Origin of the sequence: Streptomyces spinoverrucosus, from assembly GCF_015712165.1 — a bacterium.
GTDB classification, from domain to species: domain Bacteria; phylum Actinomycetota; class Actinomycetes; order Streptomycetales; family Streptomycetaceae; genus Streptomyces; species Streptomyces spinoverrucosus_A.
The window spans coordinates 4018459-4075706 of sequence record NZ_JADPZX010000001.1 but is presented as its reverse complement, the minus strand read 5'-3'; the positions used below and the strand labels follow the sequence as shown (position 1 = coordinate 4075706).

Below are 57248 nucleotides of genomic sequence, written 5' to 3'. Positions count from 1 at the left end.
CGACGCCCGCGTCGTGGCGCTGGAAGAGGCCGCCGACGTCGCCCTGCTGGAGCTGACCGGCGTCCCGCCCGGCCTGCCCGCCGTCCCCGCGCCCCGCTACGCGGCCGTCCCGGACGCCGACGTGGTGGTGCCCTTCAGCGCCATGGGCTTCCCCCGCTTCAAGCTCCGCAGGGACACCGCACACCCCCGCGACGACGGCTCGCCCGGCCAGTACCGCGACTCGTGCCATGTCTCCGGCACCGTCTCCGTGCTGTCCAACCGCCGCGAGGGAACGCTCGAACTGGCCGTCGTCGTCCCGCCCGCCGACGTCGAACCGGACCGTTCGCCGTGGGAGGGCATGTCCGGCGCGGCGGTCTGGTGCGGGGGCGCGGTGATCGGGGTGGTGAGCGCGCACCACCGCGCGGACGGACTGGGCCGGCTCGCGGCCCGCCGGGTGGAGCGGTGGTACGACGTCCTGTCCCCGGCCGCGCTGGACCGGTTCGGCCGGTACGCCGGACTGCCCCCGCGCGCCGGACTCGGCTCCGCCGACGGCACCGCGGCTCCCCGCCCGGTCACCCCGCTGACCGGACTGCCCGGCGAACTGCCCCTGCGGGAACTGGTCGACCTCGTCGACGCCCTCACGGCCCTGCCCATGCTGCGGAGCCCGAACGGCATGACCCTGCTGCTGGACAGCATCAGCGACCGGATCACGGCCAACAGCCCCCGCGACCCCCGGCTGCGAATGGATGTCTACGGCGTCGTGCGCACCTGCCTGCGCTACCCGGGCACGCTCGACCAACTCCTTGAGGCGGTACGGCTGCTGGAGGGGCCGTCTGCGGAAGTGGAGCGGGTCGACGGGGCCGCCGCCCGGCTGGCCGGGCGCTACCGGTGACGTGATGTCGCCCGGGCGGCCGGGATGTGGGGTTTCGACTTGTGGCCTGCTGGGTCATGATGGTTGGGAGCCGACAGCGCGCTGACTCGTAGGCACGGGAGGGGACTTGGCAGCCGTGGAGCAAACGATGCCTGCCGTCGAGTCTTGTCTCGTCGACCTGTCGGGGGTCTCCCTGCAAGCCCTGCGCTCCATGGACGGGCCGGACTTCGCCGAGTCGCTGGAGCGGCTGCTGCACCACATCGACGGACCCCAGGGCATCACGGCCTCGAACTACAACGGCTCCCGTGTCGACGGCCTGACGGGATGACCGAGGTGCGGTGGGGGATCCGTGGCCGCTGACGCCACGACGAAGGGGAACCACCTGCCCTTCCACCGGCTCTCGACGGCCGGCGTCCGGGCCCTGGCCTGCGGCGAGGGCGACAACGCGGTGGTGGAGGCGTTGTTCGGCGCGGAGCGCAGCCGTCGCCTGCTGCTGATGCGGGCCCTGCACGACGCGCTCACGTTCACCGGGGACGACACCGGGTCGGTGCCGCACGCCGAGGCCTGGGCCCTGCTGGAGCGCGCCCAGCGGGCCGCGCCCGAGGTGTGCGAGGACATCCTGATGTCCCCCAGCACCGGCCTGTGGGTCTCCCTCGCGGTGCGCGCGGCCCGGGGGTGGGCCGGGGGCGAGGACGACGCGCCGAAGTGGGTGGTCGTCGGGTATCTGTCCGCGCTGGCCGCCGCCGCGGGGGCGCGGGCCGGGCTGGACTTCTCGATCACCGTGCCGGTGCGGCACGGGCTGGTGCCGCTGCCCACGCTGGGCTGCGCGGTCCTGCCGGAGCGTCAGCCGTGGAGCACCGCCCGGGTGACGGCACACGCGGGGCGGCTGCGGGTCACCGGGGCGGGCGGGGACGTCGAGGTCGCGCCCGGGTGGGAGGTGCGCGGGCCGGGCTGGCTGCCGGTGCGGCGGCTGACGCTGGGAGCCGGCGGGACGGCGAAGCCCCTCGTGCTGGAGGAGCTGGACCCGTACCGGACGTTTCCCCGGCCGAGCGAGCCCCGGCCGATGCCGGAGGAGGAGGCGGCGTCCTGGTCGGCACTCCTCGCCGAGGCCTGGGAGATCCTGCGGCGCGACGATCCGGTGACCGCCGGGGCCATGCGCCGGGGGCTGATGTCGGTGGCGCCGACCTCGGCGAGAGAAAGGTTTCGGCCGTTCAGCTGCACGTCGGCGGCCGCGTTCGGCGGCGTCGTCGCCTCCCACCCGGACGACGCCGTCCAGCTCGCGGCGACACTCATGCACGAGTTCCAGCACATCAAGCTGGGCGCCCTGATCAACCTCGGCCCGCTGACCGAGCCGCCTGGCGGCCCCGCGCCGTCGGAGGAGCTCTTCTACGCGCCCTGGCGCGACGACCCCCGCCCGCTCGGCGGTCTCCTCCAGGGCATCTACGCCTTCCTGGGCGTCGCCCGCTTATGGCGTGCCCACCGCCACACGGCCGACCCGGCGGATGTCCCGCTGGCCCATTTCGAGTTCGCCCTGTGGCGCGGCCAGGTGTGGTCGGTCCTCGACGAGGTGCACGACCACGAGACGCTGACGCCGCTGGGCCGGTACGTCCTGGAGCGGCTCCGTGAGCGCTGCGCGCAGTGGATGACGGACGAGGTCCCCGCCGCGCAACTCCGCCTGGCCGACTGGGTCTCGGCCGACCATCTCGCCCGCTGGCGCGCCCACCATCTGCGCCCGCCCGCCGCGGCCGTCCAGGAGGCGGTGCGAGCCTGGCAACAGGGCACCGCACGCCCACCGTCCGCCCTGGCCGCCCCGCCCGCGCTGGTCCCGGACACCGAGGTCCGCTTCCTGGACACCGCGGCCGTCCTGGCCCGGCACCACCTCACCGACCCCGAGGGCGCCTGGCGTACGGCGGCCGGAACCGTCGAGGGCGCCGACCCGGCCGACGTCCTGCTGATCGCCGGCCGGCACGAGGCGGCCCGGGACGCCTACGCCGCCCGCCTGTCCGGCAAGGAGGCCCCGGTGTCCGCCTGGGCGGGCCTGGGCCGGTCCCTCACCACGGACCCGAACCACCGACGGGCGGCCCGCCTCCTCCTGCGCCATCCGGAACGCGCACGGGCCGTCCAGGACGCCCTGGCCGCCACGACAGGGCGCGCCGCCGACCCCGTACGGCTGGCGGCGTGGCTGGGGCAGGACCTGGGGGACTAGTCACCCGCCCGGCCTCGGCCCCCGGCCACGGTGGGGCTACAGCGGCAGTGGGTCGATGTCGCAGTTCGCCCGCAGTCCCTCCCGGAACTGGGCCGTCGCCGGGTGGCCCATGCCCGACTCGAATTCCTGGCGGGGGGCGTCCAGGACACGGGTCATGCGGTCCAGGGTGTCCCGGCGGAGGTCGGCGGCCTGATCCTCCGCGCCGACCGACGCGAGGTCCACCGACAGGTTGGCCGCGCACATCAGGGTGGTGGGGTGGTCCTCGCCGAAGGTGGACCGGCACAGGGCCAGGGTGTCCTCGCCACGACGCCGGGCCTCCTCGTGCAGGCCGAGGGCGGCGAGGTCGCTGGCCAGGTTGATCGCGCAGATGAGGGCGAGCGGGTGGCCCGCGCCGAGCCGGTCGGCGAGGGAGGCGAGGGCCGTCTCGTCCAGCCGGCGTGCCTCCTCCGGTTGGCCCAGCAGACGCAGCGTCACGGCCAGGTCGACATCGGCGGAGAGCACGTGCGGGTGGTGCTGGTCGTAGATCTGCCGGTAGCCCTCGCACGCCTTCAGGCCACGGGTCCGGGCCGCCTGCAGGTCGCCGTTCTGCCGCAGTGCCACCGACAGGGTGAGGGCGGCGGCCAGCGACTGGGGGTGGGTGTCGCCGTAGCGGCGGGTGAACTGGGCGTGCGCCTCGGTGGCCAGTTCCAGCGCGCGCAGGTGGTCGCCCTCCTTGCGGCAGGCCTCGCTCAGCTGGCGCATGGTCTCGATGGTGGTGGGGTTGCCGTGGCCGAACATGTCCCGGCAGGTGGCCAGGATGGGTTCCTGCAGAGCGCGCGCGCCGACGTAGTCGCCGGTCTCCCGGACGTCGGTGGCGACGCTGTTCTCGGTGATCAGGGTCCGCCGGTCCTCGCGGCCGAGCAGCCGCAGCTTCAGGGCCAGCGTGCTCCGGTCGAGTTCGAGGGCCTGGCGGAAGTCGCCCGCGTGGCGCAGGCTCACGCCGAAGTTGTGGGCGATGTTGAGAGTGGTCGGGTCCTCCTCGCCGAAGGCCCGGTGGGCGCGCTCGTAGGCGATCCGGTCCAGCTCGGCGCCGGTGGCGAAGCGGCCCTCGACCCGGCGCACGGCGGCCTCCAGCTGGAGCGCGTCGAGCGCGTCCTCGCGGGTGTCCTCCTGGTCGGCCGGCGCGGTGCGTTCGTACACCTCCCGCAGGTGCGCCACCAGCCGGGCCGCGTCGTCGAACCGGCCCACGACCCAGTACATGTAGCAGAGCCACTGGCCCATGAGCAGCGTCTGCTGGTCCTCCTCGCCGAAGATGGCCAGCCAGGACTGCCAGGCCTGCTCGGAGAAGTCGACCGACACGTCGTGGTCGCCCCAGAAGTACAGGTACTCGGCGATGTTGCGGACCAGCTGACGCACCCACGGCTGGTCGGACTTCATCGCGTCGGAGGCGATGACATGGCTGTAGAGCTCCGCGTACCGGGGCCAACTGGCGGGGCTCACCGGCGTCTTGGGGTCTGCGGCGGCCAGCAGGGTGTGGGCGCCGTGGCGCATGCGGGACTGCTCCTCGGGGGTCATGCGGTTGTTCAGGACGAGCTGCACCAGGCGGTGCATCTCGATGGAGTTCGTACGGTGGTCGATGCGGGCGAGGGAGTAGCGGTTCACCTCCCTTATCGCCCGGGCGAGCCGCATCGGGTCGTTCAGCGCCGCGTCCAGCTCGGGGAAGATGCTGCTGTTGCCGAGGCCGGAGAAGATCGAGCGGGAGATCGGGTCGGGCGCGAAGTAGGAGCACAGCTGGAGCAGCCGCAGCGCGGCCGGGCTGCGGGTCTCCAGGTGGTCCAAGGAGACGTTCCAGGCGGCGGCGACGGGGAGTTGGTAGTCCGGCGGCGGGGCCACTTCGAGCAGCTCCATGCGCTTGTTCTCGAACAGCCGCAGATACTCCGAGGCGGGCATCCCGGTCTCCGCCCGCCAGGCCGCGGCCTGTTCCAGCGCCAGCGGCAGATCGCCGAGCGCCTCGGCCAGCGCGTCGGCCTCCTCGTCCCGCAGCGGCGGGCCGGAGCGGCGCAGCAGCTCCTTGCTCTCCTCGCGGGTGAACACGTCCACTTCGAGGGAGCCGCCGACCTGGCCCCAGCGCCGGTTGCGGGAGGTGACGAGGATGGTGCCGTTGCCGCCCTGCGGGAAGTAGTGGCGGACCTGCTCGGGGTTGTCGGCGTTGTCGAAGATGAGCAGCCAGCGGGAGTACGGCCGTCCCTCGCGCAGCGCCTCACGGACGGCGGGTCCGGCGATGTTGGCCTCGGTGGTGGTCACCAGGCCGAGCCGCTGGGCCAGTTCCACCAGCGCCTGCCCGATCTGGCCGGGCCGCTCGGCGGGGATCCACCACACGATGTCGTACTCGGACTGGTGGCGGTAGGCGTACTCGATGGCCAGCTGGGTCTTGCCGACGCCGCCCATGCCGTGGATCGCCTCCGGCAGGACGGTGGTGGTGCCCTCGCGCAGCCGCTGGTCGAGCAGCTCCAGCAGCTCGGTGCGCCCGGTGAAGTTCGGGTTGCGCGGCGGCAGGTTCCCCAGACCCGCGGCTGTGTCGTGCGGTCCCCCATCTCCACCGTGCGCTGGGGCGTTGTCGACATCTCAGAGGCTCCTTCGGAGGCGGTCCGGGGTTCGGTGCCGGTGGCGGGTTCGGCTGCCGCGGGGGCCGAAGCGGACGGTGCCGGTCCGGTCGCTGCACGTCGTGGTTTCTCCAGGCTGACCGCGTAACGCCGATCGTGCCAGCTCAGCACCTGCGCCAGCATGGCGGCGCGCTGGTCGTAGCGGCCCGACAGGGCGCGCAGGGCGGTCAGCTCGACCCGGAGGAAGGCGATGTTGCGGCTGCCGACGTGCGGCATCGCGAGGGTGTCCAGCGGCTCGTCGGGGGGCGGCAGCAGGGTGCGGGCGATGTCGTCCGCGGCGAACAGGGCGCGCACCTCGCGCAGCACCCGGGCGGTGGCGCTGCGCCGCCCGAGCGCCAGCAGCTCCTCGCGGATGTCGGGGGCGAAGGCGAACGCCACGTCCGCCGGCCCCTCGCGGTGCTCCCAGGTGGGCCGTACCAGGCCGCTGATCAGCAGCTCGGAGACATGGACCGGTCCGGCGTCCGGGGTGGTGGCGACGATCCGGCGGATGACGGGCAGGCTCAGCGGCGCGGCGGCCAGCCGGGTCGCCAGGGCGAATCCGGTGGGGCTGGCGACGGCCCGGAAGTCGGAGACCCGTTCGGCGGCGGGCAGGGTGCTGAGCGGGTCGGGCAGTTCCGCCGCCCAGGGCAGCGCGCGGGCCGCGTCGGGCCTGCTCTTCCACTCGCGGGCCTGAATGGCGGACAGATCCAGCCATTCGGGCTCCGGCCCGGACACCAGCCGGGTGAGCGCCGCCGCCCACGGCCCGGTCAGCGCCAGCACGGGTACGACGACGGTGGCGCCGTCCGGTTCCGTACCGGCCTCGTCGGTGTCGCGCGTGATTGCCGGGGGTTCGCGCTCCTCCCAGTCCCAGGCGCTGTTGGCGGCCCAGCCGTGCGGGGCGCGGATCCGCACCCGGTACACGTCCAGTCCGGTGCGGAACCACAGCTGCTGCGGCAGCAGATGCACCACGGCGACCGGGCAGGTGCGTCCCCAGTCGCGCAGCAGCGGCTGGACGGCGCCGAGCCGCCAGCCGGCCGCGAGGCCGTCGGTCAGCACCAGCACCACACGGCGCGCGTTCCTGGGCGCCGGGCCCAGGGGCTCTTCCAGGCTGACCCGGGCCGGGTCGGTCTCGTCGGTGCCGAGCAGCCGTAACACCCGTACGCGGGTGAAGGAGCCCGCCCGTTCGAGTTCCTCGACCAGGTCGTCGTGGACCGTCTCGTACCACACCCGCATGGTGGGGTGGGTGTCGATGACCAGAACCGCTTCCGCGGGTTCGGGTCCGCCCGGCTGCTGTCCGAGCCGGCTCAGGACATGAGCGGCCTCACGGCGTGCCCGTGCGGTCTCTCCCGGTCGCCGGCCATCGTCATCATGCATGCGTGCCCTCAAGGCGTCGTAGTGACGATGAGCGGGTGGCCAGGTCCCGCGTTCCCCCGACATGCGTGACAGCCACGGGCAAAGCCTTGCAGCGGTTCCGCTCGTGAAGCAAGTGCGCACGGGGGCTCGCGCAGGGTGCATGCGAAAGCATGACGGAAGCAGTGAGGCCGACCTGAAACACAGGCGGGCGGATACGCGCACGCTCGTTCAATTCGGGTCACCCTTCGGCTCGCGGGCGGGCGTTCCGTGCACCTGACGACCCGGTCGGCCGGTCACCGTGCGCATGGGCGGGTCCCGGGGGCACGGGTCTGCGTTCCGGGTCGTCGAGCAGGATCGCCAGATGGCGTCCCACGTGGTTGTCCCACCCCTCGGGCCCCATGGCCAGCGCCTCCTTGCGCCATCTTCCGGTCCGCTCCAGCAGACCGGCGAGCCCTCGGTCCTGCACGATGTCGGCGACGGCCTCCTTGAAGGCCGGGTCGGAGCAGTCGCCGCGGTGCCAGATCATGGCCGGGACACCCGCCCGCAGGCCCGCGAGGTACTCCCGGCGGCCGGCCACCGAGTCGGTGCCCGGCGGTTCACTGAGCACCAGGCAGACGGCGTGCTCGTCCTCCTTCAGCTCCCGCTCCAGATGGAAGTGGGAGTGGCCGGGCCGGTTCCAGTAGGAGTGGGTGTCGGCCGGGCGTTCCTTGAAGTGCCGCCACTTGTTGTGCCAGGGGCGGTGCCAGGCGGCTCTGCGCAGCCGCTCGAAGCTGCGCACCAGGACGGCGTAGTCCATCACCAGCGGGGTCGGGGTGGGGGAGTCGGACTCCTTGTGCCACCACTCGACGGGTTCGCCGAGCAGTTCCCACGGGAGGATGAACTCCAGCACCACCGGCTGACGCAGATCCGACCAGCGTTCCTCCGTCTGTTCGATGAGCTGTTCGACCTCGGAGGGGAGTTCGTCGCGGTGCAGATGCAGGGTCTCGCCCGGCACCGGATGCCAGCTCTCCGCGTCCGACTGCCGCCAGTGGGAGAGGTAGTAGCGGTCGCGGTCCACGCCGTCCGGCTCGAACTGGATCATCAGATACGCCGGCATCAGCGAGGACGCCACCGGTTCGGCCACGCCGGCCGCGCGCTGCCACTGGGCCATCTTGTCCTCCAGGCCCCAGGCGCGGGCCTGGAGGCGGTTCCAGCGGCGCAGCCGCTCGGCCGCGTCCATCTGCCCGTCCTCGACCAGTTGGTCGGCGGCCAGGGACAAGAACGCCATGCTCACCGGCAGTTCCTTCGCCGCCGAGTTGGCACCGGCCAGCCGCAGGAACACCGCCCAGCCCGTGTCGCACCACGGCGGCAGCTCCTGGGTGCGCGAACGGCTCGCCCGGCGGGCCATCGCCGCCAGCGTGGACGCCGAGCGGATCTCCTCCAGCAGCGGCCGCAGCGGATGCAGATCGGCCCCGTCGAAGAAGTCGACGGCCTCCCACTCGTCCACCAGCCGCCACAACGCCGTCACGGCGGTCGACTGCTGCTCCACATAGCCCAGACAGCGCACCAGACAGGGCAGCCCGTCCGGGACCCCCGCGCATTTCTCCACCAGGTGCAGCAGCCAGGGCCGTAACGCCTCGCCGCGGGGCGGCTCGACCGGCGCCCCGAGTTCCTGGCCCAGCATGGTCACCAGCAGGTCCGCGCTGCTCGTGTGCCGCAGGGTGGACGACTCCTGCAGCACGTCCACGACATCGGCCACCAGCTCGTTGCGAACCCGCGCAGGGCTGCGCCCTTCCACCCCCGTGACCTCCCGACCGCCACCAGTCCCGCCTGAGTTACCACTGACAGTGCCGACCAGCGTACGGCCAGTCGTCCCCCCACGTCAGGGGGTCGAAACGAGCGTGCTGCTCAGCGTTCCCCTTCCGCCTCGTCGCCCGTGATCAGCACGTGGTGGTGGGTGCCGTCCGGGTCGACGAGCTTCGGCTGCAGGGTCAGGCTGATCCGGTGCGTCCGGGACGACTCGACCCGCGCCTCACCGCCCGCCTCCACCACCCAGAACCGCACCTTCCCCCCGGCCCCGCCGGTCCGCCCCACGGCGACGGTCGCCTCGATCTCCACGGGCCCCAACTCGAACCGCACGGGCCCACCGCCGCCCCCGGCCAGCGCGGAGTTCAGCTCCTGCCTCAACTCCCGGATCATTTCGGCTAGTTCGACCATGTCGGGATCCTAGCGGCGGATGGGAAGGGGAAGCACCAGTTCCCGCCGGCGACTCAGGCGCGGCCCCGGCCCGAGCGCAGGGCCTCGACCGCCAGTCGGGCAGGGTGGGCGGGGTCTCGGTGGGTCCGGTTGTCCACAGCCTGTTGACGGTGGTGTCCGAGTCATGAGTAGGAGTGGCGCCGTCGCCCGTCGCCTCCGGGACGACCACCAGGCGGCCGTCGATGCCGCTGCCGGACACCACTCCCGGCAGCCGCTTCTCGACGGGGCGCTCGCCGCGGGTGTCCTGCTCTCGGCGATCCCGTCGGCGCTGCTCGGCACGGGCTTCCTCGACGACGCCTGGCCGGCCGGCCCGCCCCGGCTGCTTCCGGCCCTCGCCGCCCCACTCCTCGTCACGGCCTTCGTCGCCGACGAACACCCCACCTGCCAGGCCCTGCGCACGTGATCGTGGCACGCGAGTAACCGCCAGGACCTGGCGGGGAGTTGTCGGCGGTGCCCCGGTGACCTGGGCGGTCAGTCCCGGCTCAGAGTCCGAACTCCTGGGGGGACAGGCCCAGCACCGAGCACGCCTCCCGCAGCACCTGCTCCTCCGCCGGCGCGACATAACCGTCCGCCCCGGCGATGACGAAGCCGGTCTGGACGACCGCTCTGGCCTCCGCCGGCTTCTTCGCCGCCTTGGCGATCTCCTGCAGGACCTGCGTCTTGCCCTGCGGGAAGTCGAACGCCAGCCGGTCCACGTGCTGGTTGAAACGCTGGCGCAACTGCTCCGGCGGGAAGTTCTGCAGGACGTCGTTGCTCAGGATCAGCGACTCCATGTGCTGCCGCTCGGTCGGGTCGACATGCCCGTCGGCGGCCGCGACCAGGGCGCACATGGCCATGCTGGCGTCCCGGAAAGCGCCGCTCTTCAGCTCCGTCTTCAGGGAGGTGAGCTGCGACTTGAGCGTGCTCACCAGCTGGGCGCGCGAGCCGCCCGAGGAACCGGAACCCGGCCTGCCGTGCCCACCGTGTCCGCCCTGTGCGCCGGAGCCACGCGCGCCCTGGGCCTGCTGCTGCAGGCTCTTGGCCTGGTCCTTGATCCGATCCCACATAGCCATCCGTGCCACCTCGGCTTCAGCCGTGTCGTTCCGGTCGCCGGCGTGCGTCCGCACCCGTCCTCCTGGCAACGCCTGCCCCATCCCAGGAGTTCCATGACCGCGCCCGGACGGCCCAAGACGAGTGACGCGGATCACACGCAGTGGAGCGATCACTTGCTCGCCCTCCGGCAGTCATAACGTGCGACAAACGCAGGATCTCCGGCAGAGAAGGACGCGACCGCCATGACCGCACCCGTGAAGGGCCCCGCCAGCTACTTCCCGTCGATCGAGAAGAAGTACGGCCGTCCCATAGCGGAGTGGAAGGACCTGATCCGCGCCTCGCCCCTGGCCAAGCACATGGAGCTCGTCTCCTGGCTCAAGTCCGAGCACGGCCTGGGCCACGGACACGCCAACGCGCTCGTGGCACACACCCTCGCCGAGGACACCGGCAAGTAGTCCGGTCGCGGGCCTACCCGGCCCGGGCGCCTACCGGGAGGTGGCGCCCTGCCTCGGGATGATCCGCGCCGAGGGGTTCCGGTCGGGCGACGACGAGGAAGACGCGGCGTCCGGGGCCTCCCGGCGGACCTTCTGGGACACGGAACCGCCCGGCTCGTCGGTCGCCGGGGAGGGCGGCCGCGAGCGGTGCCGGGGCAGCGTTCGCCGGGGCGGACGGGTCAGGGTGATCTGTCGTACCAGCTGCTGAAAGCACGCCAGCGCCGCCAGGCCCGGCAAGGCCGCCGTCACCGTGTCGACGACCGTCCTGGGCGCCTGCGCCACGCATAAAAGCATCGCCGCGGACGAAAAGAAGAGAATCACACACCAGGAGTGCACTGCCCGGCGTTGGTGCAGCGCGGCGCGCAGGACGGACAGCGAGGCGACCAGCCACGGACCGTAGATCAGCAAGGGCCACAAGGAAACAATGCCGTTGTGTGTGCGGGAAACGGAAAGGCGCAGCGGTTCGTAGACGGCCAGTCCGCCGAAGAAACTCACGCCGCATGCGATGACCGCCGCCAGGGCGGCCATGACCCGGCTGGCTGCGCGAAAGGCGTTCATACCGCCGCGTTCCCGCGGCTTGCGGTGGCCTTTCGGGGAATCCCTCAGCGGTGGTAGTTCCGCCGTGATCTCCTGCAGATTTCCCAGCGGTGTGCCGGGTGCCGGAGCGGTGACCGAGGCATCCGCCGGGGGGACGCCGGAGGTCTCCTCCGCCAGCGCGTCCTGGAGCATGTACGCCAGCTCCTCGGCGGGATCCCAGGCGGAGTCCGGTGGAACCAGGGGGTTCGAGAACGCTTCGGCCGGACCTCTGTGCCGGCCGGTGCCATGACCCTGCGCATACATAGCGAATTCTTGCTATTTCGCCGGAGTGAAACCGGACGAGCCCTGTGACCTGATCCACCGGCGGGCGAGATCGGCTTCCAGTTCGGCCATGACATCCAGAAAATGGCGGAGAATCGGCTCGGTGGCCCGAAGTGCGACCGGCGGCCCGTCTTTGGTGAGTGTTCCGTTGATGCCGGCCGAGCAGTGCGCAGGGGCGGGAATGTAAGTGTAGGGACCCAGCGTCACCGCATGTCCCGCAGCCCTGCCCCCTCGCTGCTGACTCGCCAACAGGCCGAAAATCCCGTCCCTGGTTGCCTTGGTCATATCCAAACTAACGGCACCCCATTCCGCCGGATGCGTAGCAAACGGGTGAAGGATCAGCGTAATGAAACGATTTCCCCGCCCGGAATAAACCGATGACTCGCCTTACATTCCGTATCCCGTCGATGTGAGCTGGATCACGGGCAACGGGTGCTCTGGTTCGTCCGGCCGAAGGTCGCCGAGGGGGCGCCGGAGGCGTACGTCCGCAAGGTGCTGGTGCGCGCCGCCGCCCGCTCGGGCCGGCGGCTGTGGCGGGGTGAACGCCCCGTCGAGCAGCTGCCCGCGGGTGCCCGGTGGGCACGGCCCGGTCCCATGCCGCAAACGCCGGACGCGTCGCCGGCCACGTCCACCGCACCCGCGCTCACGGGGGAGATCGCCACGACCACGCCGCCGTACTCCACTTCACACCCGCCGTCGGGCACACCGAGCACGGCCACATCGCCGACTTCGACGACCTCGCAGGCTCACCGACCTCGCCCGTCACCCCGTAACCCACGACCCGCCGCCCGCGGGCTCCGTCGCCCGCGTACCTTCGTACCCTGCGCCGAGTACGAACAAGGACCAGCCAGTGAGAGAACAAGGGACCGCCGCCGTGAAGGACGTACACCCGCTGCCCCGACGCACCCCGGTCCCGACCGACCACCCGGACGCCGTCCTGGACGTGGTCGTCCCCGTGTACAACGAGGAGACGGATCTGGAGCCGAGCGTCCGGCGGCTGCACGCGTACCTGCGCGAGACCTTCCCCTACCCGTTCCGGATCACCATCGCCGACAACGCCAGCACGGACCGGACCCCGGAGATCGCCGTCCGGCTGGCCGGTGAACTGGCGGAGGTGGAGGGGCTGCGGCTCGACGAGAAGGGCCGCGGCCGGGCCCTGCGCACCGCCTGGTCCCGTTCGTCGGCCCCGGTGCTCGCCTACGTCGACGTGGACCTGTCCACGGAACTGGCCGCGCTGCTCCCGCTCGTCGCCCCGCTGATATCGGGGCACTCCGACATAGCCATAGGCACCCGCCTGGCGCCCGGCGCCCGCGTCGTGCGCGGCCCCAAACGGGAGTTCACCTCCCGCTGCTACAACGCCATCCTGCGCTCCACCCTCGCCGTGGGCTTCTCCGACGCACAGTGCGGTTTCAAGGCGGTGCGGCGTGACGTGGCCGAGCGGCTGATGCCCCTCGTGAAGGATTCGGGCTGGTTCTTCGACACGGAAATGCTGGTCATCGCCGAGCGGGCGGGCCTGCGCATCCACGAGGTGCCGGTCGACTGGGTGGACGACCCCGACAGCCGGGTCGACATCCTCGCCACGGCCCTGGCCGATCTGCGCGGCATCGCCCGGATCGGCTCGGCGCTGGCGCGCGGCACCCTGCCTGCCGCCGAACTGCGGCGCGGTGGCGAGGGGGAGCCGTCGGGCGGGCTGGTCATGCAACTCGTGCGGTTCGCCGCCGTGGGAGCGGTGAGCACCCTCGCGCACCTGCTGCTCTACACGCTGTTGCGCCCGGTGGTGGGAGCCCAGGCCGCCAACGCGGTCGCGCTGCTGATCTGCGCCATCGGCAACACGGCCGCGAACCGCCGCCTCACCTTCGGCATCCGCGGCCCCGGCGGCGTCGTACGCCACCAGGCGAGGGGGCTGGCGGTCTTCCTGCTCGGCCTGACGCTCACCAGCGGCTCGCTCGCCGTTCTGCACCAGGCGGTGCCGTCGGCCGGGGCCCGCGTCGAGCTCGCCGTACTGATCGCCGCCAACCTGACCGCGACCCTGCTGCGGTTCCTGCTCTTCCGGGCGTGGGTGTTCGGCACCCGGCCCCGAAAGCGCACCGGCTCCGCGGCTACATGACCACGACGACCGTCGCCCGCCCGACCGCCTGGAACGCGAGGCTGTCGGACGAAGCTCATCGGGTTCGGCGCCTTCATGCACGTGCTGGACTCGGTGTGCCGTAAGAAATTCGGGTGCTGGTTTTCGGACCTGGGTTGTCGATTTCCAGTCGGAAGAAGATCCAAGTCTTTCAGGTGGCGTCTACAGCGATCGACAATGTCGAAAGTGTGAGGCTTGAGTCACCGCGCGGTACGGCTGAGCACACCGCTCACGTTCAGAACCTCGTGGCACCCCTCCGCCTGTCGGCCGGTGGCCGGTGTGCCCGGCTTCTGGCAGGTCACTTCGACGGTCACGGTGTCGTTCTCAGGGATCTTGATAGGGGTCACCCAGTGATAGTCCTGATTGCGGAAGGTCTCCAGTGCGATCGTGGTCACCTTGCGGTCGCCGAAGGTGATGGTCAGGAGCCCCTCGTCGCCCTGGAAGTTGGCGACCACGATGTCCGTCACACCGAAGACGCTGTCCTCCGGCACCCGGTAGGTGCCCGTCCTGGTCTCCCCGGTGGACGTCTCCAGGTCGATGGTCGCCGAGCTCTGCTGGCCCCCGCCGGCCGAGGTGCCGTCGCCGGTGCCCGACGCACCGTCACCGCCCGAACCGGCCGGTGCACCCGACTCCTGTCCGCCGCCCCCGGGCTGAGCGTCCGCACCGCCACCGGAGTCGGCGCCCGGACTCTGCCCGTCCCCCTGCCCGGCGGGTGTCGGGCGTGGCTGGACCGCCTCGGTGGCCGCTTCCTTGGCGGCGCTGCGCACCGCCGGACGGACCAGCGCGAACCAGGCCAGCAGCAGCGCGAGCAGCGCCGCGAGCAGCACCAGCAGCCACCTCGGGAAGATCGGGATCTGGACGAACTCCGCGTCCAGCGGCGCCGGGACGCCGGTCTCGTCCCCGGGAGTCTCCTCCTCGTCACGGGACTCGGCCGTGCTCACGGTGAACGGCCACACCACCGGGGCGCCGAACCACACCGGCTGGGCCGTGCGGACCCGCAGCCCGACCTCCGTCGACTCGCCGGGCTCCAGCTTCGGCTCCGCCGGGTTGAAGGCGAACCCCAGCTCCTCGCCCTGCTGGGCCGCGGTGAAGCCCACCCGCACCGGGGAGTTGCCCTGGTTGCGCACCGCCAGCCGGTAGCGGCCGCGCAGCCAGCCGCGCCGGCGGCGCGGGGCCAGCTCGGTGTGGAGCTCGTGGAACTCCTCGACGTGCACGGTGGTTTCGAGGACCCGCACCGACTCGGGGTGCTCGGTCGGCAGCACCCGCACGCCGAGAGGCATCTCACCGGCCCGGATCTCCGGTGACCGAGGTGGCTCCAGACGGATCGTCACCGTTTCGGAGGTGCCCGGATAGAGGGAGACCCGCGCGGGTTCAAGCGTCGTCCAGGCGGCGCAGTCCCCGACGACCTCCAGGTTGTACGCCTCGACGATGTCGCTGTCGTTGCGCACGGTCAGACGGGTCGTGGCGGTGTCACCCGGCGTCACCGTCACCGACGGGATGTCGAGACCGGGCGCACCGGGTCCGGAAGCGGCTGCAGAAGGCGTCACGCCAGCACGGTAGGGCCGGGCCCGGCGGCGTCACGAGGAGCGCGAGGGCAATATCCGGGCAGTCGCGGTGCCCGCCAAGTCAGGGCCAACTCGCCTGTGCGAGGCCGTTGTTACGGCGAGCCGCCTCGCGTGCGCCGCCCCCGCGGTGGTCGCATCGAGCCCGTATCCACCCCCATCAACCACGAGACAGGTAACCCTCCATGACCTGCCCTGCGGAAAACAGCCCGGCCCCCACCAGCACCTCACGTGTGCCCGCCCAGGCGCGGGCCACGCCCCGCACTTCGCTTTCCGACCGCCCGGCACGAGTGAGCGTCACGGTCTACGCCGCTGACCCGGTGCTGCGCGTCGGCGTCGTCCAGCAGTTGCGGCAGCGCCCCGAAGTGGACCTGCTCGCCGACGCCGACGCGGAGCGGGCCCAGGTGTCGCTGGTGATCGTTGACCATGTCGACGACGACGTCGCCGCCCTGCTGAACCGGCTGCGGCACAACACCGCCACCCGCACCGGCCTCGTCGTCGGCACCCTTGGGCCCGGCACGTTACCGCGCGTCATCGAGTGCGGGGTGGCAGCGGTGCTGCGGCGGGTCGAGGCCGACCAGGACCAGCTCCTGCACCTGGTCCAGGCGATAGCCAACGGCGAGGGCGTGCTGCCCGGCGACCTGCTCGGCAAGCTGCTCACCCATGTCGGCAGCCTCCAGCGCTCGGCGCTCGACCCGCGGGGCGTGTCCCTGTCCACGCTGACCACGCGCGAGGCGGACATGCTGCGGCTGGTGTCGGAGGGCCTGGACACCGCGGAGATCGCCCGCAAGACGTCGTACTCGGAACGGACCGTCAAGAACGTCCTGCACGAGATCATCACGCGGCTGCAACTGCGCAACCGGGCCCACGCGGTGGGCTACGCGCTGCGCAACGGGCTGATCTGAGAGCGCTCTTCGAGGTCTGAGAGCGCTCTGCTGTTCTGAGAGCGCTCTCTATGAAAGTCGGCCAGGAACCGGGCGTTGCCCGAAAGCGCATCGCCCGCTTCCCCCGGGTGCGGCCCCACCGCCCTGCCGCTTCGCGTGCGGCCTGCGCAGGGTGGTGGGGGCACATCCCGATGCCGCACCACACTGCGAGGGGGACCGTGATGGGAACCGCTGGCCCCGGCGGGCGGTACCGCCTGGGCAGACTCGGCACGTCGTTGCTGCTGCTGATCCCGCTGCTCGGGGTCACGGCCGCCACCGGGCAGGACAGCGCCGACTCCCGGCCCCGGGTGGCCGCCGCCCCGGACACCCGGATCGCGTACGCCGGTACCCGGCACCGCAGTCTCGGCCGGGTCGACACCACCACCTCCAGCACACCGCTGTTCGGTGCGGGCCCGGCCCACTTCGACGTCCAGCCGTCCGCACTCGGCGACCAGCTGGTCTTCGCCGGCCGCCGTGATGAGAAGAACCCGCAGATCTATCTGCGGTCCGCCGACGGTTCGGTACGCCGGCTCACCAGCGGCATGGACGCGGCGCATCCCCGGCTGACTCCGGACGGCCGATCCGTGGTGTTCGACTCCGCCGGACCCGGCGGCCCGGGCGGCGGGACGCAGCGCGACCTGTGGCTGGTGCGCACCGACGGCACCGGCCTGACGCGGCTCACCGACACCCCCGCGGACGAGGAGTGCCCGACGGTGTCCCCGGACGGGCAGCGGCTGGCGTACTCCAGCGACAGCGACCCGCTGGTCGGGCAGCAGGTCTACGTGCGGCCGCTGGGCGGCGGCACCGCCACCCGGGTCACCGACCCGGCCAACGGCACGGCCACCGAGCCGGTGTGGAACCCGGTGAACGACGACGAGAACCGGAACTGGATCGCGTACACCGCCACCACGACTCAGAACGGACCGCGGCTGCGGGTGACGGACGGGACCAGCGACGAACCGCTGTTCGGCGGCGCCATAGCCAACTGGCGTGCCCATGGGGCGGCGTGGCTGCCCGACGGGGACGGGGTGGTGTTCCTGAGCCCCGAGATCACCTGTGAGTGCGAGGGCGACTGGGACCATGTGTTCCGGACCACCGCCCACTCCGACCAGGTTCCCTCGCTCGTGCTCAACGAGAACCGGGAGGTCCTCTCGCCCACCTGGCTCGGCCCGCTCGACGGCGGTGGCGTGGTCGTGGAGCGCACCTCGGCGGCGGCCCCCGACAAGGAGCACTCCGGCGCGCAGGTGGTGACGCTGCAGGACGTCCGCACGGACGGGGTCGACCCCCGCGACCTGGGGCTGACGATCCTCAACGAGGACCCGGCGGCCGACACCAACACCGATCCCGCCAAGGACCCGCTGTTCCAGCCCGCGCCCCCGTACGACCCGTGGACCGAGCGGCAGAACTACACCCCGGACGGCCGCCGGATCGTGGTGACCCGCTTCGAGGACACCCCCGACGGCCGGATCGAGCGGATCTGGATGGCCGACGCCGACGGCTCCAACCCGGCACCCATGCCGCTCGCCGGGCGCGGCCCGAAGGACTGGGACACCGACCCGACGTTCTCCCCGGACGGCAAGTTCCTCGCCTTCGTCAGGACTTCGCCGGGTGGTGTCGGCGACGCCGCGGGTCCCAGCCGGATCCTCGTCGCGGAGGTCGCCACCGGCGCGATCACCGGCGAGATCGTCCCGCCGGCCGGGCAGCTCCGGGGCGAGGACGCCCAGCCGACCTGGTCGTCCGACGGCACCACCCTGGCCTTCACCCGCAACCAGGTGATCGACGGGGGCGGCGGCAACAAGCACGTGTGGACCGTGCCCGTGAACGACCTGGGCGCGCAGCGCGACCTGAGCGCCACGCTCTGCCCGGGCGACTGCGAAGTCATCGACGACAGCCCGGCGTTCTCCCCGGACGGACTCAGCATCGCCTTCAACCGCAAGAGCGGCGGCGGCCGCGTCGACGAACAGAACGGCATCCTGCTGACGTCCGTGTCCGGCGACGACTGCCGGGTGCTGCTGCCCGCCGCCGCCCGCGATGTCCCCGGCGCCTGCGGCCGGGAGCTGCCGGACACCTCCGCCACCGGCCCGCACCAGCCGCGGGACGCCGCCTGGACGGCCGACGGCACCGGCCTGGTGTTCAGCTCCCGCGCCGGCCTCCCGGCCAACAGCCCGGAGAAGCTGCACCTCCTGGACGTCGAGTCCGGCGACATCACCCCCGTCACCACCGGCCTGCCGGGCCGCCAGAAGGAGCCGAGCGTCCAGCAGTCCGTGGACCTCGCGCTCCGGGCGCCGGGCACCACCCCCGAGGTCACCGTCGGCGGCTCCACCACGGTCCGCGTCGACATCGTGAACCACGGCCCCGCCGCCTCCCCCGGCACCCGGCTGACCATCGCCCCGCCGCCCGGCGTGCGCGTCACCCGGCTGACCCGGCCCGGCGGCACCTGCGACGCCGCCTCCCTCCAGTGCGACGTCGGTGTGGTGCCGCCGGGCGCCACCGTGCCGGTGAACGTCACGCTCACCGGCGTCACCCCCGGCGACGCGCCGGTCGACTGGTCGGTCACCGGTACGGTCCTGGACCCGAGGCCCAGCGACAACGCGGGCCGGACCGTGGTGCCGGTGCGCGAGGCCCCGCAGCCGCCACCGACCCCGAGCCCGACGCCGCCCACGCCCACCCCGGCGCCGCCCACCCCGGCGCCGCCCACCATCGTGCCGCCGACGACCCGGCCGCCCACCGTGCCGCCGGAGCCCGAGGAGCCCGAGGCCGGGCCCGGCGTGCGCGTCACCGCCCAGCCGAACCCCGGATACGTCGGCGGGCGCGTGGTCGTGACGTACACCGTGCGCAACGGCCGCAACGCGCTGGCGACCGGGCTGCGGCTGCGCATCGGCCTGCCCCGGGGCATCCCCGACAGCGGGCCACCGGCGGGCTGCGACAGCTCCTGGCTGTGCGCGCTGCCGGATCTGGAACCCGGCGCGAGCACCGTCGTACGGGTCGTCCTCAGCCCCGACAAGGCGCTGACCGGCCGTGTCACCGGCGACCTCACCACCACCGGCACCGACGCCGACCGGCGCGACAACACCGCACGGCAGCGGATCCGGATCCTGCAGCCGCGGATCGAAGCGGTGCCGCCGATCGGCAAGCCCGGCTTCGTCACCTCGGTGCGCGGCAAGGACTTCCCGCCGGGGGTGCCGGTGCGGTTCACCTGGAAGCCGGGGATCACCGCGGCGGCGGCACCGACCGTGCCGAAGCCGGACGGCACGTTCATCGGCCAGCTGCTCATCCTCGCCAAGGACCAGACCGGGCCGCGCGTCATCACCGCCAGGGGCCCCGGGTTCTCGCCGGTGAAGACCGACTTCCTGGTGGTCAGCGGCAGCATCCAGCCGCCCGACCAGGTGGTGCGCCGGTGATCCACGAGGTCGACGAGGGGCTGCGCCGACTGCTCGGCGAGTCCGGCCTCGAGGCGTCGGGCGTCGAGGTCGTCTTCGACGCCCCCACCCGGGACTGGGCGGCACGCCGCAGCGCACCGACGGTCTGCGTCTTCCTGTACGACATCCGCGAGGACGCCACCCGGCGCGGCAGCGGCGCCGGGGAGGTGTACGACGAGGACGGCCACCTCGTGGCCCGGCGCAGTCCGCCGCGTTGGTTCGAGCTGACGTACCTGGTCACGGCGTGGGCGAACCGCCCCCAGGACGAACACCGGCTGTTGTCGCAGGTGCTGGCCTGTCTGGTGGCCCACGACACGTTGCCCGCGCGGCTGCTCACCGGCACGCTCGCCGAACTCGGCCTGATCGTGAGCCTGGACACCGCCGGCACCGGACTCGACGCACCGGCCGCCTCCGACGTGTGGTCGGCGCTCGGCGGGGAGCTGAAGGCGTCGCTCGGGGTGCGGGTACGGGCGCCGCTCGCCGGCGTCACCACGGCCGCCGCACCGCCGGTCACCGAAGGGCTCGTGGTGCGCTCGGCCGCCCGGCGCGAGGGCGCGGAGGCGACGCCGGGGCGTCGGCTGCGCTACACGGAGGTGAGCGACCCGGGCCCGGAGGGCTTCGCCGGGGAGCGCGAGCGGCCGCCCGCCGCCGCCCGTCGCCGTCGAAGGGACCGACAGCCGTGACGCACACCGCTGAGCCGGTGGTCACCGACGGCCACGAGGTCACCGACGGCCCCGACGTCGCCACCGGCTCCGACGTCGCCACCGGCTCCGACGTCGCCACCGGCTCCGACGTCACTGCCGGCCCAGATGTCGCCGCCGCCTCCGACCTCACCGCCGGCCCCGATGCCGCCGTCGAGGCCGATGTCTCCGGTGGAGGTGAGGTGACCGGCGGTCGCGGTGCCGCTGTCGAGGCTGATGTCGCCGACCGACGCGAGGTCGCCACCGGCTCCGACGTTACCGCCGGCCCAGATGTCGCCGCCGCCTCCGACCTCACCGCCGGCCCCGATGCCGCCGCCGAGGCCGAAGTCACCGGTGACCTCGACCCCCTGTGGACGCGGCTGCGTCTCGTCGAGGAGCGGGTGCGGGGCGCGGTGGCCGTGCGTCGTGCCGTCGATCCCGACCCCGACGACCCGTACCGGGGCCAGTACCTCACCCCCGAGGCGGCGGTACGCATCCTGGACGAGCCGGGCGGTCTCGACGTACCCGCCCAGGAACCCTGGCACCCGCCGGCCGGGTCCCTCCTCGACGGGCTCGCCCGGCGGTTCGGGCTGGCGCCGCTGGACCTGGACCTGCTGCTGGTCGCGGTGGCGCCCGACCTGGACGCGCGGTTCGAGCGGCTCTACGGCTATCTCAACGACGACCTGACGCGGCGTCGGCCCACGGTCGGGCTGGCGCTGGAGCTGTGCGGGCTCGGCGGCGCGACGTCCGCCCGGTTCCGGCTCGCCCCCGGGGCCCCGCTGATCGCCGGTGGCCTGGTGGAGGTCACCGAGCCCGAACGGCCGCCGCTGTCCCGCGTCCTGGTGGTGCCCGACCGGGTCACCGCGCACCTCCTGGGCGGTACGCGGCCCGACGCCCGGCTCGCCGGGGTGCTCGGCGAGGCCCGTGAGGATCCGAGCGCCGAGGCGGCGGAGGTCCGGCGGGCGGCCGCCGCGGCCGGGACCGGTGTCGGCCTCGTCCACCTGCGCGGCCGGGGCGGTGACGCCGAGGGCCTGGCCACCGCGGGCCTGCGCGCGGCCGGGCGGCGCCCGCTGGTCCTGGACGCGGTGGCGCTCGCCCGGCGCTCCGGCGACGTACCGGAACTCGCACGGGTGGCCGGTCTCGAAGCCCGTCTGACCGGCGCCGGGGTCGTCCTCGGCCCCCTGGACGCGCTGCCCCCGGAGCCCGCCGAACGGACCCGGACGCTGGCGGCGTTGTGCGCGGCGCTGCGGGGGCTGCCGCTGCTCACGCACGGCACCGTCGGCTGGGATCCGGCGTGGGCGGCCGACACCCCGGTGGTGTTGACCGTGCCGGCGCCCTCCCCCGAACGGCAGGCCGCGCGCTGGCGGTACGCCCTCGAGGGGGCCGCCGGTGCCGGCCACGGGGCCGGGGTGACCGGCGACGCCGACGCGCTCGCCCGGGCGGTCGCCGCGCACCGCCTGGACTCCGGGCAGGTGCGCCGCGCCGCCGACGTGGCGCTGCGCACGGCCGCCCTCGCGGGCCGCCCGGTCGGACCCGACGACCTGCGCGCCGCCGTACGCGCCCAGAACGGCGCCGGGCTCGAACGGCTCGCCCGCCGGGTGGAGCCCGGCGTCGGCTGGGACGACCTGGTGCTCCCGCCGATCACCCACCGGCGCCTGCGCGAACTCGCCCTGCGCGCCCGCCATCGCGAGCAGGTGCTCGGGCAGTGGGGGATGCGGCCCGGCGGCGGCCGGGGGCGCGGCGTGATCGCGCTGTTCGCCGGGGAGTCCGGCACCGGCAAGACCATGTCCGCCGAGGTCGTCGCGGCCGACCTGGGCATGGACCTGTACGTGGTGGACCTGTCGACGGTCGTCGACAAGTACGTCGGGGAGACCGAGAAGAACCTGGAGCGGATCTTCACCGAGGCGTCCGCGGTCAACGCGGTCCTCCTGTTCGACGAGGCCGACGCGATCTTCGGCAAGCGCTCGGAGGTGAAGGACGCGCACGACCGGCACGCCAACATGGAGTCGGCGTACCTGCTCCAGCGCATGGAGTCGTTCGACGGGATCGCGGTGCTGACCACCAATCTGCGGGCCAACCTGGACGAGGCGTTCACGCGCCGCCTGGACGTGGTGGCGGACTTCCCCGTCCCCGACGCCGGCCAGCGCCTCGCCCTGTGGGAACGCTGCCTGGGCGAGCGGCTGCCCCGCGCCGACGACCTCGACCTGCGCTTCTGCGCGGACCGCTTCGAGCTGGCCGGCGGCTCGATCCGGGCCTGCGCGGTGACCGCGGCCTACCTCGCGGCGGAGTCCGGCCGGCCGCTCACCATGCGGCAGCTGGTCACGGCCGTCGCCCAGGAGTACCGCAAGCTCGGACGCCTGGTCCTGGAGGGCGAGTTCGGCCCGTACCTGGCGCAGGTCACCGACGCCTGAGCGTCCGGACGGTCAGCTCGGGGCGTCCGGAAAGGCAGCGGTCTTGCCCCCGCCCAGGTCCGCGGGTCCCTGTCCCCGTGACGGGCCCTCGCGAAGACTCGGCCTGGACACACCTGACCGACCCGCAGGACGCGAAGGAGCGAGCATGCCGACGTACCTCACCCCGGGCGTGTACGTGGAGGAGGTGCAGTCCGGTGCCCGACCGATCGAGGGGGTCGGCACCGCCGTCGCCGCGTTCGTCGGGTTCGCCGAGCGCGGCCCGTTCCACGCGCCGACGCTGGTCACCAGCTGGGACCAGTACACCCAGCTGTTCGGCGGCTTCACCGAGGGCACCTATCTGCCGCACGCCGTGCACGGCTACTTCTCCAACGGCGGCGGCGCCGCGTACATCGTCCGGATCGGCGGCTCCGCCGACGACGCCTCCGCCCCGGCGGCCGGCGGCGACCGGCGACAGCGCGAGAGCAGGGCGGCGGAACCCGTCGAGTTCGGCGGATTCCTGGTCGCCGCCAAGCCGGGCGTGACCGGGGTGTCGGTGGAGGTCGCCGACGCCGGCGGCGAGAACCCGCCGGAGGACCGCTTCAAGGTCCTGGTCCGCCAGGGCGACCAGGTGGCGGAGACCTACGACGCCTCCACCCGCAAGAACGTCAAGGGCTACCTGGTCAACCAGGCCCGCGCCTCCAAGCTGATCGAGGTCACCGAGCAGCAGGGCGCCGCCCAGAGCAGGCCCGCCAACCAGACCGTGGCCCTGCCCGACGCCCCGGCCGCGCCCGCCAGGCCCGGCTCCGGCGAGCTGTCCCGCCTCGACCCCGCCGAGTACGTCGGCGACGCGGCGGCCCGCACCGGGTTCGGCGGCCTGGAGACCATCGACGAGGTCACCATGGTCGCGGTGCCGGACCTGATGAGCGCCTACCAGCGCGGCGACATCGACGCCGAGGGGCTGCGCACCGTGCAGCTCGCCGTGATCGCGCACTGCGAGCAGATGGGCGACCGGGTGGCCGTCCTCGACGCCCCGCCCGGGCTCTCCGCCCAGCAGGTGCGCAACTGGCGCAACGACGAGGCGGGTTACGACTCCCGGTACGCCACCCTGTACTACCCGTGGGTGCGGGTCTTCGACCCGGCCGCCGGACGCAACACCACCGTCCCGCCGAGCGGTCACATCGCCGGTGTGTGGGCGCGCAGCGACGCCGAGCGCGGGGTGCACAAGGCGCCCGCCAACGAGGTGATCCGCGGCGCGGTGGACCTGGAGATCCGGCTCAGCAAGGGCGAGCAGGACCTGCTGAACCCGATCGGCGTGAACTGCGTACGCGCCTTCCCCGGCCGGGGCATCCGGGTGTGGGGCGCCCGCACCCTCTCCTCCGACCCGGCCTGGCGCTACCTGAACGTGCGCCGCCTGTTCAACTACCTGGAGGAGTCGATCCTCCTGGGCACCCAGTGGGTGGTCTTCGAGCCGAACGACGACCGGCTGTGGGCGAGCATCCGGCGCAACGTCACGGCGTTCCTCACCGAGGAGTGGCGCCGTGGCGCGCTGTTCGGCCGCACCGCCGAAGAGGCGTTCTACGTCAAGTGCGACCGCGACAACAACCCGCAGGAGTCCATCGACCAGGGCCGGGTCGTCTGCGAGATCGGCGTCTCGCCGGTCAAGCCCGCGGAGTTCGTGGTGTTCCGGCTGGCCCAGTTCTCCGACAGCACCAGCCTCATCGACGAGTGACCCGCGGGTCCGGCAAGGAAAGGTGACAGACAGTCATGGCAACGGGCGATGCTCTTTCCACCCATGTCTTCGGCGTGCAGCTCGGCGGCTACCTGGTCGAGTCGATCCAGGAGATCAGCGGGTTCACCGTCGAGGAGGATGTCGTCGAGGTCAAGCAGGTCACCGCGGAGGGCAAGCAGATCATCCGCAAGCAGCCGGGTGCCCGGCAGGCCGGTGAGATCACGATCACCCGGGGGCTCGACCAGAGCAGCGAGTTCACCAACTGGATCAAGGAGACCCTGAACAACGGGGCCGTGAACTCCGCGCGGCAGAACCTCACCATCGAGATCAAGGACACCGAGGGCAACACGGTCCGCCGCATCCAGCTGATGCAGGGCTGGGCCTCCAAGTGGGAGGGCCCGTCCCTGAAGGCGGGCGAGTCGTCCCCGGCCACCGAGTCCGTCACGATCGTGTTCGAGGAGATCGTCGTCGAATGAAACGCCGTACGGTGACGGCGGGCAACCTGGACGAGATCCTCCAGATGACGGCGCCCGCCCAGGCGACGGAGCAGGCGGCGGCACCCCCCGCCGCCGCCCCTCCGCCCCGGGAGAACCACGGGCTGCGCACCGAGTTCGAGTTCGAGCTGCCGCGCGGATACGTCGACGAGGCGGGCACGGTGCACCGGCACGGCGCGATGCGCCTGGCCACGGCCCGGGACGAACTGCGCCCGCAGATCGACCTGCGGGTCAAGGAGAACCCGGCGTACCTGAGCGTCGTGCTGCTGAGCCAGGTGATCACCCGGATCGGCAGCATCACCGACGTCCACGCCGGGGTCGTGGAGCGGATGTACGCCACCGATGTCGCGTTCCTCCAGGACTTCTACCGGCGCGTCAACAGCGAGGGCCACACCCGGGCGGCGGTGACCTGCCCGCACTGCGAGGGCGGCTTCGAGGTCGACCTCTCGGGTGGGCGCCTGGGGGAATCGTGACGTACGCCCTTCCCCGGCTCCGGGAGGAGGTCGCGTACATCGCCTATCACTTCCACTGGCCACGCGAGGAGATCCTCGACCTGACCCACGGCGAACGGCAGCAGTGGGTGGCCGAGATCGCCCGTATCAACACCCGCGTGAACGAAGGCGGTTGAGCACATGGCATGGCGGGACAGGTGGCGCCGCCGGGCCGCGAGGGCGTCCGGCGAGGAGGCGTCCCGTGGGCTTGGTTCCGCCGAGTCCGGCGGAGACGGCTCGGGTGCCTCCGGGGCCGGAGCTGCGGGTCCTTCCGTGCCCGGTGACTGGGACGGCGGCTGGCGGCGCACCGGCCCGCCGGAACTCACCGTCTCCCGTGCGCCGCTGGGCGTCAGCGACGGTCTCGCCTTCCGCGCGGGCCTCGCCGCCTGGCAGGACCCGTCGTTCGACAGAGGCCTCGGCCATGCCGTGCTGCCCACGGCTCCTACGGGTCTGGTGCGCGGTGTCACACGTCCGGCCGCCCCGCAGGCCGGCCACGCGGGTGGGGGGCCGTTGCTGCTTCGGGCGGTGCGGGCGGAGGGGGAGGGGACGCCGGGTGTTGGTGCGTCCGGGGTGGGGGCGGGTGGGCCGAGGTCGGTTGGGTCGGGGGCGGTTGGTTCGGCGTCGGCTGGGTCGGGGTCGGTTGGATCAGCGTCGGCTGGTTCGGGGGCGGCTGGTTCGGCGTCGTCTGGTTCCAAGGCGTCCGGTTCAGCGGCGTCTGGTTCGGTCTCGTCCGGTGCCGGGCCCTCTGCCGCAGGGCCGTCCCGTAGCGGTTCCGGCGATTCCCCCGCTGTGCTGACCTCGTCACCTTCCCCTGTCCAACGGGCCGTGGCGCCGGGCGGGGCCCCGGTCGTGCCCGCCGCCGACGCCGTTCTCCCGTCTGCCGTCCCGGAGATTCCGCTCGTACGACGTGTGTCGGTGCTCCCGGGCGCAGCCGCCGACGGGGGCGTTGCCCGGCCCGCCTCGGAGACGTGGTCCGGCGTGCCGTCCACATCGAGCTCGGGGCGCGCATCCCGGTCGCCGGCCGGCAGACAGGCGGAGCCGTCCCGTGCCTCCGGCGCCGACGTGTCCCACCCGGTCGTCCGGCTCCGCCCGGTGGGGCCTTCCCTGACCGTCTCCCGGCGCCCGGCCGGACCCGCGTGGCGCGTCCCGGCCCTGCGGCCCGCCGTCGCCCCGACGGGGTCGCCTGCCTCGGCCGCCACCCCCGTGCAGCGCGCGGGAAGCCGTTCGCCTCTCGGAGCCCCGCTGAGTGAACTGCCCTCCACGGCAACACCATTGGCGCAGGGCGCCGGATCCGCGTCCGGTCCGCCGCTTCCCGTCGTCCAGCGCCACGCGGAAGGCACAGTCGGCATCCCGCGCCCGTCGTCCGACGGCAGCGCGAAGGGAACCGCCCTCGGCACCCCGGCCCCGCACACCCCGGATGGCCCCTCCGCCCCGGGCCGGAGCGGTGCACGCGCGCGTGGTGGCCTGGGCGCGCCGCTGCCCGCGCTGCCGCCGAGCGCCGACCTGCCTGGTTCCGGCGCGTATGGCGCCCACGGTTCTCGTACGGCGCCCGGCCCGGACGTCCAACGCGCCCCGGCACGCCAGGACCAGAGGCCCGGGGCCGCGACGGATAGCGACCGGCCGCCCACCGAGTCCGCACCTCCGGCGCCAGAAGGGGGCGGAACGGCCGCGCCGCTGCTGGGAGCCCTCGACGTCCAGCGCCGCCCAGCGGACCCCTCCACCACCGGGGGCACCACCGACCCCGGCCCCACGCCGCTGGTGACGCCGTCCCGGACCGCTGCGCCAGAGGGTCCGGCACCGGAAGGACCGGCCGTGAAAGCCGTACGCCCCACCGCGCCGAGCCCCGGCGGCCAACAGCCCCCGGACCCCGCCGCCGCCCCGACTCCGGTCGTGGTCGCCCGTTCCGTGTCCGAAACCACCACAGGTGCCCGCGCCACGGCCGAAGGACCAGGAGGCGCCAGGTCAGCGACCGGGGCCACCGGCGCGACCCGCCCCACAACCGGGGACACCGGCAACCCCCGACCGGCGACCGGAACGACCGCCGACGCCAGGCCAGCGACCGAGGGCCCCGGCGAGACTCGGCGAACGACCGGGCGCCCTGGCGCGCCCCGCCCCACGACCGAAGGCCCCGGCGAGTCCCGCCCCACGCTCGGGGCCACCGGCGCGCCCCGCCCCACGACCGAAGGCCCCGGCGAGTCCCGCCCCACGCTCGGGGTCACCGGGGAGTCCAGCCCCACGCTCGGGGTCACCGGCGCGCCCCGCCCCACGACCGAAGGCCCCGGCGAGTCCCGCCCCACGCTCGGGGTCACCGGGGAGTCCAGCCCCACGCTCGGGGTCACCGGCGCGCCCCGCCCCACGACCGAAGGCCCCGGCGCGACCCGCCCCACGCTCGGGGTCACCGGCGCGCCCCGCCCCACGACTGGGGCCCCCGGCGCGACTAGGCCCACAACCGGAGGCACCGGCGAGACCCGGCCCACGACTGGGGCCCCCAGCGCGACCAGGCCCACAATCGGAGGCACCGGCGAGATCCGGTGGACGACCGGGCGCCCCGGCGCGACCCGCCCCACGACCGAAGGCACCGGCGCGACCCGCCCCACGACCGAAGGCACCGGCGCGACCCGCCCCCCAACCGGGGCCACCGGCGCCCCCCGGCCCACCGCCGAAACCACCACCCCCGGAACCACCACCGCCGCCCGGCCCACGCCCAAGAGCCCCGGCGGCACCCAGCCCCCCGCCGCAGCCGCCCCGCGCCCCCTCACCGTGATGCGCTCGGTTGCCCCCGCCGCCCCGGCGGCCCCCCGCACCCTCGCGCTGCTCCCCGCGCGCCCGCTCACCCTCAGCACCCGGGCCACGGAAGGGGCCGCGGCACCGTCCGCTGCTTCGCGCACCGGCGGCCCTCCGGTCGTCGCGGCGCGGTGGACCGGGGCACCGGCTGCCTCCGACGGCGCCCCCGCCCCATCCACCCGGGGGCCCGCGCGGCCCACGCCGGGACCGTCCGCAGGCGCCCCGGCGACCCCGCAGGTCCAGCGGAGCGCGACGGCGCACGGAGCGCCAAACCCGGACGTGCGAGGGAGCGGTTCCCCGGACGTACAAGGGATCAGTTCCCCGGAGGTACGAGGGATCAGCTCCCCCGGCGTACGAGGGAGCGGTTCCCCGGGCGTACGAGGGATCAGCTCCCCCGGCGTACGAGGGAGCGGTTCCCCGGACGTGCGAGGGACCAGCTCCCCGGGGTTCGTCCAGCGCGTCCCGGTGGTCAGGCCCACGTCGTCCCACCAGACATCCGGCACGGCAGCCGCCGTACCGGCACGATCCCTCCCGGTGTCCGCGCCGCAGACACCGCCGCTCACCGACCACCCGCCGACCACATCGGCGTCGGCACCGGGACCGGCGGCCGTCCCCGTGGTCCGGCCGAGGGCCGCTACGACGGGACCCGAACCGGCGACCCCGGTCCAGCGCGCGGTCTACAGCGCGGACGACTCCGTACTCCCGGGGAAGACGGCCAAGCCGCTGCCGGCGCCCGGTCGGGGGCGGCGGTCGACCTCCGCCGCCGGCGATCTCGCCGTACCCGAGGACGCACCGGCCAAGTCGGAGCCGACGCCCGGCCGGTCGCGGTCGGCTTCCCTGTTCTCCGCGACGCCCGCCCCCGGCAAGCGCGCGGACCGGGCCGGCGGGCCGCACGACCCCGGCATCGACCTGGACGACCTGGCGCGTCGCCTGCTCGACCCGATGGCCCGGCTGCTCCGCACCGAACTGCGGCGCGGCCGGGAACGCACCGGCCGCCCCTACGACGGACGCCGCTGAGGACTGCGGCACGGAACGGATGACGGACGAATGACGGACAGCATCTTCGCGACGAGCGTGTTCTTCCGGCTCGCGATCGGCGGCAACGACCTGGGCGCCTTCAACACCTGCTCCGGCATGGGCGCCGAGGTCGAGATCGAGAGTTACGCCGAGGGCGGCAACAACGGCTTCACCTGGCAACTCCCCGGCCGCGTGACCTGGTCGAACATCACGCTCACCCGCCCGGTCACCGCCGACACGGCGAAGATCGCCCGCTGGCTCGACGAGACGCTGAAGCGGGTGGAGCCCAAGGACGGCGAGATCGTCGCGCTGAAACCGGACCTGACCCGGATCATCAGCTGGCAGGTGTTCGGGATCGTGCCCGTGCGCTGGCAGGGCCCGTCCTTCGACCCCTCCAACTCCCAGGCCGCGCTGGAGACCCTGGAGATCGCCCACGAGGGGCTGCGGCCCTCCTGACACGCCCTCACACAAGCCCGTCCCCGCATCCTCGGAAAGGAAGCCGGCATGTCCCCAGCGTCCCGCTCCAGTCGGGCCAGGGCCCAGCTGACGCTGAAGGAGCCCCCGGCCTCCGTCGGCGCCAAGCCCGGCGGGACGATCGCGCGGCTCGACCTCCAGTTCAACCCCTCCACCCTGCAGTTGCAGAAGACCACCGAGTGGCGGCGCTCCCCGTCCCGGATGGCGGGGCAGTCGGCGCTGCCCGAGTTCGTCGGCAGCGGCCCGCGCGTGCTGAGCCTGGAGGTGTTCCTGGACGCCACCGCCAAGCACGACAACTCGGTGGAGCAGGCGGTGGAGAAGCTGATGAAGGCGTGCGTGCCGACCCCGGCCAGCCTGGGCCGCAAGAAGCCGGCCAGCCCGTGGGTGCGGTTCGAGTGGGGCACCGCGCGGACGACGTCGTTCGACGGGGTGCTGTCCAGCCTGTCGGTGACGTACACGCTGTTCGACGTGGACGGCAAGCCGCTGCGGGCCACCTGCCGGCTGTCCATCGAGGAGGCGAGCGTCGACCCGCCGGGCCAGAACCCGACGTCCGGCGCGCGCACCGCCCGCAGTACGCACACCGTCGTGGCGGGGGACAGCCTGGCCCTGCTGGCCTGGCGGGAGTACGGCGACGCCACGGCCTGGCGGACCATCGCCGAGGCGAACGACATCGACGACCCGATGGCGCTGGTCCCCGGTACCGAACTGGTGGTGCCGGGGCTGCGGGACGCGGTCGCTGAGGAGGAGAGTTGAGTACTGCCGCGGAGCGTGGCGGCCGGTCGTTCGCGGCGGACCCGATCGTGGAGACGCCCGGCGAACTTCCGCCGGTCTGGGCCGCCCAGCTGGTGAGCTGTGTGGTCGACGAGAACGTGGGCCTGCCGGACGCGGCGGTGCTCACCTTCCGCGACCCCGACCACGAGTTCCTGAGCAAGACCGGCATCACCATCGGCACCCCGCTCAAGGTCTCGGTGGAGACCGTGATCGGGAAGGCGCGCGAGCGGCTGTTCAACGGCGAGGTGACCGCCCTGGAGGCGGACCGGGACCGCACGGGCTCGTTCACCGTGGTGCGCGCCTACTCCAAGGCGCACCGCCTCCAGCGGGGCCGCAAGGTGGTGGCGTACCGGAACATGACGGCGGCCGCCATCGTCCGCAAGGTGGCCGCCGGGGCCGGGCTGACCTGCGGAACCGTGCAGGCCGCGCCGGTCACCTACCAGCAGCTCTCCCAGGCCAACGTGTCCGACTGGGACTTCCTGCAGTTCCTGGCCGCCGAGAGCGGCGCGCAGGTGCGTGTCGACGACAAGGGGCTGCTGCAGTTCACCAAGCCGCAGCAGGCGTCCGGCGCGCCCGCGCCGTCGACCTCGGCCACCCGGAACCCGATGGTGCTGGAGTACGGGCGGAACCTGCTGACCCTGCGGGCCTCCCTGTCGGCCGCGGACGGCGCGCAGCAGGTCGAGGTGCGCGGCTGGGACGTCACCACGAAGCGGCCGCTGGTGGCCCGGCAGCCGTCGGTGACCAGTGACACGGTGGTGCCGGGCCTGGCCCCGCAGTTCGCCGCCCGGTTCGGCAAGTCGTCCAAGCTGACCGTCACCGACACCCCGTACCGCACCCAGGCCGAGACGAGGGCGGTCGCCGACGCCGTGGCCGCCCAGGTCAGCGCGGGCTTCGGGGAGCTGGAGGTGGTCGCCGAGGGCAACCCCGTGCTGCGGGCGGGCAAGCCCGTGACGCTCGGCAACGTCGGGAAGGCGTTCTCCGGCAAGTACACCGCGACGGCGGTGCAGCACGTCCTCGAACCGCACGGCGGATACCGGACGACGGTGTGGGTGAGCGCCAGCCCCGACCGTTCCCTGACCGGCCTGGTCACCGGCGCCAACGCGCCGTCCCGCGGCCCGCGCATGCCCGGTCTGGCGATCGGCGTGGTGACGGACGTGGGCGAGCCGGGCGGCGCCGAGAGCGGCGCCGTGAAGCTGACGTTCCCCTGGCTGGACGACACCTACGTCACCGACTGGGTGCGCACCGTGCAGTGGGGCGGCAAGGGCGGCGGAGGCGTGGTGAGCCCGGAGGTCAACGACGAGGTCCTGGTCGGCTTCGAACAGGGCCTGCTGGACAGCCCCTACGTCATCGGCGGGCTCTACAACGGCGTGGACAAGCCGTCGCCGCACGACGTCCCGCTGATCGACAAGACCACCGGGAAGGTCAACCGCCGCTCCATCGTGTCGCGTTCGGGACACCGGGTGGAGCTGCTGGACGCCCGGGCGCCCGGGCGCTCGGGGGTGCGGCTGATGACCGCCGACGAGCGCCTGGAGGTGTTCCTGGACGACCGGCGGAACCGGATCGAGCTGACGGTGTACGCGACCAAGGCCAACCCCGTCAGCTCCGTCGTGCTCGACAACAGCGGCATCACGCTGGAGGCGAAGACGGGCACCGTGACCGTGAACGCCAAGGACGTGAACATCAACGGCACCAACTCGGTCCAGATCGACGGCCGTTCGGTGGGCGTCACCGGAAAGACCGACGCCACGGTCGACGGCGGTCTGAAGGCCGTCCTCAACGGCAAGTTCGTCCACATCAACTGAGGCCCCGGCCACTGTCCGCACCAACCGAAACCGCGAGGCCTCCAGGCCGCCGACCTTCCCGCAAGGAGCACCGCATGCCAGCCGCAGCCCGTACCGGTGACCCCACCAACCACGGCGGCCGGATCACCACCCCGCCGCCCGGAGCCGCAGCGCGGGTGGCGACCGTGCTGATCGGCGGCAAACCCGCCGCCGTCGTGGGCAGCCTGGTCGCCTGTCCGATCCCCCAGCACGCGGCCCTGGGACCGGCCAACGTGATCAAGCCCGACCCGGCCTCGGCCACCAAGGGACAGGTACTCATCGGCGGGTTGCCGGCCGCGAAGATGCGCGACCAGAGCACGTGCGGCGCGATGGTCGTCACCGGCGCCATGAACGTCATGATCGGCGGTGCGGTGTGAGCGAGCGGTTCATCGGCCGCGGCTGGGCGTTCCCGCTGCGGGTCGGACCGACCGGCGGGATCGGCATGGTCGAGCGGGAGCGGGAGATCGAGGAGGCGATCCGCCTGGTGCTCGGCACCGCGCCCGGCGAGCGCCCCATGCGCCCCGAGTTCGGCTGCGGCATCCACGACTACGTCTTCGCCCCCGGCGACGGCGCCACCGCCGGGCGCGTCGCACAGCAGGTACGCGAGGCCCTGGAGCGCTGGGAGCCGCGGATCGCGGTGGACGACGTGATGGTCGCCTTCGACGCCGTCGAGGCCGGCACCCTCTACATCGACGTGCACTACACCGTGCGCTCCACCAACGACCGGCGCAACCTGGTCTTCCCCTTCTACACGATCCCCTCCGACGACGCCCTCGACGAGGAACTCGGTACGGGCTTCGAGGCGGCGACCGGGGAACGGGGCGCCGCCTGATGGCCCTGCCCTCTCCCAACCTGGACGACCGGCGCTTCCAGCAACTCGTCGACGAGGCGAAGCGGTACGTGCAGCAGCGCGCCCCCGAGTGGACCGACCACAACGTCTCCGACCCGGGCGTCACCCTGATCGAGACGTTCGCCTACCTGGTGGACCAGCTGCTGTACCGGCTGAACCGGGTCCCGGACAAGAACTACACCGCGTTCCTCGACCTGCTGGGCATCCGCCTGTTCCCGCCGGCCGCCGCCACGGCCGATGTCGACTTCTGGCTGTCCGCGCCGCAGCCCGACACGGTGGCGCTGCCCGCCGGCACCGAGGTGACCACCGCACGCGGCGAGACCGACGAGCCCGTGGTGTTCACCACCACCGACGAACTGCGCATCGTCCCCAGCGAGTTGACCCGCCTGGTGGCCGCGCCCCGGACCGGTGAGCAGACCGACCGCACCGGGATGCTCGCCGAGGGCCGCGACGTACCCTGCTTCCAGACGGCCCCCGAGCCGGGTGACGCGCTGCTGTTCGGCCTGCCGACGGCGGTGCCGCGCTGCATCGTCGCGGTGCGCCTGGACAGCCGCGTGGAGGGCGTCGGCGTGGACCCGCGCCAGCCCCCGCTGGTGTGGGAGGCGTGGGACGGCGGCGGCTGGCGGGTGTGCGAGACCGGCACCGACACCACCGGCGGGCTGAACCGGCCCGGCGAGGTCATCGTCCACGTACCGGCCGGACACACGGCGTCGGTGATCGGCGGGACCCGGGCCGGCTGGCTGCGCTGCCGGGTCACCGAGGCGGAGCCGGGCCAGCCGTTCTACTCGGAGTCCCCCACCGTGCGTGAGGCGGCGGTGTTCACCGTGGGCGGCACCATGTCCGTCGAGCACGCCGAGACCGTGACCGACGTACCGCTCGGCACCTCTGAGGGGGTCGCCGGGCAGACGTTCCGGCTCACCCGCCCGCCGGTCCTCCTCGACGGCGAACCTCCCGTCGTCGAGGTGTCCTCGCCCGAGGGGTGGCAACGCTGGGACGTCGTCGAGCACTTCGGCCGCTCCGGGCCCGCCGACCGGCACGTCCGCGTGGACGCCACCACCGGCGAGTTCACCTTCCCCCCGGCGCTGCGCGAACCCGACGGCACGCTGCGGCAGTGCGGCGCCGTGCCGCCCAAGGGCGCCCACATCAGGGTCGCCCGCTACCGCACCGGCGGCGGCCCGGCCGGCAACGTCGCCCGCGGCGCGATCTCCGTCCTGCTCAGCTCCGTGCCGTACGTCGCCCGGGTCGGCAACCGGGAGGCGGCGCGCGGCGGCGTCGCCGGGGAGACCGTCGCCAACGCCAGGCTGCGCGCCCCCGAGGCGCTGCGGATGCAGGAACGGGCGGTGACCGCCGAGGACTACGAGATCCTCAGCCGCCAGGCGGCACCCTCGGTACGCCGGGTCCGCTGCCTGCCCGCCGCCGAGGACGCGGGCGCGGTACGGGTCCTGGTGGTGCCGGACGCGGTCGCCGACGAAGGCGACGACCGGCTCCGCTTCGAGCAGCTCATCCCCTCCGAGCAGGTACTCCGGGCGATCACCGCGACCCTCGACGAGCGACGCCTGATCGGCACCCGGCTCGTGGTGGAACCGCCCGTCTACCAGGGCGTCACCGTCGTAGCCCGGCTGGCGGCGGCACCGGGCGACACCGACCGGGTGCGCGACGCGGCGCTCGACGCGCTGTTCCGGCACCTCAACCCGCTGCACGGCGGTCCCGACGGCACCGGCTGGCCGTTCGGGCGGCCGGTCCAGTACGGCGAGGTGTTCGGCGTGATCCAACGCGCCACCGGCAACGCGCTGGTGGAGGAGATCCGCCTCTTCCCCGCCGACCCGATCATCGGCCGCCGGGGCGCCCCGACGGACCGCATCGACCTGGCCGCGGGCGCGCTGGTCTTCTCGTACCAGCACCAGGTCGTCGTCACGGCGGTCGAGCCGGAGGCGCGGGGAGGGGTGCGCGGATGAGCCGCGCCGCCGTACCCGGTCTGCCGAGCCGCTACCCGATCGGCGAACAGCTCCCGGCCCTCTACGCCGACGACGACTTCGCGCAACGTTTCACCGCCGGTCTCGACACCGTCCTCGCCCCGGTGTTCGCGACCCTCGACAACCTGCCCGCCTACCTCGACCCCCGGGTGACGCCGACCGACTTCCTGGCCTGGCTGGCGTCGTGGGTGGGCGTCGCCGACGACCCGCACTGGCCGGTGGAGCTGCGCCGCGAGGCGGTCGTCCGCGCGGTCGAGCTGCACCGGTGGCGCGGCACCAGGCGCGGCCTGGTCGAGGCGCTGCGCCTCGCGCTCGGCGTGCACGCCGAGGTGACCGGGGACGGCGGCGCGGTGTGGTCGAGCACCGCCGGATCCGACCTGCCGCCGCAGCCCGCCGCCGAGACGCTGGTCCGGGTGTGGCCGGGCCGCGAGCAGCGGGTGGACCCGGACCGGGTCCGCGAGATCGTCCGGGCCATGTGCCCGGTGCACACCGTCTGCCGGGTGGAGCTCCTGCCCGGCCCGCCCGCCGACGAAGGGAGGTGACGCCATGCGCGCGTGTCCCGCGTGCGGGGCGTCCAACGACTCCGGGGACGACTTCTGCGGCAACTGCGGCTCGTACCTGGGCTGGTCCGACCCAACACCGACACCGAACCCCACCACGGAGCCCCCGAACCCACCGGCTCCGAGCACGCCCTTGGGGTCCCGGGGTCCGTCGGCGGCGGGTGGGGCGTCGGGGTCCGGGGGTTCGTCGGCTTCGGGTGTGGGGTCGGGGTCTGGGGGTTCGTCGGCTTCGGGTGTGGGGTCGGGGTCTGGGGGTTCGTCGGCTTCGGGTGTGGGGTCGGGGTCTGGGGGTTCGTCGGCTTCGGGTGTGGGGTCGGGGTCTGGGGGTTCGTCGGCTTCGGGTGTGGGGTCGGGGTCTGGGGGTTCGTCGGCTTCGGGTATGGGGTCGGGGTCCGGGGGTCCGTCGGCTTCGGGCATGGGGTCGGGGTCTCGGGGTTCGTCGGCTTCGGGCATGGGGTCGGGGTCTCGGGGTTCGTCGGCTCCGAGTGCGGCGTCGGTGTCCCGGGATCCGTACGTCCCGAGCACGCCCTCGGAGAGTCGGCAGTCGTCCGCCCGGGGCACATCGTCGGCGCCCTCGGCCGCCCGGGACACGACGGCGCCGGGCGGGTCTCCGGCGCCCGCGTCAAGCCCGGCTGGCGAGTCGGGGTCGAGTTCGGGCGGCGGGTTGGTGTCGCGTTCGGGGGGCGCGTCGGGGTCGAGTTCGGCGGATGAGCCGGCGTCGCGTTCGGGGGGCGAGCCGGCGTCGCGGTCGGGCGGCGGGTTGGCGTCGCGTTCGGGGGGCGCGTCGGGGTCGAGTTCGGCGGATGAGCCGGCGTCGCGTTCGGGGGGCGAGCCGGCGGCGTCGGGCGGCGGGTTGGCGTCGCGTTCGGCGGGCGAGTCGGGGTCGAGTTCGGCGGATGAGCCGGTGTCGCGTTCGGGCGGCGGGTCGGCGTCGCGTTCGGGGGCCGCGTCGGCGTCCGCCGCGCCCGGCCGCGGCCTGTCGCTGCGGAACCGGCTGACGAGCCTTGGCCGCGCGGTCAGGGGGACGAGCACTCCGAACGCCGCGGACTCGCGCACCGGTGACGAGGCCCCCGGCCAGCAGGACGCGTCGACCCCTCCACCCCAGGCCGGCCCCGACGACGTACGCACCGAGCCCCCTGCGCCTGCACACCCTCCGACCACCCGCGACGACGAAGACGACGCACACGACGAAACCCCCGACGGACCTTCGCACTCCGCACCCGCCGCTCCGGGTACGACGGCACAGCCACCGCAGACCCCGCCCGCCGCACCGTCGGCCCCGATTACCCCAGGGACGCCGTCGGCACCGTCGGCCCCGATCACCCCAGGGACGCCATCCGCACCGTCCGCCCCCACCACCCCCCGGACGCCGACCACCCGGAACACCCCCGGCCCCCGCCCTCCAGCCACCCCGACCCCGACCCCCGACCCACCGACGCCGGACCCCGTCCCCGTACACCCCGCGAAGCCCGTGGCCCCCCGGCCTGTCGTACGGCCCGTGGCGGTGCCCGACGACGTCGCGGGCAGGCCCTGCCCCGCCTGCGGCACGCCCAACCAACCGGGCCGCCGGTTCTGCCGGCGCTGCGCGGCCGAGCTGAAGCCCGTCGCCAAGCCCGACCCGCTGCCGTGGTGGCGGACCGTGTGGCCGTTCCGGCGCCGGGTGCGGGCGAGTTCCGGCCGGGCGGTGCGGCTGCTGGTGATCCTGGCCGTGGTGCTGGCGCTCTGCGCGGCCGGTTTCCTGCTGCTCCCGGCCGGACGCGCCCTGTTCGAGGACACCCGGGACAAACTCGGCAAGGCCAAGCCCGTGACCCCCGCGGACACCGAGGCGAGCGCCGAGATCCCCCGGCACCCGGCGACGAACACCACGGACGGCCTGAGCAACCGCTACTGGGGCGCGCCCGCGCCGGACGCGTCGGTGACGTACACCTTCGGCAAGCCGTTCCGGCTGGTCGACCTGATCGTCACCAACGGCGCGTCCGCGAAGCCGGAGGACTACCGCCGCCAGGCACGAGCGCTCCAGCTCGACATGGACGTGACCACGCAGAACGGCGAGCGGCACCACAAGGAGCTCACCCTCAGCGACAAACCGGGCCCGCAGACGATCCCCACCGGGATCAGCGACGTCAAGACGGTCCGCCTGACCCTGCGCTCACCCGTCGGTCTGTCCCCGGGCCGTCATCTGGCCCTGGCCGAGGTCGAGTTCTTCCAGCGCGGCTGACCAGTGGGTCACGCCGCCGCCGAGAGGGGCTCCTCGGCCCAGATCGTCTTGCCGCGGTCCTCGTAACGGGTTCCCCACCGCTGCGCGAACTGCGAGACCAGCAGCAGACCACGGCCGCCCTCGTCGGTGGTGCGGGCGTGCCGCAGGTACGGAGCGGCGCTGCTGCCGTCGGTCACCTCCACGCTCAGCGTCCGGTCGCGGATCAGGCGCAGCCGCACCGGCGGCTCGGCGTACCGGATGGCGTTCGTGACGAGCTCGCTCACGATGAGCTCGGTGGAGAACATCTCGTCGTCCATGGCCCAGGCGCTCAGCTGGCGGGCGGTCAGGGAGCGGGCGGTGGCGACGGCCGCCGGGTCGGCGGGCAGCACCCAGGTGGCGACGCGGGCGGGATCGAGAGGCCGGGTGCGGGCCACGAGGACCGCCGCGTCGTTCGGGGGATCGGTGGGCACCAGTGCCTCGGTGAGCCTCAGGCACAGGTCCTGCGGGGACTCGCGGGCCGCCAACAGCAGGCGCTCCAGCTCGCGCTGCCCGGCGTCGCCGGTGAAGGCCTGCAGCAGCCCCGGGGTGAAAAGGACCAGCCGGCTTCCCTCGGGCACCACGGCCGTGGCCTTCGCGAACGGGGGCCCGGGGCGGCCGAGGGGCGGCCCGGCCGGGATGTCCGGGTAGCTCACGGTGCCGTCCGCGCCCACCATCGCCAGCCCGGCCGGGCCGGCCGTGGCCGCGGTGCACCGGCAGGAGACGGGGTCGTAGACCAGATAGAGGCAGGTGGCGCCGACCGCACTGTGGGCCGTCGGGCCGGCGGCCTCGCCGTCCGTCTGACGGACCAGGTCCTCCAGGCGGGCCATCACCTCGTCGGGGGCCAGATCGAGAGCGGCCAGGGTCTGCACGGCCGTCCGCAGCCGCCCCATCGTGGCCGCGGTCCGCACTCCGTGCCCGGGGGTGCTGCCCGCCACAAGAGCCACGCGGGCCCCGGGAAGGGCGATGACATCGGTCCAGTCGCCGCCCCCACCGCAGTGCACCCGGTGGCGTGCCGCCTGCACCGCTTCGGCGGCGGGCAGGTTCGGGGGCAGCAGACCGCGCTGCAGCGACAGCACGGCGTTGCGTTCGCGCACATAGCGGCGCGCGTTGTCCAGGGCGAGGGCGGCGCGGCCGGCGAGGTCCTGGGCCAGCGTGAGGTCGTCGTCCCCGAACGCGCCGCGGTCGGTCCACCGGTACAGGGCCACGAGGCCCAGCGCACGGTCGCGGACCAGCAGTGGCACCACCATCAGCGAGTGGACCCGCTCCTGCCGCATCCGCCGGGCACGGGCCTCGTCGCCACGCATCCACGCGCTGTCCGCGTCGACCACGGGCACCAGTCGCGGCCTGTGGTCGGTGAGGACCTCGGCGGCGGGTGCGGTGGCGGGGTAGCTGCTGACCTCACCGACGTCGTACGCGCCCGGGGCGATGTCGGTACGGATGGACCGCGAGGCCGCGCGCCGAAGGTCCCAGCCGGCCCGGCCCGGCCCTTCCGGTACGTCCTCCCCGGCCAGCACCGGCTCCAGCAGGTCCACCGCCACGCTGTCGGCCAGCCCGGGCACCACCAGGTCGGCCAGTTCACCCGCGGTGTGCAGCACGTCCAGGGTGGTCCCGATCCGGGATCCGGCCTCGGCGGCCAGCGCGAGCCGCTCCCGGGCACGGTGCTGTTCGGTGACGTCGACCACCACGTCGGCCACGCCGAGTATCCGGCCGTCGTCGTCCTGAAGCCGGAACACGGAAGCCGAGTAGACGTGCTCACGGTCGGGGTCACCGGGCGGACGGCCCCGCTTTTCGAAGGAGAGCACCGGCTCTCCGGTCCGCAGTACCTCGCTCATCACCTGTTCGGCGAGCTCGCCGCCGAAGTCGGGCCAGGCCTCGGTGGGCCGCAGCCCCAGTCCCTCGGTCACCCGGATGCCCTGCATGCCTTCCGCCGCGGTGTTGTACCGCGTCAGGCGCAGCTGCGGGTCCAGGACGAACAGGCCGAGCGGGGAGCGCGTGAACAACGCCTCCACCAGCGCCCGGTCGACGGCCGCGGCGGTCTCGTCCTCGCCGGGCACCACCTCGATTCTCCAGCGCAGCACCGCCTCCGCGTCGTGCTCGGCACGCACGTGCACCCGGCAGGCGACGTGGCGCCCGTCCCGGTGCCGGAGGACCATGCCGGACGTCTCCCGGTCCGCCGCGGCGTCCGCGATCACCAGGTGCTTCGCCGCCCGGCCGAGGACCAGGTGCGCGGGGTACCCCAGCAGGCTCTCGGCGGCCGGGCTCCACGCCACCACGACACCCTCGTCGTCGACCACGAAGGAAGCCCGGTCCGCCTCGCCACGCACGGAGCTCGCCTCCCGGTGGCCGCTGTCTGTCGACCCAGTCATGATCACCGACCGTTCTCCCGCCCGCTGCGGTCGTATGTCCCAGTCTGACCAAGGCGGCCCCGGTCGGCACCCCACGGCCACAGAAATCGCCTGTGGCCCGCCCCGGACCTTCCTGTTGCGCCGGGCACCGGGCTCCGGCGCAGAATCGAAGAGAGAACAGGGCCTGACTCCCTGACGTCCTTCCCCACCACCGAGGACCAGCGAGCAAGGAGTACTCCCATGACCACCGCAGTCCCCAACACACTGCGAGGCAAGCCCGTCTTCGTGGGCGGTGCCTCCCGCAACCTGGGCGCGCTGATCAGCCGTACCCTCGCCGACGCGGGTGCCAGGATCGCCGTGCACTACAACAGCGAGTCCTCGGCCGCCAAGGCACAGTCCGTGGTCGACGAGATCACCTCGGCGGGCGGTGAGGCGTTCTCCCTGCAGGGCGACCTCACGCGGCCCGACCAGGTCGAGCGGGTCTTCGACGAGGTCGTCGACCGCTTCGGCGCGCTGCACGCGAGCGTGAACACGGCCGGCATGGTCATCAAGAAGCCCCTCGTCGAGGTGACCCCCGACGAGTACGACCGGATGTTCGCGGTGAACGCCAAGGCCGCCTTCTTCGTCATGAAGGAAGCCGCGAAGCGGATCGAGGACGGCGGCAAGATCCTGACCATCATCACCTCCCTGCTGGCCGGCTACACCGGCGAGTACTCGGTCTACGCCGGCAGCAAGGCCCCGGTCGAGGACTTCACGCGGGCCCTGTCCAAGGAGCTGTTCGGCCGCAACATCTCCGTCAACTCGATCGCGCCGGGCCCCATGGACACCGGCTTCTTCTACCCGGCCGAGACCGACGAGTCCGTGGCCTACCTCAAGGCCCAGGCGATGAACGGCGACCTCACGAAGATCGAGTACATCGTCCCCTGGGTGAAGTTCCTGCTCACCGACGGCTGGTGGGCCAACGGCCAGGTGTTCTTCGTCAACGGTGGCTTCACCACACGCTGAGTGGAAGGGCCACCACCCGCCCCTCGGTCCAACTGCTGGATGGCCGCTCCCCGCCTGCTGGGTCGGATACGGCCGCTCTTCCGCGCACGCGGTGCGGCTCGGCGTCAGCGGTGCTCCGGGTTCTCGTAGTCGCGGCGGCAGCCGGCGTCCCAGGCGGTGCGCTGGTTGCCGTAGGCGGGGATGCCTCCGGCGTCCTTCAGCAGGCGCGCCAGGTGCAGCAGGTTCCAGGTCATGAACGTGGTGTTGCGGTTGGTGAAGTCGTTCTCCGGGCCACCCGAGCCGGGGTCCAGGTACGAGGGCCCGGGTCCGGCCTCGCCGATCCAGCCGGCGTCGGCCTGCGGGGGGACGGTGTAGCCGAGGTGCTGGAGGCTGTAGAGGACGTTCATGGCGCAGTGTTTGACGCCGTCCTCGTTCCCGGTGATCAGGCAGCCGCCGACCCGGCCGTAGTAGGCGTACTGCCCCGAGTCGTTGAGGAGGCTGGAGCAGGCGTAGAGGCGTTCGATCACCTGCTTGGTGACCGAGCTGTTGTCGCCGAGCCAGATCGGCCCGGCCAGCACCAGGATGTCCGCCGCCAGGACCTTCTCGTACAGCTGCGGCCAGGCATCGCTCGGCCGGCCGTGTTCGGTCATGTCGGGCCACACGCCGGTGGCGATGTCGTGGTCGACGGCGCGTACGACGTCGACCTGGACGCCCTGCGCCGCCATGATGCGCACGCTGCGGTCGATGAGCCCCTGAGTGTTGCTGCGCTCCGGTGACCGCTTGAGCGTGCAGTTGAAGACGAGGGCGCGCAGGTCGTCGTAGCGCGCGGGCGGTGCGTCGGCGGGCGGTGCCTGGTCGGTCACGGGCTCTCCGGGGGTACGTGCCACCGTGCCCTCCCGGTGGCTCAACGCCTCCATCGTGCTGGCCCGGCGGCCGCCACGAGGGCCGCGCCACCACCGCTCCCCGCCAACCACCCCGACAGCCGAACGGCCGCGACGAGCCGGAGCCCGCCGCGGCCGTTCAACCTCCTCCGCCGGGTCTATTCGCCCTTCGGCGCCGCCTGCTGGACCACCTCGAAGGACCACAGGGTCGAGCCCGAGGCGGCGGGCTTGGGGCGCTCTCCGCCCTCCCCGCCCTCTCCCGCACCGGCACCCTGGTGGGCCGCCTTCATCGGGCCCTCCATCCAGGCCTGGAAGGACTCCTCGTCGCGCCAGCGGGTGTAGACCAGGTAGTTGTCGGTCCCGTCGACCGGACGCAGGAGCTCGAACCACTCGAAGCCGTCGGAGCTCTCGACCGCGTGGGCGCGGGAGGCGAACCGCTTCTCCAGGACTTCCCGCTGCTCGGCGGGGACGGTCAGCACATTGATCTTGACTACGCTCATGGCTCCATCCTGCCCGGTTTCCGTGCGTACGACGTCCCGGACCCCCCGACCCGTAAGGGCGCGGCAACGGATGTGCCGTAAGCCCCGTAAGGGATCCGTGGCGGATCTCCGTAAGGGATGTCACAGCTCGGCAGCAAAGCCGGGCCCGGAACCCCGGGCCCGGCCCACCGCTCTCCGAGACCAGGTACGTTCGATGACGTGGCTGGATTCAGGATCGGACGCGGCGGCCGGAACGACCGCGCCCCGCACACGCGACCGCAACACCCCCCGCACGGACAGCAGGCGCCGCAGGGGCCGTCGTACGGCTATCCCCAGGCCCCGCAGCCGCACCCGCACCCCGGGCAGCAGAGCTACGGGAACACCCCCTGGCCGCAGACCAACGGCGGTTACGGCGGTCCGGGCGGCGGCGAGCCGGAGTACTTCGGCGACGACGGCGCGTACCAGCGGGGCGGGCACGACCCGTACGCCGCGAACAACCCGGGCCACACGCAGGCCTTCGCGGTCGGCGAGGACCCGTACAACCAGGGCGACACCTACCGCGCCGGCGCGGCCCCGGCCGCCCCGGCCGGGCCGCGGCTGCACTGGAAGGAACTGCTGAGGGGCATCGTCCTGGCCCCCAACCAGACGTTCCTCCAGATGCGCGACTACACGATGTGGGGCCCCGCCCTCATCGTGACCTTCCTCTACGGCCTCATCGCGGTCTTCGGCTTCGACGGCGCCCGCGAGGACGCGATCAACGCCACCCTCTCCAACGCCATCCCGATCGTCCTGACGACGGCCGTCGCGATGGTGCTCAGCGCGTTCATCCTGGGCGTGGTGACCCACACGCTGGCCCGCCAGCTCGGCGGCGACGGGGCGTGGCAGCCGACGGTCGGCCTCTCCATGCTGATCATGTCCATCACGGACGCACCCCGCCTGGTCGTCGCGATGTTCCTGGGCGGCGACGCCCCCTTCGTCCAGATCCTCGGCTGGGCCACGTGGGTCGCGGGCGGCGCTCTGCTGACGCTGATGGTGTCCAAGTCGCACGATCTGCCGTGGCCGAAGGCGCTGGGCGCGTCGGCGATCCAGCTGATCGCGTTGCTGTCGATCGTGAAGCTGGGCACGGTGTAGTCCGCTTTTCTTGCCGCCCATGGGAAGGGCCCCCGGCGATACCGCCGGGGGCCCTCTCGTCGTTGACGCGGCGCCTCAGGCGTCGAGCACCTGCCCGGCGCGCCGCACGACGGGCGGCTGCACGGACCACGGGAAGTTGATCCACTCGTCGGTGCGCTTCCAGACGTACTCGCACTGCACGAGGGAGTGGGACTTCTCATAGATCACGGCGGAGCGCACCTCGGCGACGGCGTCGAGGCAGAAGTCGCGCACGAGCTTGAGCGTCCTGCCGGTGTCGGCGACGTCGTCGGCGATCAGGACCTTCTTGTCCGAGAAGTCGACGACGTTGGGGACGGGGGCGAGCATCACGGGCATCTCGAGGGTGGTCCCCACGCCCGTGTAGAACTCCACGTTCACCAGATGAATGTTCTTGCAGTCGAGGGCGTAGGCGAGCCCGCCGGCCACGAACACACCGCCGCGGGCGATGCTGAGCACTACGTCGGGCTCGTACCCGTCGTCGGCGACGGCCTGCGCGAGCTCCCGGACGGCGACGCCGAACTGCTCGTAGGTCAGGTTCTCTCGTACGTCACTCATGTCACTCACGTCAGTCGGGGGCTCAGACCTGCGTCCGGTGGAAATTGAGGAAGGACCGGGAGGCGGTGGGCCCGCGCTGTCCCTGGTACCGCGACCCGTACCGCTCGCTCCCGTACGGGAACTCGGCGGGGGAGCTGAGCCGGAACATGCACAGCTGGCCGATCTTCATCCCCGGCCAGAGCTTGATCGGCAGCGTGGCGAGATTGGACAGCTCCAGCGTCACGTGCCCGGAGAACCCGGGGTCGATGAACCCGGCGGTGGAGTGGGTGACCAGCCCGAGCCGCCCGAGCGAGCTCTTGCCCTCCAGGCGGGAGGCGAGATCGTCGGGCAGCGTGATGACCTCGTACGTCGAGGCGAGCACGAACTCACCGGGGTGCAGGATGAACGGCTCGTCGCCCTCGGGCTCGACCAGCCGCGTCAGGTCGGCCTGCTCGATGGAGGGGTCGATGTGCGGGTACCGGTGGTTCTCGAACACCCGGAAATAACGATCCAGCCGCACGTCGATGCTCGACGGCTGCACCATGGATTCGTCGTAGGGATCGATCCGTACCCGCCCGGCATCGATCTCGGCCCGGATGTCCTTGTCTGAGAGAAGCACGCCCCGAGGATACGCAAGGCGCGCGGAGCCACCACAATCGCGACGACTCCACGCGCCCACGGCAAGATCCGTACTCTCTGCCTGTCCTGCTCTACCGCTTCTCGAGCCCCACCGGCACGACGCTGCGCAAGCGCGCGCAGCGCGGACAGCGGAGGAGCCGACCGGGGCCGAGGCGCTCGGCCTTCTGCATCGGGAACGAAGCGGTGGTGAACACGTGCCCATCGGCACAACGGACGACGGTGCGCTCCATCAAGTCCTGAAGTCCCTTCCCCAAAGAGCCGCGTCTGGCTGCTGATGCCCTGACGAGGAAGGCCACATTACGGGATGAATGGGACGCCCCTCCAGGCGGCACTCCGACCCCATCCGGCCCCTCTCCCACCTCTCCACGGTACGCCCCAACTCCCGTGCCCCGCAGCCGCATCCCACCCCCCGAACGACCGCAGGCCCCACGGCGTGAACACCGGGAGCCTGCGATGAGGTACAGTAAGCGAGCGTTCCGCCACCGATCTCGGTCGGCGTCTTACGCGGGTGTAGTTTAATGGTAGAACATCAGCTTCCCAAGCTGAGAGCGCGAGTTCGATTCTCGTCACCCGCTCCATGAAGAAGGCCCAGGTCAGCGACCTGGGCCTTGTTGTTGCGCATAGTGATCACTCGTCGCGTGCCAGATTCGTGCCAGAAGGCTCGTCGGGCTTCTTCTGCGCGGCAGCGGCGCGAGCCTTCCGGACCATGGCGTCGAGGCTCGCGGCGACCTCCTCTTGCCGCTCGTCGTCGGAGTGCTGGTAGATCAGCGCCGCCTTCTCCGAGGACTGGCCGGCGCGGACCATCGTGTCCTTGAGCGTGGCGCCTGAGCGGGTGGACAGAGTGTGTCCGGTGTGCCGGAGATCGTAGAACCGGAAGCCCTCGGGCATGCCGACGATCTCACGTGCCTTCCGCCACTTCCGCCCGAAGCTGCTGCGCCGGAAGGGAGCGCCTTTCTCGCCGACGAAGACCAGCCCGTCAGGTCCCGGCTCGGCGTAGCTCTCCAGGTGCCACCGGAGCTCCCGGCGGAGGAACGCGGGAAGAATCACAGTCCTGGTTCCGGCCTCGGACTTGGTGTCGCCCTGGACGCGTCGCCCGTTCATCCGCTCAGGCTCGGCGAGGCGGACGCGAACGCGCAGGTTGTCGACGTCGACGTCCCGGCGGCGGAGGCCGGCCAGCTCTTCCGGCCGCATAGGACCGTAGGCGCCGAGGTAGACCATCAGGCGCCACCGCATCCCAACAGCGTTGGCGAGCACGTCCACTTGGGCGACGGTGGCGATGCGCCGTTCAGCCGCCTTCTCCTTACCAGCGCCCTTAATTCGGCACGGATTGCGAGTGATCAGCTCGTCGTCCACGGCCGTCTCCATGATGGCCTTGAGGAGCCGATACGCCTTCGCCGTCATCGTCTTGGCACTCGTGGTCCGCAGCCGATCCGCCCGCCACTCACGGACGCGCGGCGCGGTGATCTCGTCCAGGTCCGCCTCGGCGAAGGCGAAGAGGTGCTTGTCCAGGAGGTACCGGTAGAGATCCCGAGTCAGCGGCGCGAGCTCCCGTTCCTCCACCCACTTGTCCGCGTAGGCCTGGAAGCCGACCGCCCCGGCCTCGGGGTCGCGCCACTCTCCACGGCGGATCTCGGTCTGCTTTTCAGCGAGCCAGTCATCCGCGTCCGCAGTCGTCTCGAAGGTGAACGGCGCCGGGCGCATCACGCCGTCAGGCCCCGGATAGCGAGCCTGGTACCGGCCGGAGGGGAGCTTTCTGATCGCGCCGAACCGGCGCCGCCTGCCCTTACTGTTGGCCATCAGGCAGCCCTCCTGTATCGGGCACGAGGGCGCCTCAGCGGCTCGACCGTGCGAGCAGCGATGTACTCCGCAACCGCGCTCTCCGGGATACGGACGTACCGGCCGACCTTCACGTACCGAATACGCCGCTCCTCGATGAGCCGCCGGGGGAAACGGGAGGTCGTGCCGAGCAGCTCGGCGACCTGGTCCACGGACAGGTAGCGATCGGTCATGTGGTCGGTTCTCCTTCCGTTCCGGGGGCGGGTTCGAGGGATGCGGCGAGCCAGGCTTCGCCGGTGCTGAGGCCGGTTCCGGCGAAGACCCAGTGGGCAAGGACGAGCGTGGTTTCGCCGTCCTGCGGAGCGGGTGGGATGGCTTGGGCGCGGCGCCATTCGGCGCGGGCGTTGCGGAGGGCGCCGAGGGTGGTGGAGTAGCGGCGGGACTTGGTGGAGAAGTGGCCGCGGAAGCCGAGCATGTGGGCCCAGGCCCGCAGGCGGAGGTCTGCCAGCTCGGGGCGCGCTCCGAGGGTCCAGGCGGTGCGGATCAGGCGGCGGGCGTGGTCGGAGATGCGGGTCTGGGCCAGCTCGGCGAGGAAGCGGATCGGGCGGTCCAGGGTTCCGGTCGCCACTTCGGCGCCTTTGGTGGCGTACTTGGCGATGTACGCCGCTACGGCCTTCTCCGTCAGCTCCTGGCCGCCGTCGAAGTCGGCGGAGCGGATCGGGCGGACGTCGAGCTGACGGCCGAAGGCGAAGGTGTGCGCCCGCCCGTCGACCACCGGTCCGTGGACGCGGGCGGCAGTGGCGGCGGCACGGATGGCATCGCTGAGCAGTTCCGCTGTTGCCCAGGTCGGGGGCGCGGTGTCGCCGCCTTCCGGGCCGTCCAGGCGAATGACCGCGTGAAAGTGGACCGCGCCGCGCTTCTGGTACTCGGCCACCTTGGCGAAGGAGATGCGCGCATGGTCGCGGAAGGCACGTTGAGTGAGACCGGCGCGCTTGGCGACTTCCCGGCGCAGGTAGATGGAGAGGCGCCGCCACAGGGCCCCGGCGTGCGCGTTCCAGAGCACGGCCGCTTCGTAGTCGTAGGTGTCCGGGTCGAGGGGCGTGCCGAGGTCCTGGTCTGTGTCGTCGTGCCGGGCACCACAGCGGCAGGGCCGTCCACTGGAAGGGCGGTTGTGGACCGGGCCGAAGCTCGGGGCGGTGAACGTGGCGAACACGCGAGGGTGGACGGCGACCTGTTCGGGCGTGCCCTTGCCGCCGCGCAGTCCGGCGGTGATCAGGTGGTAGGTGTCGCGGCGGTAGGTCTCGGCACATGCCGCGCAGCGCGTGGCTCGGCGGTTATTGCAGCGGACGAGGAGCTGACCGGCGGGGAGGGCGGCGGAGTCGAGGTGGTGCAGGACGCCGCCGATCTCACCGGTCGTGGTGTCGACCGCGTACTCGGTGCGGTGGCCGTCGAGGCGAACGGGGCGGGTGCAGCCGCCCAGGGTGGAGAGTTGGCGGGCCAGCTCGGGCATGGTGCCGAGGGAGGCCAGCATGGAGAGTTCCGCCAGCGGGGGCGGAGTCTGCCGGGTGATGATGGGTCTTCCTTTCGGCTGATTCGGCGGTCGGGAGGGACGGCCCCGGGGCGGCGGGATGCTTGGCGGCGTGTTGCCGCCCCGGCGGCCGGTCAGCGCTTGTTCGAGCCGTTGACGAGGGAGCGCAGGACGACGGCGGCGATGGCCACGGACACGGCCGAGACGGCGACGGCCGCCAGGAGCGCCGTGAGGACGACGCCGACGGCGACCACGGCGGTGACCGCGCCGACGCCGACCCCGACGAACGGGGCGATCGGGCGGCCGGCGGAGGGGGCCGGGGCGTGGTCCTGCGGGATGTGGGTGGTGATGCTCGGGACGTGCGGGGTGTCGGGCAGCTTGGGGTGGAACATGGCTGGACTCCTTGTCGGTCGGGGTGTCATTCGCGGGTGCCGTTGACGACGTCGATTCCGGAGCGGGTGCCGGACTCGATGGCCGGGGCGAGGAAGGTGTGCGAGAGCCAGAAGCCGAACAGGGCGATCACGACGGCGACCCAGAGGCGGATGCCGAGGAACTTGATCGCGGCCCAGGCGATGACGCCCAGGACGAAGACGAGCGGCAGAGAGACAGTCACAGGGGTCTCCTCAGCGGACGCGGCAGCGGTGGGTGCGCGCGGCCAGCTCGGCGGCGGCACGGGTGTCGTAGTCGGTAGAGAAGCCGCAGCGCGGAGCCGTGCAGGCGGCGGTGTGCTTCTCGCGCCCTCGGCCGTCGTAGTAGGTGGCGACCTGCACGGGGCCAATGCGGACGACGCGGCGGAAGCGGCGGTTGGCGGGCATCAGGGGGTCTCCCTTTCGGTTTCGCCGGTGAAGTCGGTGACGTGGTCGGCGAGCCAGCGCAAGATCTCGTCGCCTTCGTAGCTGTCGGCGGCGAGGATCACCGGCTCGGCGATCAGCACGGCTTCGGTGAGGCGGTTCTGTCGGGTCAGCTCGGCAGCGCGCTTGAGCGCGCGGAGCGTGGACGGGCGCAAGGTGGAAGGTCCTCCGGAATCAGGTGAGTTGGGCGGCGATCGCTTCGGCGAGCGGCATCGGGACGCCGAGCCGGGCGCGAAGGGTCGAGGTGTCGATGGGTGTTCCGGTCCGGGCGCGGTGTTCGTCGGCGACCCTCCGGGCCATGGCGACGAGGGCGGGCGGCACCGGGGAGGGTGAGGACGGAGCCGACGCGGGGGAGGCGGCAGGGAGTTCGGTTGCTGTGGAGGACGGTTCGACTTCTGCGGCGGTAGGTTCCGGCACTGCGGCCGTCGAGGGCGGTTCGGATGCCGTTGCCGGAGCCTTGGTCGGGTTCGGTGCTCCGTGGGCGAGCAGGGTGCCGCCGAGGAAGGCAACCGCGGGCCAGCCCGCGACGAGGATCCGCAGCCAGGCCGGTACGTCGTCCAGGTCGAGCAGTCCGGCGGTGGCGACGTTGGCGCCGAGGGACGCGGCCAGTGCGACGAGGAACCAGCACCACCCGGCCGCCTTCGCCTCGCCGGAGCGGAGCCGACGCCAGGCCGCGACCATCAGCAGGTCGACGGAGACCGGATAGGCCCACGCCTTCCAGCCGTCCTGTCCGGCGGCCAGCGCCAGGTCATGCAGGTGAGCGAAGGACAGCGCGGCGGCGATCAGCGCTTGGACGAGTACGGCGTCCACGCGGATGGGCAGGGCGCGCACGGCCACTCCTTCCAGTTCCAGGCATGGGTGGGGTAGGGACGTGGCGCGGGACGGCCGCGCCGACCGTTGGAGCGGGGTGGGCTACTCGGTGACCGGCTGAGGAGCGGCCGCAGGACCGGACTCCTTCACCGGCACCGGCGGGACGTACGGCCGGAACGGCGCGAGCGCTGGAACGTCCGGAGCGAGGTGCGCCGTGTCGCGGCAGGTGGCCGCAGCGTCGGCGAGGGACAGGTGCGGAGTACGGATGCGGGACCAGCCGCCGGAGGTGTCACCGACGACGGCGAGGCCGGGCAGTTCGGCGGCGATGGCGCAGGCGGCCGTAACCGCCTCAGGGGCGATGTCGCCGAGCGCCATCTTGGCGGAGGCCTCGTCGTTCACGCGGTGGCAGACGCGGCCGGTCAGCTGGGCCCGGAGCATGGTGGCGCCCTTGCCCAGCTCGGCGCCGAACCTCTGCCCGCAGACCTCCTGGTAGATGCCGGCCGCACGGCCGAGCTGGGCGAGCCGGATGAGCTGGGTAACCATCTCGTCCCGCCGCTCTTCCTCCTTCTTCGTGGCGACGAGGAAGAGTTCGGCCACTTCGTCGATGAACAGCACGATGGGTGCCGGGCGTTCGTCGTCCGGCAGTCCCCAGACATCGGAAGTAATCTCCTCTGCCGGAGTACCGGGCGCGATGCCCTGCCGGGCCTTGATCAGGTCGTATCGGTCCTCCATTTCCTTCACGAGCACGGGCAGCAGCTCGGCCGCCTGCTCCGGGTCGGTGGCCAGGGCGGAGAGCCGGGGAGCGAACGGCGCCAGTTCCACACCGCGCTTGCAGTCGATTCCCACGAGCACGACCGGCTGAGCGGCCAGTCCTGCGAGCAGGTTCCGCAGGTACATGGACTTGCCGGACAGCGTGGCGCCGAGCACGAGTTCGTGCGGTACGGCCTGGTAGTCCCGGACGAAGGCGGTCGCGTCCTCCCGCAGAGCGACCGGCACGCGCAGAGGACCGGCTTCGGTCCGGCGGGGCATCCGTACCTTGCGCAGGACGTCGTAGCCGACGAGCCGCAGTTCCACGACTCCGGGCTTGACGTCCCGGACGTACACGGCGTGAACCCCCCAGGCGTGCCGCAGCCGTTCGGCCGAGGCCGCCACGTCCGCCGGTTCCTGCCCCGGAGCCAGGCGCAGCCGGAGCCTCAGGCCGGTCGAGGTCGGCCGGATCATGCCCCGACGCGGAGGCACCGGCCGGACCTCACGGCGAGCAGTCGCCTTCACGGCCAGGGCCCGTAACCGGGACGGCTCCACCGCCAGACCGCACGCGTCCATGGTCGAGGAGTACGTGACCAACAACTGGGCTACCGACACGGGCAGCCCGACCGTCGACCAGTACGCCGCCGGGTGAGCGTGCCGGGCGTAGGCCGCGCCGCCTATCGCAACGAGCGACCCGCCCAGCTCGGCCCACGTCACCAGGTCCGCCACGACGATCAGCCCGCCTGGTCCATCGAGAAGGCGCCGGGAGCAACGGCGGTGGCCCGATAGGCGATGCCGTGCCGCTGCTGGCCGTTGAACACACTCTGCCAGGGCCGGGCGACGAGACCGGGCAGCGAGACCGGGGCGCCGACGGTCAGGCCGTCCGTCACACCGCTCTCGGGGATGGTGACCTGGATCAGCGACGACTCGCCCTCGTCGATGTAGACGACGCCGACGGTCATCAGTGCCTCACCGCTCACGGCGTCCTTGGCGATCTCGCCGGTCTGCCGGTCGCGCACCTTCGGCGCCGGGGCTTCGGTGAGCAGGATCGTTGCGGGCGAGGCGTCAACGCGGATCACACGCACGGATTTCTCCTTCTGAGTCGATCAACTTGCTACCTGACAAGTTGACTTAGCAAGTTCGAAGCTAGGGATGCCAGGTTGACTTGTCAAGTGTGGACCGGGTGGTAGGCCGAGAGGAACTGGCCGCGGATCAGGGTCAGTTCAGGCGGTAGGTGTCTTCGAGTTCCTGCCGGTCGGCGGGCAGCAGCAGGTCAGAGACTTGCAGCGCCTGCCCGGAAGCGTCGCATGCCACGACCAGGACACTGAGGACGGGAACGCCGTCCGGAAGGTCCAGAAGCTCGGCTTCTGCACGCTCGGGCAGCCGGGCCGAGACCCGTTCCGTCACGTGGTCGAAGCGGACCTTCTTCCGTGCTTCCAGATGCGCGCGAGTGCTGCCGCTCAGCACTTCGGCACTCTCCAGCTCGGTCCCTTCGGCCAGGCCGTCGGGGAAGTACGACGAGACCAGCTCAACCGGTTCGCCGTCGTCGACGACCAGGAAGCGACGCACGAGGATCTTGACCCGCTTGGGCAGCCCGAGCACCGAGGCGACTCGCGCCGGAACAGGGACGTAGCCCACCTCGACCAACCGCCCTGGAGCCTGCGACTCGTCACGCGCGAGCGCTTCACTCCCCCTGCGGTCCTTCTGCTCGACGACGGCCGGGCGGCCCCGCACGATGGTTCCGTACCCCTGCCGGGACTCAAGCCAGCCGTCGCGCTTCAGCAACTCCAGGGCCCGGACGACGGTGGGACGGGACATCCCGAAGGCTTGCACGAGTTGGTTCTCGCTGGGCACTCGGGTGCCGGGCGGATATGTGCCGTCCTCGATGCGGCGCTGAATGGTCTGAGCGAGGCGAACGTACTTCGGTGCCTCCACGTCATACGCCATGTGTGCCGCCGCCTGTCGAGATTGGCCAAGTCAACTGGTCAACCAGACTAGCGACGATTCCGCCGGCGCAGTACCAGCGGAGCGTATTGCGCTCATGACGGCCAGGCATCGGCCATCTCGAAGGAGACCACTGTTCCGCCGAAGCGACTGGGCCCGTGATGCCAGGAGTCGGCGATGGAGTCGACCAGAAGCAGCCCGCGCCCGTGCGCGTCATTGGCGTCGGGACGCCGCAGCCGCACGCTCGCTGGAAATCCCGGGTTGTGCACCTCGACCCGGAGTGCAGCACCCTCCCGGAACCACTCCACCCGGACGACCCAGGGGTCGTCGGCGCGACCGTAGGAGATGGCGTTGGTGACGAGCTCCGAGATCATCAGCACGCAGTCGTCGACCGAGCAGGCCGGGTTGTACGGAGCGATGAACTTCCGGAACCAGCGCCGGGCCCGAGGCACGGACTCCGCGACGGGATGCAAGGTCATCGCGCCGAGCCGCGGTGCGTCGTCAGAGGGATAGCGGTCGATCGCGTAGTAGGCCATCGTGCTCACTCCTTGCCGCTGCCGTCGCAGTCGAGGCAGCGCCGCTTCGATGTGGCACGGGTGCGGTCGGCGGCGGTGGCAAGCGCCAGGGTCGTACGCGAGCCGACGCGCTTCCATCCGCGCCCTCGGCAACCCCGACAAGGTAAGTGCGTGCCCTGATCCGGCCGCTGACTCGTCACACCGTGCCCCCTTCCGATGAAGTGGCCTTAGCCACTTTCTGGATAGTGGCATTAGCCACTTCGCGACGCAAGCGGTTCGCCTCAACTGGCTGGCTGTCCGTCAGGAGAGCGGGTAGCCCTGCTCGAACGCCCAACGCAGCGGCGGGTAAGTGGCTTCGGCGAACTCCAACGGCCGATCCTGGAGGTCGTAGACGACGTGATGCACGACCAAAACGGCAGACCCGGCGTCGAGTTGCAGGTCAGCCGCCTCCTCGTCCGTCGCCGTCCGGGCACACATGCGATCCTCGGCGTAACTGCCCTGCCGTCCAGTCATGTTCTCGACGTACATCAGGGTGCCCTCCTGGATCCTCTCGGGTTCCAGCAGCTTGGGCGCGCGCTGACCGACATCCGGCGAGAACCACGAGGTGGACAACGTGATGGGCCCATCCTGGTTGTTGGTCACCCGCCGACGGTGAACAGCCCGGCGGTCCTTCACCAGGCCCAGCGCCTCAGCCACGTAATCCGGCGCCTCCAGCCAGCCGGCCGACGTGATGACCGCGTACTCGCCGGGCGTGTAGATCTTCCCTGTCTGCCGAGCGCGGCCGTACAACTCACGCGCACGCCGATTCACTTCGAGGCTCCGCACGTACGTGCCCGAACCCTGCCGCTTCTCGACAAGCCCCTGATGACTCAGCGCCTCCAGCGAACGAGCTGCCGTCGGCCTGGACACTCCCCAATCCGACGCCAGTTGGCGCTCCGAGGGAACCTCATCTCCCGGCCGCAGGTCGCCCCGAAGGATCTGATCGCGGATGTAGTGCGCGATCTGCAGATACTTCGGCTGAGCCTCCTCGATCTTGGGCATGCGCCCTCCTCGTCCAGCGCCGCACCGGCGGCAAAGTGGCTATGGCCTCTAGCCACTATAGGGTGAGTGGTCAATACCGGACCCCGTACGCTTGGCCCCATGATGCGGTTGATCGTCGCAGCAGGAGGAGGTGGCGACGCAGTCGCCGCCGCAATGCTTGACGCCGCCCTCTACGGCGACGACAACGGCCGGGCGGTGATCCTCACGTACGCGTGGGACCGCTTGCTGATCGACCCGGTACCGGGCCCCCGAGGACCCGAGAACTTCACCGGCCTTGAGCCCATCACTCCAGCCGTATGGAAGGTGCCGGCGCAGGCCCGCCCGATCGCCCCGGCAGGCTCCACTCTCCCCCGGCTCGCGGCAGAGCTCCCGCACACGTTCGCACTGATCGACCCAGGGCACGGCGCGGAAGGTGTCACACGCCAACTCGAAGAGCTGATCAGCCACTTGCAGCCCGAGTCGATCGACCTCCTAGACGTGGGCGGCGATGTCTTGGCGCAGGGCGACGAGCCGACCCTGAAGAGCCCACTCGCTGACGCCGTCACACTGGCGGCATGCGCCCAGGTGAACGCGCCTATCCGGCTGCTGATCGCAGGCCCTGGACTGGACGGGGAACTCCCACTCGACGACATGCGCGGCCTGCTCGGCCCGGTTGTACACACCCTCACAGCCAGCGATGTGGAGCCGGTCAGCTCGGTCCTGGAGTGGCACCCTTCCGAGGCGACCGGGATGCTCGCGGCGACAGCCCGAGGAGTACGGGGCACATGCGAGGTCCGGGATGCGGGACTTCCCATCCCTCTGACCGACGAGGGCCCGACCGTCCACGAGGTCGACTTGGACGAGGCCCTGAGCCGCAACCAGTTGGCCCGCACGATCATGACGACGGCCGCCTTGGACGAAGTCGAGGCACTCAGCCGCGAGGTGTGCGGCTTCTCGGAGATCGACTACGAGCGCAACAAGGCCCTTTGGCTGAAGGATCAACGGCCGACGCAGCTGGACGCCGAATCGGTGTTGCCCCAACTCGACCAGTTCGAGGCGGAGGCACGAAGCCGTGGAGTCACACACACGACGTTCCGCCGACTCACCGAGGCGCTGAACCTCGACGGCACTCAGCGCGAGGCCCTACGCCAGCTGCTCATCAACAGCCGACCTGAGCAGTACACCGCCCCACTGTGGCGCATCACAGAGGGCTTGTCGGGTCTCAGGTGACGCTTGACAGGTTGGCGTCGGGTGATGCTTGACGTCTGTCCTAGACGATCTTTCGTCTGTTGTACTCCCCGGACTTGCGGACGACCACCCCCTTGGCGGTGGTGCGGGGAACGGTGGTGATCAGGTCGTCCCCGTGGAAGACGCGGATGACGCTGTCGTCCAGGTGGGCGGTGACGACCTGGTGGGCATAGGCCCGACCGATCTGGATGCGCTGGCCTGCGACGACGAAGCCGCCGACGCTGCTGACGGTCCGCTCGGCGATCTGCTCGGCGGGTGGTGGGATGGTTGGGGGCGGGCCGGCCGGTCTGGCTCCGCGCAGACGGCCACAGGCCGTGGCTGACAGCGGGCAGGGCAGCGCGGCCAGCAGGATCCGCTGTTCGTCGAGGACCTGCATCACAGTGCCGTCCAGCCTGAGGGTGACCCGTTGCCCGGCGAAGGCCCAGCCGATGTTGCATCGGTCGCCGCCCAGGCCGATGTAGCCGACCGGGTTGACGGTGCGGTCCACCTCCACCGCCGTGGTGTCGGCCGGGCCCGGCTCGTCGGCCCATGGCCCGGCGGGGCGGGCGTCCCCGCATGCCAGCAATGCGCGCAGGTCCCGGCCGGACAGCTTCGAGGGCAGTGTCTTGTGCCGGGCACCGCCAATGAGCACGTGCAGCCGGTTCACGTCGATCCGCAAGGTCACCGTGGTGCCGGCCAGCGCGGGACCGAACCAGATCTGCTGTCCGCTCAACGACAGGTTTCCGCTCGGTGGCACGGTCCGCTCCACCTCGATCGTGCCGACCTCCTCGCCGGTCAGGGGCCAGGAACGGGCCGTCGTCTGTTCCTGTGCTGGCTGCCGACGCGCAGCGGGCACCACGACGGGTGCCTCGGCGCCGGCGATCGTTTGAAGACTCGGCGGCAGTTTCACCGGCAGCACCGCGGCTTCGGCCTGGGCCGCCTTCGTGCTGAACCGGACGGCCGGGGCCTGCATGCCCAGCGCCTGATGCGGACGTGCCTGGTTGTAGTCCACCAGCCACTCGTCCACTATCTGCTGCGCGGCGGTCACGTCCGCGAACGGGCCGTGCTCATCCAGCAGTTCACGCCGCAGCGTCTGATGGAACCGTTCGATCTTCCCCGTGGTCGTGGGCGACTTCGGCTTGGTGAGCCGGTGGATGATGCCGTTCTCCCGGCAGATCCGGTCGAACATCGTCTCTCCCGGCCTGCCAGAGCCGAACCGGGCAGTGAACTGCTTGCCATTGTCCGTCAGCACCTCCCCCGGCACCCCGAACCGCAGCAGGGCCTCACCGAAGGCCAGACACACTGCCCGTCCGGTCGCCCGTCGCACTACCTTCGCGATCACCACGAACCGGGAGTGGTCGTCGATGCCGGTGACCACCTTGCACTCGGCCCCGTCGGCCAGCAGGAGCCCGCCAACGATGTCCATCTGCCACAGCTCCATCGCCGCTTCCCGCTCCCACCTGCGGTAATCCGACCGGCGCCGCTTGTGCAGCCCCGGCTGCACCAGACCGTTACGCACCAGCACCCGATAGACCGTGGCCCGTGAGGGCACCGGCACCACGCCCTGACGCGTCAGCTCGTGCACCAACCGGCGCGGCCCCCAACCCGGATGCCCACGCCGCAGCTCACACACCGCCGCCTCCACGTCCGCCGCGATCCTGTGTGGACACCAGGCCGGGCGATGCGACCGGTCCGCCAGCCCCGGCAGACCCGACCGCTCGTACTTGCGCACCCACGCATGGACCGACTGCCTGGAGACCCCATAACGGGCTGCGACTTGGGTGACGGGAACCCCCGCGGCCACCTCCATGACCGCGTGATACCGCTGCTCGACCACGCTCAACTCCACCAGCACGGCCTCAGCCCTCCCTG

Annotated in this window: 51 protein-coding genes, 1 tRNA gene and 3 pseudogenes (1 of these 55 running past the window's edge); 28 read left to right on the top strand and 27 right to left on the bottom strand. The window is 72.3% G+C overall.

Features of this window, described 5'->3' with window-relative positions:
- On the top strand, positions 1–871 hold the 3' portion of the coding sequence (locus tag I2W78_RS18315) for an effector-associated domain 2-containing protein (protein WP_196461348.1). It extends 203 nt beyond the left edge of the window; the window shows 871 of its 1074 coding nt (coding positions 204–1074); its start codon lies off the left edge, out of view; it ends in the stop codon at positions 869–871.
- A 328-nt stretch (positions 872–1199) separates the two neighbouring features.
- On the top strand, positions 1200–3056 hold the full coding sequence (locus I2W78_RS41420; RefSeq protein WP_196461346.1) for an HEXXH motif domain-containing protein: 1857 nt from the start codon (positions 1200–1202) through the stop codon (positions 3054–3056).
- Positions 3057–3092: 36 nt separating this feature from the next.
- Here I2W78_RS41420 and fxsT read toward each other — a convergent pair whose 3' ends face one another.
- The 4 genes and pseudogenes from fxsT to I2W78_RS18295 form a co-directional block, all read right to left on the bottom strand.
- Positions 3093–5543, bottom strand: coding sequence for an FxSxx-COOH system tetratricopeptide repeat protein (fxsT, locus tag I2W78_RS18305; RefSeq protein ID WP_230886343.1), 2451 nt, complete (start codon positions 5541–5543; stop codon positions 3093–3095).
- A 443-nt stretch (positions 5544–5986) separates the two neighbouring features.
- A pseudogene (locus tag I2W78_RS41165) lies at positions 5987–7051 on the bottom strand (SAV_2336 N-terminal domain-related protein); the annotation flags it as partial.
- Between the two features lie 217 nt (positions 7052–7268).
- Positions 7269–8768, bottom strand: a complete 1500-nt coding sequence (locus I2W78_RS18300) for a VMAP-C domain-containing protein (protein ID WP_196461342.1) — start codon at positions 8766–8768, stop codon at positions 7269–7271.
- A gap of 149 nt (positions 8769–8917) precedes the next feature.
- Positions 8918–9226: a trypco2 family protein gene (locus I2W78_RS18295; protein WP_196461340.1), complete on the bottom strand. Its 309-nt coding sequence runs from the start codon at positions 9224–9226 to the stop codon at positions 8918–8920.
- A 163-nt stretch (positions 9227–9389) separates the two neighbouring features.
- Here I2W78_RS18295 and I2W78_RS18290 point away from each other — a divergent pair, with 163 nt between their 5' ends.
- A complete protein-coding gene (locus tag I2W78_RS18290) occupies positions 9390–9668 on the top strand; it encodes a hypothetical protein (RefSeq protein ID WP_196461338.1) in 279 nt (92 codons plus the stop codon).
- A gap of 79 nt (positions 9669–9747) precedes the next feature.
- Here I2W78_RS18290 and I2W78_RS18285 read toward each other — a convergent pair whose 3' ends face one another.
- Entirely contained in the window at positions 9748–10317 is a 570-nt protein-coding gene (locus I2W78_RS18285; RefSeq protein WP_196461336.1) for a tellurite resistance TerB family protein, read from the bottom strand.
- A gap of 222 nt (positions 10318–10539) precedes the next feature.
- On the opposite strand from I2W78_RS18285, the gene I2W78_RS18280 reads away from it, so the two are divergent.
- Positions 10540–10752, top strand: coding sequence for a DUF4287 domain-containing protein (locus tag I2W78_RS18280; protein ID WP_196461334.1), 213 nt, complete (start codon positions 10540–10542; stop codon positions 10750–10752).
- A 30-nt stretch (positions 10753–10782) separates the two neighbouring features.
- Here the strand turns inward: I2W78_RS18280 and I2W78_RS40535 are convergent, their stop codons facing one another.
- Positions 10783–11520 carry a hypothetical protein gene (locus I2W78_RS40535; protein WP_374222679.1) on the bottom strand — a complete coding sequence of 246 codons (738 nt, stop codon included), beginning with the start codon at positions 11518–11520 and terminating at the stop codon, positions 10783–10785.
- A gap of 123 nt (positions 11521–11643) precedes the next feature.
- Positions 11644–11934, bottom strand: a complete 291-nt coding sequence (locus I2W78_RS18270) for a hypothetical protein (protein ID WP_230885496.1) — start codon at positions 11932–11934, stop codon at positions 11644–11646.
- Between the two features lie 150 nt (positions 11935–12084).
- Here I2W78_RS18270 and I2W78_RS40530 point away from each other — a divergent pair.
- Together I2W78_RS40530 and I2W78_RS18265 are read left to right on the top strand one after the other, a co-directional pair.
- Positions 12085–12213 (top strand): annotated as a pseudogene (locus tag I2W78_RS40530) (SigE family RNA polymerase sigma factor); the annotation flags it as partial.
- Between the two features lie 286 nt (positions 12214–12499).
- Entirely contained in the window at positions 12500–13756 is a 1257-nt protein-coding gene (locus I2W78_RS18265; protein ID WP_374222678.1) for a glycosyltransferase, read from the top strand.
- Between the two features lie 218 nt (positions 13757–13974).
- On the opposite strand, the gene I2W78_RS18260 is transcribed toward I2W78_RS18265, so the two are convergent.
- A complete protein-coding gene (locus I2W78_RS18260) occupies positions 13975–15273 on the bottom strand; it encodes a COG1470 family protein (RefSeq protein WP_196464610.1) in 1299 nt (432 codons plus the stop codon).
- A 248-nt stretch (positions 15274–15521) separates the two neighbouring features.
- On the opposite strand from I2W78_RS18260, the gene I2W78_RS18255 reads away from it, so the two are divergent.
- From I2W78_RS18255 to I2W78_RS18175, 18 genes and pseudogenes are all read left to right on the top strand, one after another.
- Positions 15522–16241, top strand: coding sequence for a helix-turn-helix transcriptional regulator (locus I2W78_RS18255; RefSeq protein WP_196461332.1), 720 nt, complete (start codon positions 15522–15524; stop codon positions 16239–16241).
- A gap of 200 nt (positions 16242–16441) precedes the next feature.
- Positions 16442–19660, top strand: coding sequence for a DUF11 domain-containing protein (locus I2W78_RS18250; protein WP_230885495.1), 3219 nt, complete (start codon positions 16442–16444; stop codon positions 19658–19660).
- Complete coding sequence (locus I2W78_RS18245) at positions 19657–20361, top strand: DUF4255 domain-containing protein (RefSeq protein ID WP_196461328.1); 705 nt, start codon at positions 19657–19659, stop codon at positions 20359–20361. The genes I2W78_RS18250 and I2W78_RS18245 overlap by 4 nt, the downstream gene beginning before the upstream one ends.
- Before the next feature lie 365 nt (positions 20362–20726).
- A complete protein-coding gene (locus I2W78_RS18240; RefSeq protein WP_196464609.1) occupies positions 20727–22769 on the top strand; it encodes an ATP-binding protein in 2043 nt (680 codons plus the stop codon).
- Between the two features lie 145 nt (positions 22770–22914).
- Positions 22915–24477 carry a phage tail sheath family protein gene (locus tag I2W78_RS18235; protein ID WP_196461326.1) on the top strand — a complete coding sequence of 521 codons (1563 nt, stop codon included), beginning with the start codon at positions 22915–22917 and terminating at the stop codon, positions 24475–24477.
- A gap of 35 nt (positions 24478–24512) precedes the next feature.
- Positions 24513–24953 (top strand): phage tail protein, encoded by a 441-nt coding sequence (locus tag I2W78_RS18230; RefSeq protein WP_196461324.1) that lies wholly within the window; start codon positions 24513–24515, stop codon positions 24951–24953.
- The gene (locus I2W78_RS18225) at positions 24950–25444 is read left to right on the top strand and encodes a zinc-ribbon domain-containing protein (RefSeq protein ID WP_196461322.1); all 495 of its coding nucleotides are present in this window, start codon (positions 24950–24952) and stop codon (positions 25442–25444) included. The genes I2W78_RS18230 and I2W78_RS18225 overlap by 4 nt, the downstream gene beginning before the upstream one ends.
- The gene (locus I2W78_RS18220; protein WP_196461320.1) at positions 25441–25599 is read left to right on the top strand and encodes a DUF6760 family protein; all 159 of its coding nucleotides are present in this window, start codon (positions 25441–25443) and stop codon (positions 25597–25599) included. The genes I2W78_RS18225 and I2W78_RS18220 overlap by 4 nt, the downstream gene beginning before the upstream one ends.
- A 3181-nt stretch (positions 25600–28780) precedes the next feature.
- The gene (locus I2W78_RS18215; RefSeq protein WP_196461318.1) at positions 28781–29263 is read left to right on the top strand and encodes a hypothetical protein; all 483 of its coding nucleotides are present in this window, start codon (positions 28781–28783) and stop codon (positions 29261–29263) included.
- Positions 29264–29293: 30 nt separating this feature from the next.
- On the top strand, positions 29294–29719 hold the full coding sequence (locus tag I2W78_RS18210; protein ID WP_196461316.1) for a phage tail protein: 426 nt from the start codon (positions 29294–29296) through the stop codon (positions 29717–29719).
- Between the two features lie 48 nt (positions 29720–29767).
- Positions 29768–30490, top strand: a complete 723-nt coding sequence (locus I2W78_RS18205) for a CIS tube protein (RefSeq protein WP_196461314.1) — start codon at positions 29768–29770, stop codon at positions 30488–30490.
- Positions 30487–32310, top strand: a complete 1824-nt coding sequence (locus I2W78_RS18200) for a VgrG-related protein (protein ID WP_196461312.1) — start codon at positions 30487–30489, stop codon at positions 32308–32310. The genes I2W78_RS18205 and I2W78_RS18200 overlap by 4 nt, the downstream gene beginning before the upstream one ends.
- Before the next feature lie 74 nt (positions 32311–32384).
- Positions 32385–32705: a PAAR domain-containing protein gene (locus tag I2W78_RS18195; RefSeq protein WP_196461310.1), complete on the top strand. Its 321-nt coding sequence runs from the start codon at positions 32385–32387 to the stop codon at positions 32703–32705.
- Complete coding sequence (locus tag I2W78_RS18190; protein WP_196461308.1) at positions 32702–33160, top strand: GPW/gp25 family protein; 459 nt, start codon at positions 32702–32704, stop codon at positions 33158–33160. Before I2W78_RS18195 ends, I2W78_RS18190 begins: the two co-directional genes overlap by 4 nt.
- On the top strand, positions 33160–35133 hold the full coding sequence (locus I2W78_RS18185; protein WP_196461306.1) for a putative baseplate assembly protein: 1974 nt from the start codon (positions 33160–33162) through the stop codon (positions 35131–35133). The genes I2W78_RS18190 and I2W78_RS18185 overlap by 1 nt, the downstream gene beginning before the upstream one ends.
- A complete protein-coding gene (locus I2W78_RS18180; protein WP_196461304.1) occupies positions 35130–35693 on the top strand; it encodes a phage tail protein in 564 nt (187 codons plus the stop codon). Before I2W78_RS18185 ends, I2W78_RS18180 begins: the two co-directional genes overlap by 4 nt.
- Before the next feature lie 4 nt (positions 35694–35697).
- Positions 35698–35760: pseudogene (locus I2W78_RS41680) on the top strand (zinc ribbon domain-containing protein); the annotation flags it as partial.
- A gap of 1449 nt (positions 35761–37209) precedes the next feature.
- Positions 37210–37929 (top strand): zinc ribbon domain-containing protein, encoded by a 720-nt coding sequence (locus I2W78_RS18175; protein ID WP_196461302.1) that lies wholly within the window; start codon positions 37210–37212, stop codon positions 37927–37929.
- Between the two features lie 8 nt (positions 37930–37937).
- Here I2W78_RS18175 and I2W78_RS18170 read toward each other — a convergent pair whose 3' ends face one another.
- Positions 37938–40313, bottom strand: coding sequence for a SpoIIE family protein phosphatase (locus I2W78_RS18170; protein ID WP_196461300.1), 2376 nt, complete (start codon positions 40311–40313; stop codon positions 37938–37940).
- A gap of 219 nt (positions 40314–40532) precedes the next feature.
- Between I2W78_RS18170 and I2W78_RS18165 the strand changes: the two genes are divergently transcribed.
- The gene (locus tag I2W78_RS18165; protein WP_196461298.1) at positions 40533–41297 is read left to right on the top strand and encodes an SDR family oxidoreductase; all 765 of its coding nucleotides are present in this window, start codon (positions 40533–40535) and stop codon (positions 41295–41297) included.
- Positions 41298–41401: 104 nt separating this feature from the next.
- Here I2W78_RS18165 and I2W78_RS18160 read toward each other — a convergent pair whose 3' ends face one another.
- Both I2W78_RS18160 and I2W78_RS18155 read right to left on the bottom strand, forming a co-directional pair.
- A complete protein-coding gene (locus tag I2W78_RS18160; RefSeq protein WP_196464608.1) occupies positions 41402–42139 on the bottom strand; it encodes a flavodoxin family protein in 738 nt (245 codons plus the stop codon).
- 176 nt (positions 42140–42315) lie between these two features.
- Positions 42316–42657 (bottom strand): antibiotic biosynthesis monooxygenase family protein, encoded by a 342-nt coding sequence (locus tag I2W78_RS18155; protein WP_196461295.1) that lies wholly within the window; start codon positions 42655–42657, stop codon positions 42316–42318.
- A 117-nt stretch (positions 42658–42774) separates the two neighbouring features.
- On the opposite strand from I2W78_RS18155, the gene I2W78_RS18150 reads away from it, so the two are divergent.
- On the top strand, positions 42775–43767 hold the full coding sequence (locus I2W78_RS18150) for a Yip1 family protein (RefSeq protein WP_196461293.1): 993 nt from the start codon (positions 42775–42777) through the stop codon (positions 43765–43767).
- Positions 43768–43842: 75 nt separating this feature from the next.
- Here the strand turns inward: I2W78_RS18150 and I2W78_RS18145 are convergent, their stop codons facing one another.
- Complete coding sequence (locus I2W78_RS18145) at positions 43843–44340, bottom strand: phosphoribosyltransferase (RefSeq protein ID WP_196461291.1); 498 nt, start codon at positions 44338–44340, stop codon at positions 43843–43845.
- 22 nt (positions 44341–44362) lie between these two features.
- Positions 44363–44938, bottom strand: coding sequence for a dCTP deaminase (gene dcd / locus I2W78_RS18140; protein WP_079305965.1), 576 nt, complete (start codon positions 44936–44938; stop codon positions 44363–44365).
- 524 nt (positions 44939–45462) lie between these two features.
- Here dcd and I2W78_RS18135 point away from each other — a divergent pair.
- Positions 45463–45536: transfer RNA gene (locus tag I2W78_RS18135), tRNA-Gly, on the top strand.
- Positions 45537–45585: 49 nt separating this feature from the next.
- Here the strand turns inward: I2W78_RS18135 and I2W78_RS18130 are convergent.
- The 13 genes from I2W78_RS18130 to I2W78_RS18070 form a co-directional block, all read right to left on the bottom strand.
- Positions 45586–46755, bottom strand: a complete 1170-nt coding sequence (locus tag I2W78_RS18130) for a tyrosine-type recombinase/integrase (protein WP_196461289.1) — start codon at positions 46753–46755, stop codon at positions 45586–45588.
- Positions 46755–46967: an excisionase family DNA-binding protein gene (locus I2W78_RS18125; protein ID WP_196461287.1), complete on the bottom strand. Its 213-nt coding sequence runs from the start codon at positions 46965–46967 to the stop codon at positions 46755–46757. The genes I2W78_RS18130 and I2W78_RS18125 overlap by 1 nt, the downstream gene beginning before the upstream one ends.
- A complete protein-coding gene (locus tag I2W78_RS18120) occupies positions 46964–48265 on the bottom strand; it encodes a replication initiator (RefSeq protein ID WP_196461285.1) in 1302 nt (433 codons plus the stop codon). Before I2W78_RS18120 ends, I2W78_RS18125 begins: the two co-directional genes overlap by 4 nt.
- A gap of 131 nt (positions 48266–48396) precedes the next feature.
- Entirely contained in the window at positions 48397–48654 is a 258-nt protein-coding gene (locus I2W78_RS18115) for a SpdD protein (RefSeq protein WP_196461283.1), read from the bottom strand.
- A gap of 26 nt (positions 48655–48680) precedes the next feature.
- Positions 48681–48875 carry a hypothetical protein gene (locus I2W78_RS18110; protein ID WP_196461281.1) on the bottom strand — a complete coding sequence of 65 codons (195 nt, stop codon included), beginning with the start codon at positions 48873–48875 and terminating at the stop codon, positions 48681–48683.
- A 10-nt stretch (positions 48876–48885) separates the two neighbouring features.
- Positions 48886–49077, bottom strand: a complete 192-nt coding sequence (locus tag I2W78_RS18105) for a mobile element transfer protein (protein WP_196461279.1) — start codon at positions 49075–49077, stop codon at positions 48886–48888.
- Complete coding sequence (locus tag I2W78_RS18100) at positions 49077–49268, bottom strand: hypothetical protein (RefSeq protein WP_196461277.1); 192 nt, start codon at positions 49266–49268, stop codon at positions 49077–49079. Before I2W78_RS18100 ends, I2W78_RS18105 begins: the two co-directional genes overlap by 1 nt.
- 19 nt (positions 49269–49287) lie before the next feature.
- Complete coding sequence (locus I2W78_RS18095; protein ID WP_196461275.1) at positions 49288–49944, bottom strand: DUF2637 domain-containing protein; 657 nt, start codon at positions 49942–49944, stop codon at positions 49288–49290.
- 81 nt (positions 49945–50025) lie between these two features.
- A complete protein-coding gene (locus I2W78_RS18090; RefSeq protein ID WP_196461273.1) occupies positions 50026–51399 on the bottom strand; it encodes an FtsK/SpoIIIE domain-containing protein in 1374 nt (457 codons plus the stop codon).
- Positions 51400–51404: 5 nt separating this feature from the next.
- Entirely contained in the window at positions 51405–51755 is a 351-nt protein-coding gene (locus I2W78_RS18085) for an SCO3933 family regulatory protein (RefSeq protein ID WP_196461271.1), read from the bottom strand.
- Positions 51756–51888: 133 nt separating this feature from the next.
- Positions 51889–52617, bottom strand: a complete 729-nt coding sequence (locus I2W78_RS18080; protein ID WP_196461269.1) for a GntR family transcriptional regulator — start codon at positions 52615–52617, stop codon at positions 51889–51891.
- Positions 52618–52709: 92 nt separating this feature from the next.
- The gene (locus tag I2W78_RS18075; RefSeq protein WP_196461267.1) at positions 52710–53150 is read right to left on the bottom strand and encodes an ATP-binding protein; all 441 of its coding nucleotides are present in this window, start codon (positions 53148–53150) and stop codon (positions 52710–52712) included.
- Between the two features lie 279 nt (positions 53151–53429).
- Positions 53430–54170, bottom strand: coding sequence for a GntR family transcriptional regulator (locus tag I2W78_RS18070; protein ID WP_196461265.1), 741 nt, complete (start codon positions 54168–54170; stop codon positions 53430–53432).
- 99 nt (positions 54171–54269) lie between these two features.
- Here I2W78_RS18070 and I2W78_RS18065 point away from each other — a divergent pair, with 99 nt between their 5' ends.
- A complete protein-coding gene (locus I2W78_RS18065) occupies positions 54270–55379 on the top strand; it encodes a DUF1152 domain-containing protein (protein WP_196461263.1) in 1110 nt (369 codons plus the stop codon).
- Positions 55380–55419: 40 nt separating this feature from the next.
- Here the strand turns inward: I2W78_RS18065 and I2W78_RS18060 are convergent, their stop codons facing one another.
- Positions 55420–57219: an IS481 family transposase gene (locus I2W78_RS18060; RefSeq protein ID WP_196464607.1), complete on the bottom strand. Its 1800-nt coding sequence runs from the start codon at positions 57217–57219 to the stop codon at positions 55420–55422.
- Between the last annotated feature and the right edge of the window lie 29 nt (positions 57220–57248).

Bases quoted from the DNA above. Each gene is read 5' to 3' on its own strand.
- I2W78_RS18255 (WP_196461332.1), top strand. From the start codon at position 15,522: ATGACCTGCCCTGCGGAAAACAGCCCGGCCCCCACCAGCACCTCACGT.
- I2W78_RS18165 (WP_196461298.1), top strand. From the start codon at position 40,533: ATGACCACCGCAGTCCCCAACACACTGCGAGGCAAGCCCGTCTTCGTG.
- I2W78_RS18080 (WP_196461269.1), bottom strand. From the start codon at position 52,617: ATGGCGTATGACGTGGAGGCACCGAAGTACGTTCGCCTCGCTCAGACC.
- I2W78_RS18235 (WP_196461326.1), top strand. From the start codon at position 22,915: ATGCCGACGTACCTCACCCCGGGCGTGTACGTGGAGGAGGTGCAGTCC.
- I2W78_RS18070 (WP_196461265.1), bottom strand. From the start codon at position 54,170: ATGCCCAAGATCGAGGAGGCTCAGCCGAAGTATCTGCAGATCGCGCAC.
- I2W78_RS18195 (WP_196461310.1), top strand. From the start codon at position 32,385: ATGCCAGCCGCAGCCCGTACCGGTGACCCCACCAACCACGGCGGCCGG.
- I2W78_RS18285 (WP_196461336.1), bottom strand. From the start codon at position 10,317: ATGGCTATGTGGGATCGGATCAAGGACCAGGCCAAGAGCCTGCAGCAG.
- I2W78_RS18295 (WP_196461340.1), bottom strand. From the start codon at position 9,226: ATGGTCGAACTAGCCGAAATGATCCGGGAGTTGAGGCAGGAGCTGAAC.
- I2W78_RS18125 (WP_196461287.1), bottom strand. From the start codon at position 46,967: ATGACCGATCGCTACCTGTCCGTGGACCAGGTCGCCGAGCTGCTCGGC.
- I2W78_RS18150 (WP_196461293.1), top strand. From the start codon at position 42,775: ATGTCACAGCTCGGCAGCAAAGCCGGGCCCGGAACCCCGGGCCCGGCC.
- I2W78_RS18170 (WP_196461300.1), bottom strand. From the start codon at position 40,313: ATGACTGGGTCGACAGACAGCGGCCACCGGGAGGCGAGCTCCGTGCGT.
- I2W78_RS18155 (WP_196461295.1), bottom strand. From the start codon at position 42,657: ATGAGCGTAGTCAAGATCAATGTGCTGACCGTCCCCGCCGAGCAGCGG.
- I2W78_RS18065 (WP_196461263.1), top strand. From the start codon at position 54,270: ATGATGCGGTTGATCGTCGCAGCAGGAGGAGGTGGCGACGCAGTCGCC.
- I2W78_RS18280 (WP_196461334.1), top strand. From the start codon at position 10,540: ATGACCGCACCCGTGAAGGGCCCCGCCAGCTACTTCCCGTCGATCGAG.
- I2W78_RS18130 (WP_196461289.1), bottom strand. From the start codon at position 46,755: ATGGCCAACAGTAAGGGCAGGCGGCGCCGGTTCGGCGCGATCAGAAAG.
- I2W78_RS18185 (WP_196461306.1), top strand. From the start codon at position 33,160: ATGGCCCTGCCCTCTCCCAACCTGGACGACCGGCGCTTCCAGCAACTC.
- I2W78_RS18250 (WP_230885495.1), top strand. From the start codon at position 16,442: ATGGGAACCGCTGGCCCCGGCGGGCGGTACCGCCTGGGCAGACTCGGC.
- I2W78_RS18145 (WP_196461291.1), bottom strand. From the start codon at position 44,340: ATGAGTGACGTACGAGAGAACCTGACCTACGAGCAGTTCGGCGTCGCC.
- I2W78_RS18115 (WP_196461283.1), bottom strand. From the start codon at position 48,654: ATGTTCCACCCCAAGCTGCCCGACACCCCGCACGTCCCGAGCATCACC.
- I2W78_RS18210 (WP_196461316.1), top strand. From the start codon at position 29,294: ATGACGGACAGCATCTTCGCGACGAGCGTGTTCTTCCGGCTCGCGATC.
- I2W78_RS18205 (WP_196461314.1), top strand. From the start codon at position 29,768: ATGTCCCCAGCGTCCCGCTCCAGTCGGGCCAGGGCCCAGCTGACGCTG.
- I2W78_RS18075 (WP_196461267.1), bottom strand. From the start codon at position 53,150: ATGGCCTACTACGCGATCGACCGCTATCCCTCTGACGACGCACCGCGG.
- I2W78_RS18225 (WP_196461322.1), top strand. From the start codon at position 24,950: ATGAAACGCCGTACGGTGACGGCGGGCAACCTGGACGAGATCCTCCAG.
- I2W78_RS18180 (WP_196461304.1), top strand. From the start codon at position 35,130: ATGAGCCGCGCCGCCGTACCCGGTCTGCCGAGCCGCTACCCGATCGGC.
- I2W78_RS18290 (WP_196461338.1), top strand. From the start codon at position 9,390: ATGAGTAGGAGTGGCGCCGTCGCCCGTCGCCTCCGGGACGACCACCAG.
- I2W78_RS18105 (WP_196461279.1), bottom strand. From the start codon at position 49,077: ATGCCCGCCAACCGCCGCTTCCGCCGCGTCGTCCGCATTGGCCCCGTG.
- I2W78_RS18230 (WP_196461324.1), top strand. From the start codon at position 24,513: ATGGCAACGGGCGATGCTCTTTCCACCCATGTCTTCGGCGTGCAGCTC.
- I2W78_RS40535 (WP_374222679.1), bottom strand. From the start codon at position 11,520: ATGCTCCAGGACGCGCTGGCGGAGGAGACCTCCGGCGTCCCCCCGGCG.
- I2W78_RS18120 (WP_196461285.1), bottom strand. From the start codon at position 48,265: ATGCTGGCCTCCCTCGGCACCATGCCCGAGCTGGCCCGCCAACTCTCC.
- I2W78_RS18270 (WP_230885496.1), bottom strand. From the start codon at position 11,934: ATGACCAAGGCAACCAGGGACGGGATTTTCGGCCTGTTGGCGAGTCAG.